The following is a 57,671-nucleotide window of genomic DNA, read 5'->3' as shown; positions in this document are numbered from 1 at the left end:
AGATCCGCGTGCACGCACAGCACATCGGCCATCCGGTCGCCGGCGACGACAAGTACGGCGATCCGGACGTCAACAAGCGTCTGCGCGAGCAGATCGGCCTCAAGCGTCTGTTCCTGCATGCCGCGTCGCTGGAATTCACCCTCGACGACGGCGAGGCCTACGTGCTCAACGCGCCGTTGGCCGACGATCTGCGCGATGTGCTCGACCGGCTGAAGTAGGAGGCGGGCCGGCGCCGCCCGGTCCGGAGCGGCCCGACATGGCCTTTCCGGACACTCAGTCCAACAGCCGGTCGGCCTTGGCTGCGCAGATGAAGTCGTTCTCGCTCAGCCCGCCGACATCGTGGGTGGAGAAGCGTGCCTCGACGCGGTCGTAGTGCACGCCGAGGTCGGGGTGGTGGTCTTCGCGATGGGCGATGAAGGCCAGTGCGTTCACGAACGCCATCGTGCGGTGGTAGTCGTCGAAGCGGAACGTACGGACGAGCGCCTGGCCGTCCTCGGCAAGCGACCAGTCGGGGACCTGCGGCAGCAGTTCGCGCACGCGCGCCTCGGGCAGGCGGTGCGCGTCGCCACGGCGCGGCACGCAGTGCGCGTCGCTGAGCGGAATCAGGTCGGACATCGTGGAATCTCCTGTCGAGGGCCGTTCATGCGGCAGACAACGACCGGCGCGTGCGCCGGCGCGGGGCCGCTAGAATACGCGGCATGATCAACATCTCCGAATCCGCGCAGACGCATTTCCGCAAGCTGATCGAGCGCGAATCGCTGCCGGGGCTGGGTGTGCGGCTGTCGGCCGTGCATGCCGGCACCTCACGCGCCGATGTGCGCCTGGAGTTCGCCGACAGCGGTGACCTGCAGGGCGACGAATGGGCGATCGACTGCGAAGGTTTCACGCTGTGGCTCGATGCGTCGAGCGTGCCCTACCTCGACGGCGCCGAGATCGACTACGAAGTGCGTGCCACCGGCGGGCAGTTGCAGATCCGCGCGCCCAAAATCAAGGGCGAAGCGCCGCCGGAAGCCGCGTCGCTGGTCGAGCGCGTGCGCTGGGTCGTCGAGCACGAGGTCAACCCGCAGCTCGCCCAGCACCGCGGCCACGTGACCGTGCAGGAAGTGACGGCCGACGGCGTCGTGGTGCTGCGCTTCGGTGGTGGTTGCCACGGCTGCGGCCTGGTCGACGTGACCCTCAAGCAGGGCATCGAGAAGACGCTGATGGAGAAGGCACCGGGCGTGACCGCGGTTCGCGACGCGACCGACCACGACACCGGCGACGCGCCGTACATGCCGCGCGACGCGGCCTGACCTCCGGCACACGGGCGGCCGCCACCGGATGTTCACCGCCTCCGAGATGATCGACGTGCTGCGTCGGCGTCGGCGGCGTTCGATCCGGCCGGACCAGCCCTCCGAAGGATTTCCCGAAGGCTGGACCCGCTGGTTCGACTCGATGCGCGTGCGCGTCGGTGCCGTGACCGGGGCGAGCGCTGCCGCCATCGTCGCGTTGCTGGCCGCGCGACCGGTTCCACCGCGGCGCAAGGGCGTCGTGCCGTCCGGCCCGCTGGCGGTCTGGACCGGTCTGCTGCTGCATCCCTCATGGGAGCCGTCGGCCCGTGATCATCGCGGCGCACGCCGGTTCTCGGTCGCGACGGCGCTGCTGGTGCAGATCGTCTGGGTGAGCGCGCTGCTGTTGCTGACCCATCCGTATTTCGCGGTGCCCGCGCCGGCAGCAGCAGGGGAGGCGCAGGTGGTCGAAGCCGTCTTCATCGGTGACGGCACGCCCGAAGACGCCGGCGGCGGCGCAGGCGATGGCGCGCCCGCGCCCGTGGCGCAGGTCGTCCCGGTCACGCCGTCTCCGGCGGTACCGCCCGCGCCGACCGCAGCGCCGGACGATCCGGAAGACGCCTCGGTCGCGCAGGAGGCGGTCGCGGCCGCCGAACCGGTCGAACCGCCGCCGCAGGTGCTGGAGGTCACGCAGACGCCGACGCCGGATATCGCGTTCACGCTGCCGCCGCCGCGGCCGGGCGTCGCCCCGGAAATCGCCGTGCGCGAACGGCAGGTGCCGGATGCGCAGCTGCAGGCTGTCGAAGTGCCCGCACTGCGCACGCCGGCACCGTTGGCCGAGGCGCCGCGTCAGCAGCGCCAGGTCGACGTCGAGGTCCGCGAGCGCAGCGTGGCGCAGCCCACCGAATCCTTGCGCCTGCCGACGCGCGACGCGCCGCAGGTCGTCGTCGACGCGCCCGAAGTGCCGTCGCGCAGCATCGCCGACATCGTGGCGCGCGAACGCGCGGTGCCGCTGCGCGATGCGCCCGCGCCGCCGACACCTGCTGCCGCCCCGGCACCTGCCGCATCCGCTGCGCCCGTGGCGTCGACGCCTTCGCCGCGGCGGCCCGGCGACGCCGCGGCGGCGACCGGCAGCGGTGCGCGTGCGCCGACTCCTGCGCCGGGTGCCGGCCAGCGCACGGGCAACCCGCCGGGCGCTGCGCCTTCCACGCGCGCTGCCGACGACTGGGGCGACAGCGCGACCGCCCGCAGCGGTGGCCGGCCCGGCAGCGGCTCGGGTCTGTTCGGCGCCGATGGTCGCGCGCGTCTCGCCGATGGTGGCCGCGTCGGTGGCGGCCTGCCGCCGGGCACGGTGACCGAGGATTTCGCCCGCATCGATCGCGAGGGCACCTGGCTCAAGCGTCCGCCGACCGATTACGAGCCGACCAGCCTCGACCGATTCTGGGTGCCCAGCGAGACGCTGCTGCAGGAATGGGTGCGCCGGAGCATCAAGGAAGTGCTGATTCCGATTCCCGGCACCAGCAAGACGGTGAAGTGCAGCGTCGCGCTGCTGATGTTCGGCGGCGCCTGCGGCATCACCGATCCGAACATGCAGGACGTGGAGACCGACGGGCGGCCGCCGCCAGATGTGCCGTGGAAGCCGGAGTTGCAGGAGGACCAGAACAGCCTGGGTGGCTGACTGGTTTGCGCCCAGCGGCTGTATGCCCTCGCTTTCCCCTGTCGTTCTGATGTCGTCACTCCCGCGCGGGCGGGAGTCTATGGGCGTTGCTTCGCTCTCGCTTCAGCTGCGGCTTTTGCTTCGGCTTTCAGCTTTTGATTTCAATCGAGCCGTAGAGCGAGCCGAGCATCGCAGGGCGGCGGGGTCGTAGAGCAGCCCATGTTTGAGCGCAGCGAGTTTGGGCTGCGTGCCCCGTCGTCCGAGAAGCGCAGGGGACCGCCGCAGCTCTACCGCGGCGGATCGCGTCCGGCGAAGGCGGTTTTGCTTCCTTTTGACAAGACAAAAGGAAGCCGCGCGCGGAGCGTGCGGAAGCCCTGTCTTGATCTCTGCTCTTTCCGCGAAGTTGTCTGACGACGCGGAATTCAACGACCCAAGAAAGGCAACGCTAGAGGCTTGAGCCGACAGCAAGTGCACGGCTTTCGCCCGCTGCGCGTGTGAGTTCCTTTGGACGGACCCAAAAGGAACCAAAAGGTCCCTTCGCCGGACGCGAGCCGATGCGATGCAGCCGCATCGGTCCCCTGCGCTCCTCGCCTGACGCGGCGCGCAGCCCAAACTCGCTGCGCTCAGACATGGGCTGCTCTACGGCCGCGCCAGGCTCCGGTGCTCGGCTCGCTTTACGGCTCGATTCAAGTCAAAGGCTGAAAGCCAAAGCCAAAGCCAAAGCTGAGCCAGAACACGAAGAAACAAGCACGCGTCGTGACCAGGCCGAAACCTGGTCAGATCAAATCAAGGAACGCTCCGTCAGGGCGCGACTGACGCATGCCCGCCGAACGGGCACGCGACATCAACTGCGGGAAGACACGCCCCCGAAGGAACTCTCAGCGGTCGTGCGCGCCGTGCAGATCGCGCAGCTGGCTCGGCTGCGCGGCGAAGTACGCGGCGAGGTCGGCGATCTGCTGGTCGCTCAGGTCGGCGGCCTGCTGCGACATCAATGCGTGCTCGCGGTCGCCGTCGCGGTAGGCCTGCAGCGAGTGGGCGAGGTAGTCGCGGAACTGGCCGCCGATCTTCGGATAGGTGGGATCGATCGGGACGTTGCCGGCGGCGCCGTGGCAGTCGATGCAGGTCTGGCCGGTGGCCGCGCTCTTGACGTGGGCGGCCTGCTCGCCGGCCTCGACGGTGCCGTTGGGCAGGCCGGCCGACGAGGTGGTGCGGGCGGGTTGTGCCTCGGCGTCGTGTTCCTGGCCACCGCAGGCGGCCAGCAGGCCGGCGAGCGCGAGGGCGGGCAGGGCGCGGAACGATCGGGTCATGGCGCCGCTCACTGGGTCAGCTCCGAAAGGAAGGCGGCGATGTCGGCGATGTCCTGGTCGGTGAAACTCTGAGCCTGGGCCTGCATCGTCGGGTGCCGGCGCGTGCCGCGCTTGTACTCGTGAAGAGCGTTGACGAGGTACTCGCGCGACTGGCCGCCGATCTTCGGCACGTGGTAGTGCGGATAGACATTGCGGTAGCCCTCGACACCGTGGCAGCCCTGGCAGGTGTAGGTGAGCTGGCGACCAGTCTCGGCATTGCCGGTCAGCGGTGCATTGGTCGGCTGGGCGGCCTCGGCAGCGGGTGCCGGCGTGGCCGGTGCGGCGGTGTCCTGCGCGGCGGCGCCCAGGACCGGAGAAGCAAGCAGAAAACAGGCAAGCGTCAGCAGTCGCGTCATGTTCAAGGGTATCCGCAATCCTGAATGGCTAGGGTGCTGTCTGGGAAGCGTGATGCCGTCATACGGCGACCCTGTATGAACCGGCGCACAACCGGGCCAGTATAGCCACGGTCACCGCGGCTGCCCAATGCACTGCAACATGTGCGGAATCGGCATCCGGACGTCACCATGACCAATGGCGGATGAATGCCACATGTGGGTGATATACCTTCCTACTACACCGTAGGGGTCTCATCGAATCCACATGTCCACACTGCATGCTCATCCGTCCGCAGGACGCGTTCTGACCGGCATCATTCTCGTGTCCGCCGTGCTCGGCCTCTCCGCGTGCAAGGGGGGCGGCGACGCCCAGGCCAAGCCGGGCGAGTCGGCGCCGGCGCCCGTCCCCGTGGAGACCGAGGCGGTCGCGCGCCGCAGCGTGGCGGCCAGCTATGTGGGCACAGCCTCGCTGGAGGTGCCGCGCGGCGCGGACGTCGTCGCCAAGACCTCGGGCATCGCGCTGGAGGTCCTGGTCGAGGAGGGCGACACCGTCCGTGCCGGCCAGCCGCTGGTCCGGCTCGATCCCGACCGCGCCCGACTGGCCGTGCAGCAGAGCCGGGCCACGATGGGCAAGCTGGAGAACAGCTACCGCCGTGCGCAGCAGCTCGTCGGCCAGCAGATGATCAGCGCCAACGATCTGGACCAGATCAAGTTCGATCTCGACACCGCGCGTGCGCAGTACCAGATGGCCCAGCTGGAACTGTCCTACACCACGGTGACCGCGCCGATCTCCGGCGTGATTTCGCAGCGCATGATCCGCACCGGCAACTTCGTGCAGATCAACACCCCGATCTTCAGCATCGTCGACAACGCCCGCATCGAGGCCACGCTCAACGTCCCCGAGCGCGAACTGCGCGTGCTCAAGCGCGGCCAGCCGGTGCGCCTGCAGGTGGATGCGCTGCCGGGCGAATCGTTCACGGGCGTCGTCGAGCGGGTCGCGCCTGTCGTCGAATCGCGCAGCGGCACCTTCCGCGTGGTCACCGCGTTCGCGGGTGACGAGGCCCTGCGCGCCGGCATGTTCGGTCGCATCCACATCGACTACGACCAGCGTGCGGACGCCCTGGTCATCCCACGGGCCGCGCTGCTCGACGACGGCGACGAGTCGGCGGTCTATACGGTCAAGGACGGCAAGGCGGTACGGGTGCCGGTCGAACTGGGCTACGTGGACGGCAATCTGATCGAAGTGCGCAAGGGCCTCGACCTCGGCATGCCGGTGGTCACCGCCGGCAAGGTTGCGCTGCGCGAAGGCAGCACGGTGCAGGTCATCGGTGAGGCGCCGGTCGCGGCCGCGAAGCCGGCGGCCGACGCGGACGCCAAGAGCGACGCGCAGTAATGGCCGGCCCTTCGCACCACGGCCCCGCCGGCGACGGCCCGGCCGCGGACCCGCACGCCGCGCCGCCGGGCCGGTTCGATCTGGTCGAGTTCTCCACGCGCCGCCGTGTCACGGTGTGGATGGTCGCGATCAGCCTGATGCTGTTCGGCCTGATCGCGCTGACCAATCTCAAGGTCAACCTGCTGCCCGATCTGAGCTATCCCACGCTGACGGTGCGCACCGAGTACACGGGCGCGGCGCCGTCGGAGATCGAGACGCTGGTCAGCGAACCGGTCGAGGAAGCGCTGGGCGTGGTCAAGGGCGTGCGCAAGCTGCGCTCGATCTCGCGCACCGGCCAGAGCGACGTGGTGCTGGAATTCGCCTGGGGCACCGACATGGACCAGGCGAGCCTGGAGGTGCGCGACAAGCTCGAAACGCTGCAGCTGCCGCTGGAAGTCAAACCGCCGGTGCTGCTGCGCTTCAACCCGTCGACCGAACCGATCCTGCGCCTTGCGCTGACCGCCGGCGACAAGGGCGACGCGGTCGACGAACTCACCCGCATGCGCCGCTATGCGGACGACGATCTGAAGAAAAAGATCGAACCGGTCGTCGGCGTGGCCGCGGTCAAGGTCGGCGGCGGTTTCGAGGACGAGGTGCAGGTCGAGCTGGACCTGCAGCAGATGGCGCGCATCGGCCTGCCGATCGAGAACGTCATCCAGCGTCTGCAGCAGGAGAACATCAATCTGTCGGGCGGCCGGCTCGATCAGGGCACCCAGCGCTATCTGGTGCGCACGGTCAACCAGTTCGCCAGCGTCGAACAGATCGGCGAGATGCTCGTCGCCACGCAGTCGGGTGGCGACAACAGCGCCGCCAGCGCGGCGCAGCAGATGGCGGCGATCGCCGCGGCCAGCGGCTCGCAGGCCGTGCTCGCGGCGGCAGCCTCGGTGCAGAGCGCGTCGGGCGCGGGCAGCTCGACGATCGCAGGCGGCCGCGCGATCCGTCTGCGCGACATCGCCACCGTGCGCCAGGGTTTCAAGGAGCGCGAGAGCATCATCCGGCTCGGCGGCGCCGAGGCGGTGGAGCTCGCGATCTACAAGGAAGGCGATGCGAATACCGTGTCCACCGCCGACGCGGTGCAGGCGCGGTTGGACGTGATCCGCAAGGACCTGCCGCCTGACATGACGCTGACCGTGGTCGACGACCAGTCGAAGTTCGTGCGCGCGGCCATCAACGACGTGCGGACCGATGCGTTGATCGGCGGCACGCTGGCGGTGCTGATCATCTTCCTGTTCCTGCGCAACGGCTGGAGCACGCTGGTGGTGAGCCTGTCGCTGCCGGTCTCGATCATCACCACGTTCTTCTTCATGGACCAGCTGGGGCTGAGCCTCAACGTGATGTCGCTGGGCGGTCTGGCGCTCGCGACGGGTCTCGTCGTCGACGACTCCATCGTCGTCCTCGAGAGCATCGAGAAGGCGCGCGAACGCGGCCTGGGCATCCTCGAGGCTGCGATCTCGGGCACGCGCGAGGTCGGCATGGCCGTCGTCGCCTCGACGCTGACGATCGTCGCGGTGTTCCTGCCGCTGGTGTTCGTCGAGGGCATCGCCGGCCAGCTGTTCCGCGACCAGGCCTTGACGATTGCCATCGCGGTGAGCGTGTCGCTGCTGGTGGCGATGACGCTGATCCCGATGCTGGCCTCGCTGAAGGGCCGTCCGCCGATGGCGTTCCCCGAAGAGGACGCGCATCCGCAGTGGCGCCCGGAGCGCCGCTGGCAGAAGCCGTTCGCGGCGACCGGGCGCGGCGTCGGCGCGGGCATCCGCGGCGCGCTGTTCGGACTGGCGTGGCTGGTGGTGCGGATCTGGCGCGGCCTCTCGCGCGTGGTCGGTGGCATCATGGGCCGGGCCAGCGATGCGGCGATGGCGCCCTACAACCGCGCCGAGCGCGGCTATCTGCGGGTGTTGCCGCGTGCGCTGTCGCATCCCTGGCTGGTGCTGGGCACCGCGACCGCGGTCTTCGTGGTCAGCGTGCTGGCCGTGCCGCTGCTGGGTACCGATCTGATTCCGCAGCTGGCGCAGGACCGCTTCCAGATGACGGCCAAGCTGCCGCCGGGCACGCCCTTGCGCGAGACTGACCGCATCATGCGCGAGGTGCAGCAGGCGCACGCCGGCGATGACGGCGTCGCCCTGCTGTTCGGTGTCAGCGGCAGCGGTACGCGTCTGGATGCGAACCCGACCGAGAGCGGCGAGAACATCGGCAAGCTCGACATCGTCATGAGCGGCGGTGGCAGCCGCGAGTTCGAGGCCCAGGAGACCGAGCGCCTGCGCGAGACGATGCGCCGGTACCCGGGCGTCGCCGTGGACTTCGCGCGGCCGCAGATCTTCAGTTTCTCCACGCCGCTGGAAATCGAACTGCGGGGCCAGGATCTCGACGGCCTAGCGAAGGCCGGACAGCGCATGGCCGAACTGCTGCGCGCCAATCCGCACTACGCTGACGTCAAGACGACGGTGGAGCAGGGCTTCCCCGAGATCCAGATCGTGTTCGACCAGGAACGCGCCGGTGCGTTCGGCCTGACGACGCGGCAGATCGCCGACGCGGTGGTGCGCGCGGTGCGCGGCGAAGTCGCCACGCGCTACAACTTCCGCGACCGCAAGATCGATGTGCTGGTGCGTGCGCAGGAGAACGAGCGCGATTCGGTCGACCGCATCCGCAACCTGATCGTCAATCCCGGCAGCGCGACGCCGGTGCGGCTCGATTCGGTGGCCGACGTCGTCGCGACCGTGGGCCCCAGCGAAATCCACCGCGCCGACCAGGTGCGCGTGGCGGTGGTGTCAGCGAACCTGCGCGGCATCGATCTGGGCGCGGCGATGGCCGAGGTGCGCACGATGGTGGCCGAGAATCCCCTCGGACCCGAGGTCGGCATGCACATCGGCGGCCAGGGCGAGGAGCTCGCCGAATCGATGCGCTCGCTGCTGATGGCGTTCGCGCTGGCGATCTTCCTGGTCTATCTGGTGATGGCCTCGCAGTTCGAATCGCTGCTGCACCCGTTCGTAATCCTGTTCACCATCCCGCTGGCGATGGTCGGTGCGATCGGCGCGCTGCTGCTGACCGGCAACACGATCTCGGTGGTGGCCTTCATCGGTCTGATCCTGATGGTGGGCCTGGTGGTGAAGAACGCGATCATCCTGATCGACAAGGTCAACCAGTTGCGCGAGGCCGGCGTGGCCAAGCGCGATGCGCTGATCGAGGGCGCTCGTTCGCGCCTGCGTCCGATCATCATGACCACGCTGTCGACGCTGTTCGGCTTCCTGCCGCTGGCACTGGCGTTCGGTGACGGTGCCGAAGTGCGTTCGCCGATGGCGATCGTGGTCATGGGCGGTCTGGCGGTGTCGACGGTGCTGACGCTGGTCGTGATTCCGGTCGTCTACGACCTGCTCGACCGCAAGTCGGATGCGCACTACGCCGAGCGCGGGCGCCGCGCGCGTTTCGCGGCGGGCGAGGCAACGGAGGCCGCTGCCCCATGAGCATCGCCGAGCTGAGCCTGCGGCGCCCGGTCACCACCATCATGTGTTTCATCTCGATGGTGGTGATCGGCCTGATCGCATCGGTGCGCCTGCCGCTCGAAGCGTTGCCGGACATCTCGGCGCCGTTCCTCGTTGTGCAGCTGCCCTACAGCGGCTCCACGCCGTCGGAAGCGGAGCAGAACCTGCTGCGCCCGGCGGAAGAAACGCTGGCGACGATGAGCGGCATCAAGCGCATGCGCGGCCAGGCCTCGGCCGACGGCGCATTCGTGTTCCTGGAATTCAGCGACTGGGACCGCGACATCGCGATCAGCGCGTCCGAGGCGCGCGAGCGCATCGACGCGATCCGCAGCGACCTGCCCGACGACTTCCGCCGCTACATGGTCATGAAGTTCTCCACCAGCGACCAGCCGGTGCTGCGTCTGCGCCTGGCGGCGAACGTCGATCTGAGTGGCAGTTACGAGCTGATCGACCGGCAGCTCAAGCGTCGACTGGAGCGCGTGCCCGGCGTGGCGCGTGTGGAGATCAACGGCGCGGCGCCCAACGAGGTCGAGATTGCGGTCGAGCCGGATCGGCTCACCGCGCATGGCATCGAACTCAACGAACTGTCGACGCGGCTGCGCGCGCTCAATTTCTCGGTGTCGGCCGGCCAGATCCTCGACGGCGGCCAGCGACTGCGCGTGCAGCCGGTCGGCGAGATCGACGATCTGCAGCAACTGCGCGATCTGGTGATCAATCCGCAGGGCCTGCGCCTGTCGGACATCGCCGAGGTCCAGTTCAAACCGCAGCGCATGGACTACGGGCGCCGCCTGGACGGCCGCGCGGCGGTGGGGCTGGAAATCTACAAGGAGCGCGACGCCAACCTGGTGGAGGTCTCGCGCACCGTGTTGGCCGAGGTCGAGGCGGCGCGCAGCGAGCCGGGGCTGGAAGGCGTCGACGTCAAGGTCATCCAGAACATGGGCGACGAGGTCACTTCGTCGTTGATGGAACTGGTGGAGGCCGGTGCGATTGGCCTGGTGCTGTCGATCATCGTGCTGTACTTCTTCCTGCGTCACTGGCCGTCGACGCTGATGGTCACGCTGGCGATTCCGATCTGTTTCATCATCACCCTCGGCTTCATGCACTTCTTCGACGTCACGCTCAACGTGCTGTCGTTGATGGGCCTGCTGCTCGCGGTCGGCATGCTGGTCGACAACGCCGTGGTGGTGGTGGAGAGCATCTACCAAGAGCGCGAACGCATTCCCGACCAGCCTTGGCTTGCGTCGGTGCTGGGCACACGCCACGTGGCGATCGCGCTGTCGGCGGGCACGCTGTGCCACTGCATCGTGTTCGTGCCCAACCTGCTGGGCGAGACCAACAACATCAGCATCTTCATGAACCAGCTGGCGATCACCATCTCGGTGTCGCTGCTGGCCTCGTGGCTGGTGGCCGTGAGCCTGATTCCGATGATGTCGGCGCGCATGAAGACGCCGCCGGCGGTGGCGAAGCCCGACGGTCTGATTCCGCGGTTGCAGCGGCGTTACGCGCGTCTGCTGCGCTGGTCGCTCGAACACCGCGGCTGGAGCGTGGCCGGCATCGTGCTGGTGGTCGCCGTGAGTCTGGTGCCGATGACCAAGACCAAGTTCGACATGTTCGGCGACAGCGGCGGCGGCAAGGAAATCCAGATCTACTACCAGTGGAAGGGCAGCTACAACCTCGAGCAGCGCTCCGATGAGGTGCGCCGCTACGAGACCTTCCTCGACGAACACCGCGACGAATACCGCATCCGCCAGATCTATTCCTGGTTCGGCGAAGGCGGCGACTCGGGCACGGTCGTGACCTTCAACGACGATGTCGGCGACACCAAGGTGCTGTCGGAGGCGATCAGCCAGGCACTGCCGAAGTCCGCGCGCGCCGAGGTCGGCGTCAGTGGTGGTGGCGGGCAGGGCGGCGGCGGGGGCGGCGGCGGTCAGGGCGGGCAGGGCGTGCAGGTCCAGCTCGTCGGCGATTCGACCCAGGTCCTGCGCGAGATCGCCGACGGCGTGATCCCGATGCTGGCGGCCAATCCCGCCTTGCGCGATGTCCGCGTCGACGCAGGCGATCTCAACCAGGAGCTCAACATCCGCGTCGATCGCGATCGTGCGGCGGCATTTGGCTTCAGTGCCGAGCAGGTGTCGAGCTTCATCGGTCTGGCGCTGCGTGGCACGCAGCTGCGCGAGTTCCGCCGGGGCGAGGACGAGGTGCCGGTGTGGGTGCGTTTCGCGGGCGCCCAGAGCTACAGCGAGGCCGACATCGCCAGCTTCATGGTCCGCGCGCCGGATGGCCGCAGCGTGCCGCTGACGAGCTTGGTGGAGATGCGCGTGGAGCCGTCGGCCAGCCGCATCAGCCGCAACGACCGTCAGACGTCGCTGACCCTGCAGGCCAATCTTGCCGGCGAGACCACGATGCCGGACGCGCGCAAGGCGCTGGAGCAGACGCTCGAATCGGTGGAGTTCCCGGCCGGCTATGGCTACAGCTTCTCGGGCAGCGGCTTCGAGGACGACGCCGCCGCGAGCAAGCAGATGATGTTCAACCTGCTGATCGCGCTGGTCATGATCTACGTGGTGATGGCGGCGGTGTTCGAATCGCTGCTGTTCCCGGCGGCGATCATGAGCTGCGTGGTGTTCTCGGTGTTCGGTGTGTTCTGGCTGTTCTGGCTGACCGGCACCTCGTTCACCGTCATGGCCTTCATCGGCATCCTGGTGCTGATGGGCGTGGTGGTGAACAACGGCATCATCATGGTCGAGCACATCAACAATCTGCGCCGACGCGGCATGTCGCGGCTGGACGCGCTGGTCGAGGGCAGTCGCGAGCGCCTGCGTCCGATCATGATGACGATGGGCACGGCGATCCTGGCGATGATCCCGATTTCGCTCAGCGACACGGTCGTGCTCGGAGGTCTGGCCTATTCGCCGATGGCCCGCGCGGTGGCCGGTGGTCTGGCGTTCTCGACGGTGGTCAGCCTGCTGTTCCTGCCGACGATCTACGCGATTCTCGATGATCTGCGGAATGGCACTGCGCGGCTGATCCGGCGTGCGCGTGGGGACCATGCGGCTCCACCCGCGGTGGCCGCGGGCTGAGCTCGGGATCTAGCATCTGGCGCCCTGAAGACGCCAGATGCTGCCGTTACCTGGCTCGGCCCTTGCTCTCGTGCTTGCTCGGCTTCGGCTTTCAGATTTTGACGTTCGAGCCGTAGAGCGCGCCGAGCATCGCAGGACGACGGGGTCGAAGAGCAGCCCATGTCTGAGCGCAGCGAGTTTGGGCTGCGTGCCCGTCGTCCGAGAAGCGCAGGGAACCGATGCGGCCTCATCGCATCGGATCGCGTTCGGCGAAGGCGGTTTGACTCACGCCTCCGGCGTTCGCCCTTCGGGCCGGCTTCGCCGTTCGCCAGCGCCTATGCGCTGTCGTGCTTCCTTTTGACAAGACAAAAGGAAGCCGCGCGCGGAGCGTGCGGAAGCCTTGGGTTTGATCTTGATCCGGCTGTTTTCGAGCTTCGAGAGACGCGAAAGGCGGAAGCCCAGTCAAGTGCAGAGCTTTCGCACGCAAGCGTGCGAGTTTCTTTTGGCGAAACCCAAAAGAAACCAAAAGGTCCCTTCGCCGGACGCGATCCGCCGCATGGAGCCGCGGCGGTCCCCTGCGCGCTTCGCCTGACGCGGCACGCAGCCCAAAATCGCTGCGCTCAGACATGGGCTGCTCTTCGGCCGCGCCAGGCTCCAGTGCTCGGCTCGCTTTACGGCTCGCAGGTCAAGGTCAAAGGCTGAAAGCCGAAGCCGAAGCCGAAGCCGAAGCCGAAGCCGAAGCCGAAGCCGAAGCCGAAGCCGAAGCCGAAGCCGAAGCCGAAGCCGACGCAGGGTCGAGGCAGGACTGTCGATGCAACGGCGACGCGAAACGTTGCCATGTGCGAAACAGGTGTGTCAGGTCAGCACCTTGCCTGCAATCCGCAGCCCCGCCACCCACACGCCGATGCTCGAGCCGATGTTGGCGAGCAGGAAGCTCAGCAAGGTTCGCGACACGCGATTGCGGTACCAGCCGCGCACCGTGCCGGCGTCGTCGCGCAGGGATAGGAAGTCGTTGTAGGCCGGTTTGCGGATCCAGGCTTCGACCAGACCACTGAACAGGCCGGGTGAAATGCCCGGCGGGCGGATCGGCTTGAGCGGTGCGGCGATGGCCGCGGCCAGGATGCCGAGCGGATGCGACAGCGCGGCCGCCGCGCCGAGTGCGGCGAAGCCGGCGGTGATGACCACCCACTCCTTGACCAGTTGCCGGCCCAGTTCGGCGCCGCCCTGGTAATAGCCCCAGGCGATCATCGCCAGGATCATCACCGTGATCAGCGACATCACCCACTTGAGGCTGCGGCCGGGGGGCGCGTGTTCGAGTTCGGTGCGCGTCTGCGCGGGCGGCTGCGCGTCGTCGGCGAGATGGCGCGCCAGGCCGGCCAGGTGGCCGGCGCCGACGACCGCCAGCACCTCGCGCGCGTTGCCCGCATCCTCGCGCAGCTTCGCGGCCATGTAGCGGTCGCGCTCGGCGATGATCGTGTCGTAGAGCTCGGGGCTGCTCTTGGCGAACTCGCCGAAGCTCGATTCGAGCATGTCGCCTTCCTTGAGCTTCTCGATCTCGTCCTCGCCGAGTTCGTCCGACGCCATCAGGCCACCAAGCAGGCTGCCGACGAGTTTCATGCGACCGAAGAAACCGAGCTTCTTCGACGCGCGCTTGAACGTCAGGCCCACGTCGCGGTCGATCAGCGCGACTGGCAGGTCGCGTTCGTTCGCCATCATCACCGCACGCTTGAGTTCCGCGCCGGGCTCGATGCCCAGCTGCTCGGCGAGCCGGCGCTGGTAGGCCGCCAACGCGAGATTGGCCGCAAACAGGGCGACGCGCCCCTTGCGGATCACGTCGACCAGATTGAGCCTGGCGAGCGCATCCGGATCGCTGATCGCCTGCAGGCGTTGCGCGTCGAGTTCGACCGCCACCGCATCGAAGGCGCCGCTGCCGATCGCATCCTCGACCGCTTCCACGCTGACCCGCGAGACGTGGGCCGTGCCGAGCAGGGTGTAGCGCACGCCGTCGCGTTCGACGATCGCGTGCGGTTGGCTCTGCCAGGACGTGGCGGCGGTCATCGGTTCGGTCATCGGGTCAATCGTCGTTCGGTGGAGTGGTGTGCCCGTCGCCGAGGGCGCGCTGCATCAGGATGGTGTCGAGCCAGCGGCCGTGCTTGCGGCCCGAACCGGGCAGCACGCCGACGGTCTCGAAGCCGAGCCGCTGGTGGAAGCGCACGGACGGACCGTCGAGCGGCGGGCCGATCACCGCCATCATCTGGCGGAAGCCGCGCTGCGTGCACAGCGCGATCAGCCGTTCCATCAGCGCACGACCGATGCCGTGGCCGTGCTGGTCGTGCGCGACGTAGACCGAGCTTTCGACGGTGTAGCGGTAGCCGATGCGCGTGCGGAAACCGCCCGCGTAGGCGTAGCCAGCGAAGGCGCCGTCGCGGGTCGCCACGATGTACGGGTAGCCGGCATCGCGGATGCCCGACCAGCGCCGGCGCATCTCGTCGACGTCGGGTGCGTCGTATTCGTAGGTTGCCACGCCGCCCGCCACCTCGCGCGCGTACAGCGCGGTGATGGCGTCGAAATCGGCGTCGACGGCGTCGCAAAGTTCGAGCGGCATCGGGTCAGTCGATGTAGCGCTTGAGCAGATCGCCGTAGGCGTCGATGCGGCGGTCGCGCAGGAACGGCCAGATGCGGCGCACGTGCTCGCTGCGGCCCAGATCGACCTCGCAGGTCAGCAGGGTCGGGTCGGTCCCGGCCTGCGCAAGGAACTCGCCCTGCGGGCCGAGCACGTGGCTGTTGCCCCAGAAGTCGATGCCGGCCGCGCCGAGCGGCGACGGCTCGTGGCCGACGCGGTTGCACGAGAGCACCGGCAGACCGTTGGCGACCGCATGGCCGCGGTGACTGAGGATCCAGGCATCGCGCTGGCGGGTCTTCTCGTCCTGCACGTCGGTCGGGTCCCAGCCGATCGCGGTCGGGTACAGCAGCAGATCCGCGCCGGCCAGCGCCATCAGGCGCGCGGCCTCGGGATACCACTGGTCCCAGCACACCAGCAGGCCCAGACGGCCCACCGAGGTGTCGATCGGCTTGAAGCCGATGTCGCCCGGCGTGAAGTAGAACTTCTCGTAGAAGCCCGGGTCGTCGGGGATGTGCATCTTGCGGTACTTGCCCGCGAGGCTGCCGTCTGCATCGAAGACCACGCCGGTGTTGTGGTACAGACCCGCAGCGCGGCGCTCGAACAGCGAGCTCACCACCACGATCTTGTGCTGCTTGGCCAGCGCGGCGAGGCGCTCGGTGCTCGGGCCGGGAATCGGCTCGGCCAGATCGAACGCATCGACGTTCTCTTCCTGGCAGAAATAGGCGCCGTTGTGCAGCTCCTGCAGCAGCACCAGCTTGGCGCCCTGCCTGGCGGCCTCGGCGACGCGCGTCTCGATGATCGACAGGTTGGCGTCGGCGTTGTCGGCGCCGCGGTCGATGATGGCGCGCTCCTGGATCAGCGCGACGGGCAACGTGGTCTTGCGGGTCATGGCGTGGGGGCTGCAGCGTGCGGAGGGACCGCACATGCTAACGCGGATGCCGTCGCGGACCGCGCCGCCGCACGCGGCCATTCAGAGCGCATCAAAGCGCGCTTGCGAGGGCGACGATCTGGGAGGGGAACGCGGCGTGGTCCATCGCCGGCGTGTGCGGCGTGTCGCGCCGGCGGATCTGACGCACGGCCACCAGTCGCTTGTCCGGTACCACGACGATGTACTGGCCCAGGAAACCTTCTGCCGAGTAGGCCACCACCGGGCCGGTGTCCTCGTCGAACACGTCCGAGCGGCCGAGGCCCAACGCGCTCGTCTGCGCCGCGTACAGCGCCGGCCAGTCCGCGCCGAGCGCATCGGCCATCGCCGTGCGCAGCCCGGCAATGCCGTCGAGGCGCTGGCCGCGCAACGACTCGAGCGTCGCGATCCAGCGCGGGTCCGCGTCCTGTGCCCGCGCCGCCGCGATGGCGTCCTCGCGCACGGTCAGGAACTGCCAAGCGGGAATGCGCCACCACAGCAGTCCGACACGCGGCGAGCGCGGGCCGGCGGCATACAGCGCCTGGACGTAGCCTTCCGGCAGCAGGCGTTTGCCGTCCGGCGCGATACCGTCATCGAGCAGCAGCTGCCCCAGTTTCGCCGCGTCGTGCGCGCTCAACGGCAATCCGGCCATGCCGTGCGGTTGTCCGGAAGCATCGCGATACCAGGGACCCGGCACGATCCCCAGCGGCTGGAACAGTCGCGCGTTGAGGTAGACATCCATCGGCTGCCCGGCCGCCTTGCCGATGACGCCGGCAAGCAGGTTGGTGGCCTTGTTGTTGTACGCGAACACTTCGCCGGGCGTGCTCGACAGCTCGGCCGCCAGTGCCAGTTGCACCGCATCGGGCGCAGGGTAGATCTCTTCGCCGGCATTGGGCGAGTTCTGCAGGCCCGAGGTGTGGTCGAGCAGCATGCGCACGGTGATGTCGCGCTTGCGCCCCTGTGCCCACTCGGGGAAGAAGGTGTGCACGGGCGTGTCGAGCGATTCGAGCGCGCCGTCCATGAGCAGCAGCCCGACACCGAGGGCGACCACGGATTTGGTCGCCGACATCAGTTCGATGGGACGCTGTCCGGTGTCGCTCGCCGTGTCCACCAGCACACGGCCGTCGTGGATCACCAGCAGCGCATCGGATTCCGCTGCCGCCGACGCGCTGCGAATGGCGTCGAGCGCTGCATCGGCGCTCGGCTTCACGGGCGAGGCCGTCGCCCCCGCGCCGGAAACGACGAGCACGAGTGCGACAACGAGGGGAGCGAGCATTCGGCGCATCGGCAGGACCTGCAGGCGGCGGGACAGATTGACTACATGTGTAGTCAATCGCCCGTGTCAGAGGTCACGCGTCGCGTGTCCGATGCCGATCGCGGCGACTGGCGTCGCCGCGGTATCAGTCGGCCAGCAGGCCTTCGGGCAACTGCATCGTGATGCAGTGCAGGCTGCCGTTCTGCCAGATCAGCGGGCGGCAGGAGACCTGCACGATCTCCCGTCCCGGATACGCCTGCGCGAGCACGGCGGCGGCCGCGTCGTCGGCAACGTCACCATAGGCCGGCATCAGCACAGCGCCGTCGAGGATCAGATAGTTCGCATAGCTCGCAGCGAGTCGGCGACCGTCGTCGAGGATCGGTTGCGCCCACGGCAATGGGAACAGGCGATACGGTCGTCCATCGCGCGTGCGCAGTGCCGCGATTTCACCGGCCATCGCCTGCAGTTCGGCGTGATGCGGGTCGCTGGTGTCGTCGCAGGCCTGGAACACGATCGCATCGTCCGGCGCGAAGCGGGCGAGGGTGTCGATGTGCGCGTCGGTGTCGTCGCCTTCCAGATAACCGTGGTCGAGCCACAGCACGCGGTCCTGCGCCAGCCAGTCCGACAGCTTCGCGGTCAGTTCCTCGCGCGAGGCATCGGGATGACGCTCGTGCAGGCAGCGCCAGGTCGTCAGCAGCGTGCCGGCACCGTCGGTTTCGATCGCGCCGCCTTCGAGGGCGAAGTCGATTTCGCGACGCTCTGCGCCCTCGGCGAACACGCCGGCGCCATGCAGATGCCCGACCAGCAGATCATCCCGGCTTGCGTCGAACTTGCCGCCCCAGCCAGTGAAGCGGAAATCGTTGAGCCGAAAACCGCCGCCATCACGGCGCAGCGAGATCGGACCCGAGTCGCGCAGCCAGGTGTCGTCATAGGCCGCCTCGACGAAGCGCACGCGCGTCATGTCGACGCGGTTCGACGCGATCCGCACGTAGGCGTAGCTCTGGATGTCCTCGTCCGGCACGCAGATCACGACCGGCTGGAAGCGGGTGATCGCCGCGACCAGCGCGATGTAGGTGTCCTCGACGTCGCCCAGGCGCGCGGCCCAGTCGGTGTCTTCGGTCGGCCAGGCAATCAGGATCGCGGACTGGGGTTCCCACTCCGCGGGGAAGCGCAATGCGTGTTCGGTCATGGACTCAACGGATGGCGGGCTTGGGGCCGATCTCCGACGCCGTGGCCCGGTTGGCGACGGTGTCGATGACCCGGTTCCGCTCGAAATAGACGGTGAAGGTGGGGTAGACCCAGCGGTTGATCGTCGGCCACTGGCGCTTCTGGCCGCCGCGCGGATCCATGCGCTCGGTCGGCACACCGAAGCGGGCTTCGACATCGGCCATCGACATGCCGCGCGTCGGCACGGCCATGCCGGCAGGCTGCTTGGTGCGATCGACCAGCAGGGTGTCGGCCGAGGCCGGCGTGGCGGCGAGCAGGGTGCAGGTCAGCACGCTGCCTGCGAGGATCGAAGCGAAGAAACGCGACATGGCGGAGACTCCCGTGCAGAACAGCGGTGTATGGACGCGCCGCGCCGGCGCAGCGCCCTGTGTATCAGAATTCGCGCGACGGCGATGCCGAGGCGGGATGTGCGCGTCTGAAACGAAGAAAGGCCGCATCGCTGCGGCCTTTCTCGCGTGCCTGTCGCGTATGCGACGGCAACGCGTCTCAGCGCTGGCGCGCCTTGAAACGCGGATTGGACTTGCAGATCACGAAGACCTTGCCGCGGCGACGCACAACCTTGCAATCGCGGTGGCGGGTCTTCGCCGACTTCAGGGACGACAGGACCTTCATGGTGAACCTCTGGGATGGGATACGAACAGCAAGCCCGCTATTCTAGCGGCTCTTTCCCCCACGATTCAAGCGCTTGGCGTCTTCGCGATGCCGGGCCCTGCGCAGGAGACGCAAATGACGGCCACGGTGCCCGTTCTCACGATCGACGGCCCTTCGGGTTCAGGTAAGGGCACCATCAGTCGCGCGGTCGCGCAGCGGCTGGGTTGGCATTATCTCGATTCGGGCGCCCTGTATCGCGCGGTCGGTGTCGCAGCCGGCTGGGCGGACCTCGATCTGGACGATGCCGGCGCGCTGGTGCGCTGCACCTTCGACACCACCATCGGCTTCGACGAAAGCGGCGACGAGCTGCGCGTGCTGGTCAACGGCCACGACGCCACGGACGAATTGCGGACCGAAACCGCCGGCGCCGCGGCCTCCGCGATTGCCGCGATTCCCGAGGTCCGCGCCGCGCTCAAGGACCGGCAGCGCGCGTTCAGGGTCGAGCCCGGCCTGGTCGCCGACGGCCGCGACATGGGCACGGTGATCTTCCCGGACGCCGGCTGGAAGGTGTTCCTGACCGCGAGTGCCGAGGAGCGCGCCGAACGCCGCTATAAGCAGTTGAAGCACAAGGGGGTTTCGGTGACAATGGACGGTCTGCTGCGCGAGATCCTCGCCCGCGACGCCCGTGACGCCAACCGTTCGGTGGCGCCGCTGCGGCCGGCCGAAGACGCCGTCCGCATCGACACCACCGGTCTTGGCATCGACGCCGTCGTCGAGCGGGTGCTGGCGCTGCTGCCCGCACGCGGCTGATCCGCACCGACCATTCCACCGCTGGTGGGTGACCGGTCCGGGTCGCTTCGACGTTGTTCCTGTTGCACGCAAGACCGCTCCACCGCTGTACCCATGCCGGCATCCGGAATCCTCCGGCCACCGGTTCCATCCACCTCAACACTCACGGCCCTGCAATCCCGCGACGGCCGACCAACGGGTGGACTGCCGGCACCAGCGCACACGCGCCGCCCCGCAGTCTGAGTCAACCAGGTATTTACCAATGACCGAATCATTCGCAGAACTGTTCGAAGCCAGCCAGACCAATCTGGCCAAGCTCAAGCCGGGCGCCATCGTCACCGGCGTCGTGGTGCAGGTCCGCACCGACGTCGTCGTGATCAACGCCGGCCTGAAGTCGGAAGGCATCGTGCCGATCGAGCAGTTCCGTAACGACGCCGGCGAGATCGACGTTGCCGAAGGCGACACCGTCAAGGTGGCGCTGGACGCCCTCGAGAACGGCTTCGGCGAGACCGTGCTGTCGCGCGAGAAGGCCAAGCGCGCGATGGTGTGGGACGAGCTGGAAGAAGCGCTCGAGAAGAACGAGACCATCACCGGCCGCATCAGCGGCAAGGTCAAGGGCGGCTTCACCGTCGACATCAAGGACGTCCGCGCATTCCTGCCGGGCTCGCTGGTCGACGTGCGTCCGGTCCGTGACCCGGTCTACCTCGAGGGCAAGGAACTCGAGTTCAAGCTGATCAAGCTGGACCGCAAGCGCAACAACGTCGTCGTTTCGCGTCGCGCGGTCGTCGAGAGCGAGCACTCGGAAGAGCGCGAGCAGCTGATGGAGAAGCTGGTCGAAGGCGCCGTGCTCAAGGGCGTCGTCAAGAACCTCACCGACTACGGCGCGTTCGTCGACCTCGGCGGCATCGACGGTCTGCTGCACATCACCGACATGGCCTGGAAGCGCGTGCGCCATCCGTCCGAAGTGGTGGAAGTGGGCCAGGAGCTCGAAGTCCGCGTGCTCAAGTACGACCGCGAGCGCAACCGCGTGTCGCTCGGCCTCAAGCAGCTGGGCGAGGATCCGTGGGACAACATCGCCCGCCGCTACCCGTCCAACACCCGCGTGTTCGGCAAGGTCTCCAACGTCACCGATTACGGCGCGTTCGTCGAGATCGAGCCGGGCGTCGAAGGCCTGGTGCACGTGTCCGAGATGGATTGGACCAACAAGAACGTCAACCCGTCCAAGGTGGTGCAGGTCGGTGACGAGCTCGAGGTCATGGTGCTCGACGTGGACGAAGAGCGTCGCCGCATCTCGCTGGGCATCAAGCAGGTCACCTCGAACCCGTGGGAAACCTTCGCGGCCATCCACAAGAAGGGCGACAAGGTCGACGGCCAGATCAAGTCGATCACCGACTTCGGCATTTTCATCGGCCTGGACGGCGGCATCGACGGCCTGATCCACCTGTCGGACATCGCGTGGAACTCCACCGGCGAAGACGTTGCCCGCAACTTCAAGAAGGGCGACACGGTCGAAGCCGTGGTGCTGGCGGTCGATCCGGAGCGCGAGCGCATCTCGCTGGGCGTCAAGCAGCTTGAGCAGGACCCGATGGGCCAGTTCATGGGCAACAACCCGCGCGGCTCGAAGGTCTCGGGCACCGTGAAGGAAGTCGATGCCAAGGGTGCGGTGATCGATCTGGGTGACGGCGTGGAAGGCTATGTGCAGGCGCGCGACATCAGCGACCAGCGCATCGACGACGCCAGCCAGCACCTGAAGGTCGGTCAGGAGATCGAAGCCAAGTACTTCGGCGTTGATCGCAAGACCCGCGTGCTGCAGCTGTCGATCAAGGCGAAGGACGAGGCGGAAACCGCCGAGACCCTGGCCGAGTACAACAAGCAGGCATCGGAAGCCTCGAGCGGCACCACCAAGCTGGGCGCGCTGCTGCGCGAGCAGCTGGGCAACAAGGGCGAGTAAGCCCGATCGGCGCCGGCCCGGGTCCGCCCGGGCCGGCGCTTTCGCATCTGCAAGAACGAGACATGACGAAGTCGGAACTCATCGAACTGCTGACCCAGCGCCAGGCGCACCTCAAGGGCGAGGACGTCGACCTGTCGGTCAAGGCCATGCTCGAGATGATGGGCGGGGCGCTCGCGGCCGGCGACCGCATCGAGGTCCGCGGTTTCGGCAGCTTCTCGCTGCATTTCCGTCCGCCGCGCACCGGACGCAACCCGAAGACCGGCGACGCCGTCGCGCTTCCGGGCAAGCATGTGCCGCATTTCAAGCCGGGCAAGGAACTGCGTGATCGCGTCAGCGACGTGCAACCGATGCCGGCCGAAGACTGACCGCTCCGGGCGGTCGCATTTTCTTTCCACGCCCTCGCGGCCTGCCGCGACGTTGGCGTGCATGATCGGTCAGCGGGTAGGATCGTCGACGCACCGTCGGCGCTGCGCGATGCGCGTTCGCGGCCGATCCATCGATGGAGCGTGATCCATGGCGTTTGTCACCGAGTGGTTCTGGTTCTTCCTGCTGCTGCCGATCGCGGCGCTCAGCGGTTGGGTGATCGGCCGGCGTGGTGGTGAGCGCCACAGCGACACCCAGGTCAGCCGGTTGTCGACGACCTATTTCCGTGGTCTGAACTATCTGCTCAACGAGCAGCCCGACAAGGCGATCGAGCTGTTCCTGCACATCGCCGAACTCGACAAGGACACCTTCGAAACGCAGGTCGCGCTGGGCCATCTGTTCCGCCGCCGCGGCGAGGTCGATCGAGCGATCCGTCTGCATCAGGGGCTGGTGCAGCGTCCGGATCTCAACGACCAGCAGAAGGTACAGGCGCTGCTCGCACTCGGCGAGGACTACATGAAGTCCGGCCTGCTCGATCGCGCCGAAACCGTGTTCACCGACCTGGCCAGGATCGACCAGCGTGCGCCCCAGGCGCTGCGTCATCTGATCGGCATCTACCAGGCCGAGCGCGACTGGCAGAAGGCGATCGAGAACGCGACCCGCTACGAGGCCGCGACCGGCGAGCCGATGGGCAAGCTGATCGCGCAGTTCGAGTGCGAGCTCGCCGATCGTTTCCGGTCCGCAGGCGATCACGACGCAGCGCGCGCGGCGGTGCAGCGCGCTTACGCGGCGGATTCGGGGTCGGTGCGTGCCGGCATTCTCGAAGGACGCATCGAGATCGACGCCGGCAACGATACGGCGGCGATCCGCGCTTTCGAGCGTGCCGCGCGCCACGACGCGGATTTCCTGCCCGAGGTGTTGCCGCCGCTGCTGGCCGCCTACGAGCGCGTCGGCGACGTGCCGGGCGCGCGCAACTTCCTCTCGCAGATGACCGAGCATTACAAGGGCGTGGCGCCTGTGCTGGCACTGACGCGTCTGGTCGAGCAGGACGAGGGCGTACACGCGGCGAGAACCTATCTGACGCGCCAGCTCAAGGACCGCCCGTCAGTGCGCGGTGAGGCGGCGCTGATCGAGCTGACCTTGGCCGACGGCGTGGATCATGTCGGCACGCTGCAGGAGTTGCGCCTGATCACCGAGCAGCTGCTGGTGCGCAATCCGAGCTACCGTTGCAAGCAGTGCGGTTTCGGTGCGCGCAGCCATCACTGGCAGTGCCCCAGCTGCAAGGAGTGGGGCACGATCAAGCCGCTACTCAACTACGCCGTGGTCTGAGTGCAGCTTTCGATGTCCATCCTCGCGGCGCTGTGCCTCGGGGCGTTCTTCGTCGCACTCGCCCTGACGGCGCTGGCCAGGCGATACGCGCTCTGGCGGCAACTCGTCGATGCACCCGGCGAGCGGCGCAGCCACGTGGTCGCCACGCCACGCGGCGGGGGCATTGCGATCGTCGCCGTCGTGCTGCCGGCGATGGTCTGGCTGGGGACCGATGGTGTGATGCAGCCGGTGTTCCTGCTGGGCGCGCTCGGGCTCCTGCTGGTGGCCGGCATCGGCTGGGTCGACGACCATCGCCCCCTGTCGCCCTGGAGTCGTCTCCTGGTGCACCTCCTGTCGGCCACGCTGCTGGCCGCGGGTGTCCTCTGGGCGGAACAGCCGGCCTGGTGGGCGGCTGTGGTCTTTTTGCTGGCACTCGGCCTCGTCAATGTCTGGAACTTCATGGACGGCATCGATGGCATCGCCGCAAGCCAGGCCGCGCTCGTGGCAGGCGCCTTGGCGCTGCTGGGCCTGATGGGCGGGGGCGTCGCGCTCGCATGCATGTTCGTCGCCGCTTGTCTCGGATTCCTGCCGCTGAACTTCCCCAAGGCACGGATCTTCATGGGCGACGTCGGAAGTGGCGCCTTGGGATACGCCGTTGCGTGCCTGTTCGCGCTCGTCCCGCAGCCCGATCTGGTCATCTCGCTGCTGTTGCTCCTGCCACTGTCGGCATTTCTGATTGACGCCGCTTTGACATTGCTGTCCCGCATCATTCGCGGCGAACGATGGTGGACGCCGCACGTACAGCACATGTACCAGCGGTGGGTGCAGGCGGGGCACGCCCATGCCGTCGTGACATGTGCTTACGCAGCCTGGACGCTGCTGTCCATTCTTGTCGCCGCATGGCTGGCAGGTGCCTCGCAACCCGTTATCATCGGAGCCTTCGCCACGTGGTATCTCCTCGGTGTCACGATCTGGCTCACTTTTCGCGCGCGGCACAACCGCGCGCGTCTGTCGTAGGGACGCGACTGGATGACTGACTTCAAGGCCAGGATCGGCATCCTGGGACCGCGTGTGGCCGTCGTGCTGCACGATCTGGTGATGGTGTGGCTGTGCTGGATCGGCCTGCACCAGTTCCGTCATTCCGTCATGGAAAGTTCGCCGACCTTGTCGTTGTGGTCGGCAGAGATCGCCCTCATTCTGCTCGCGCAGGGATTGATCTTCTGGCGCGTCGGCCTGTATCGAGGTGTCTGGCGCTTCGCCAGCGTGCCCGATCTGCTCAACATCGTGAAGGCGGCGATCCTCGGTCTGCTGACGATCATGCTGGTGCTGTTCGTCTACAACCGCCTCAATCTCGTGCCGCGCACGGTGCTGGTCACGTATCCGCTGCTGCTTGCCGCGCTGCTCGGCATGCCGCGCCTGCTGTACCGGGCGTGGAAGGATCACGGGTCAGCGCGCACCAGCCAGTCCGCCGTCCGTGTGCTGATTCTGGGTGCAGGGCAGGCGGGCGAGACGCTGGTGCGTGATCTTCGCAGGACCGGTGCCTACGATCCGGTCGGCTTCCTCGACGACGCACCGAAACTGCGCGGCAGCCAGCTGCAGGGCGTGCCGGTGCTCGGCAAGATCGAGGATGTCGAGAAACTTGCATCGGAAACCGCTGCCAAGCTGCTCGTCATCGCGATCCCATCGGCCAGCGCGGTCGAGATGCGGAAAGTCGTTGCAGCCTGCGAAAAGACCGGGCTTCCGTTCCGGACCGTACCCAAGCTCGACGACCTGCTCGAAGGCCGCTCCTTGCCTGGCGAGCTGAAGGAAGTCGCGATCGAGGACCTGCTAGGGCGCAAGCCCGTCATGCCGGACTGGAAGGCGATCCGCGCATGGCTGCGCGGGCGCAGCGTCCTGGTCACGGGCGCCGGCGGTTCGATCGGCTCGGAACTGTGTCGCCAGTGCGCCCGCAACGGCACCGCGCAGATCGCGCTGGTGGAAATGGACGAGCTGGCGCTGACCCGCATCGAGAGCGAGCTGCGCCGTGACTTTCCGCGTATCGAACTGATCCCGGTGCTCGGCGATTGCGGCGATCGCGCGGTGATCGGGCATGCGATGCGCCTGGCGGCGCCCGATGCGGTCTTCCACGCCGCGGCCTACAAGCAGGTGCCGGTGCTCGAGACCCAACTGCGCGAAGGTGTGCGCAACAACGTGCTGGCCACGCGCGCCGTCGCGGAGACGGCGGTGGCCCACGATGTCGGGACATTCGTGTTGATCTCCACCGACAAGGCGGTCGACCCGGTCAATGTCCTCGGTGCGACCAAGCGGTTGGCGGAAATGGTCTGCCAGGATCTGGCCAACTCGGCCGCAACCGATTTCATCACCGTCCGCTTCGGCAACGTGCTCGATTCGGCCGGCAGCGTCGTGCCACTGTTCCGCGAGCAGATCCGGCGCGGCGGCCCGGTGACCGTGACCGATCCCGAGGTCACGCGTTATTTCATGACGATTCCCGAGGCCTGCCAGCTGATCATGCAGTCCGTCGCGATCGGCTCACCGCAGGCCGTCTACACACTCGACATGGGCGAGCCGGTGTCGATCCGGCTGCTCGCCGAACAGATGATCCGCCTGGCAGGCAAGCATCCCGAGCACGACGTGGCGATCGTGTACTCCGGCTTGCGACCCGGCGAGAAACTCCACGAGACACTGTTCCACGCCGACGAGCGGTATCGCCCGACGACGCATCCGAAGATCCTGCTCGCCGAGGCGCGTACGGTGCATGCGGAACGCTTGTCCGCTGCGCTGGCGAAGCTCTCCGATGGCGTCGCGCGTTACGACCTCGAGTTGCTTGCGGTCTCCCTGCGCGAAGCGGTGCCGGAATTCGCCCCGCTGCAATCGCGTGTTGCACACAACAGTGGAGCGACGATCGTCGCGTTCCCCCCACGACACGCGAGACAGCAATGACGCAAAGGATTCGCAAGGCGGTGTTTCCCGTCGCAGGCCTCGGGACACGGTTTCTGCCTGCCACCAAGACGGTACCGAAGGAAATGCTGCCGATCGTCGATCGGCCGCTGATCCAGTATGCGGTGGACGAAGCGATCGAGGCGGGCTGCGACACGCTGGTCTTCGTGACCAACCGCTACAAGCACGCCATCGGCGATTACTTCGACAAGGCCTACGAGCTCGAGGATCGACTCGAGGCCGCCGGCAAGCACGAATTGCTCGAGAAGGTGAGGCGTCCGCTGCCCGATGGCGTGCGCGCGATTTTCGTGACCCAACCCGAGGCCCGTGGTCTGGGTGACGCGGTGTTGTGCGCGAAGTCGGTGATCGGCAACGAGCCCTTTGCGGTGATGCTGCCCGATGACCTGCTTTGGAACCGCAACGGTGCGGGCGCGCTCCGCCAGATGGCGGACGCCCACGCGGCGACCGGTGCGAGCATGATTGCCGTTCAGGATGTCGAGCGCGAGCAGACGGCCAGCTACGGCATCGTCGCGACGGATGATTTCGAAGGTCGCCACGGCCGCATCACCGCGATGGTCGAGAAGCCCAAGCCGGCCGATGCGCCGAGCACGCTGGCCGTCGTCGGTCGCTACGTGCTCGACGGCCGGATCTTCGAGCTGCTCGAAACCACCAGGCCGGGCGCCGGCGGCGAGATCCAGCTGACAGATGCGATCGCGGCCCTGCTGGCCGAGCAGGCGGTGCACGCCTATCGTTTCCAGGGCGTCCGCTTCGACTGCGGCACGCATCTGGGCCTGATCGAGGCGACGATCCGCTACGCGCTCGACAACGAGAAGCTCAGCGAGCCGGCTGCGGAGCTGATGCAGAACGCCTTGCGCGAACTGGGCGTGCGCGAACTGGCCTGAGGCGGGCGGATCCGTTTCTCGACACGAACGCTCCGGCACTCCCGGAGCGTTTCCGTATCCGCGCCAATATCCCCCACGTCGGGTCGTCGTCCTTCATGCGATCGACCAAAAAAAAACGCGCCCGAAGGCGCGTTTTCTCGTGTCCGCCTGTCGACGCCACAGCGCCGACGGGCAGGGCGATCAGGCCAGGCCGGCCTGCTTCATCACTTCGGCGGCGTAATCCTCGACCACCTTCTCGATGCCTTCGCCCACCGCCAGACGCTGGAAGCCGACGACTTCGGCGCCAGCAGCCTTCAGCACGGCCTCGACGGTCTTGTCGGTGTCGAGCACGTAGGGCTGGCCGTACAGCGTGACCTCGCTGACGATCTTGTTGATCTTGCCGCTGATGATCTTCTCGAGGATGTCGGCCGGCTTGGACTTGTCCTTTTCGGACATCTTGGCCAGTTCGATTTCCTTTTCCTTCTCGACGAATTCGGTCGGGACGTCGCTCGCCTTGTTGTAGGGCGGGTTCATCGCCGCGACGTGCATCGCCAGACCACGCGCGAGGTCGGCATCGCCGCCCTTGAGCTCGACCAGCACGCCGATACGGCCGCCGTGGACGTAGGCCGCCACGTTGTTGTCGCTCTCGATGCGGACCAGACGACGGACCTGCAGGTTCTCGCCGACCTTGGCGATGACCGCGGCGCGGGTTTCTTCGACCGTGTCGCCCGACTCGACCTTGACGGCCTTGAGGGCTTCGACGTCGGCAGCGCCCGACGACAGGGCGGCCTTGGCCACGGTGTCGGCGAAACGCAGGAAGTTGTCATCCTTGGCGACGAAGTCGGTCTCGGAATTGATCTCGACGAGCACGGCGGTGTTGCCGTTCTGCGTGGCGGCGATGCGGCCCTCGGCGGTCACGCGGTCGGCCTTCTTGTCGGCCTTGGCCAGGCCCGACTTGCGCAGCGCCTCGGCGGCGGCGTCGATGTTGCCGCCGGTTTCGCTGAGCGCCTTCTTGCACTCCATCATGCCGGCGCCGGTGCGCTCGCGCAGTTCCTTGACCAGGGATGCGGTGATTTCCATTGGAGACCTCTGAAATTCGGGAGATGTCGGCGGGCGCAGCGGCCCGCGCAGATGAATCGACGCCGGCAACGCGGGGCGCCCGCGGCGTGATGCGCGCACCGCCCAGCATGGGCGGTGAGCATGTCGCGGCCGTTACTCGGCCGCCGGTGCTTCTTCGGCCTTCTTGCCGCGCGGGGCGCGGGCCGGCTTGTCGCCACCTTCGGCGAACTCTTCCTCGCGCACGGTTGCGGCGCTCGGCGCAGCGGCCTTGCCCTCGAGCACGGCGTCGGCGGCGGCGTTCGCGTACAGCTGCACGGCGCGGATGGCGTCGTCGTTGCCCGGGATTGCGTAATCGACCAGCGCCGGGTCGTAGTTGGTGTCGACGACCGCGATCACCGGGATGCCGAGCTTCTTGGCTTCCTTGATGGCGATGTCTTCGTGGCCGATGTCGATGACGAACAGCGCGTCGGGCAGGCGGTTCATGTCCTTGATGCCGCCGAGCGAGGCTTCCAGCTTGTCGCGCTCACGGCGCAGGCCCAGCACTTCGTGCTTGACCAGCTTCTCGAACGTGCCGTCGGTCTCGGCCGACTCCAGCTCCTTCAGGCGCGACACCGACTTCTTCACCGTGGCGAAGTTGGTCAGCGTGCCGCCCAGCCAGCGCTGGGTCATGTACGGCATGCCGCAACGCTCGGCTTCTTCCTTGATCGCGTCGCGGGCGCTGCGCTTGGTGCCGATGAACAGGATCATGCCGCGCTTCTGCGCGATACCCGAGATGAAGTTCATCGCGTCGTTGAACAGCGGAACGGTCTTCTCGAGATTGATGATGTGGATCTTGCCGCGGGCACCGAAGATGTACGGACCCATCTTCGGGTTCCAGTAGCGGGTCTGGTGACCGAAGTGGACGCCGGCTTCGAGCATCTGGCGCATGGTGATCTGGGGCATTGCGGAACTCCTGACAGTGGAACCGGCCGCCGCTGGAGGTGTGGGCGGGTGCGCCGCACGCAGGCGGGGCAGTGGTTCCGGGGTTGGGCCTCCCTGTCGCCTCCGTGACCGAACCTCTTGCGAGGCACCCCGGCACGGGCTGTTGCGGCAGGTGTGGATTTGCCGGTGACGCCCGGCATCGGCGGCGGGTGACCCCGCACAGCAGCGGAAGTGTAGCAGGCCGGCGCCCGGCGTGCACCGGGCCGGGTCAGTAGGTCACGGTGACCGTGACTGTGTCGGTGTAGCTGCCCGCGGGCACCGTCTGTCCAGAGGGCACGCGACCATAGACGGTTACCGACTGCGAAGCGCCTGTGCCCGTGCCCGCCGCGGTGTCGCTGCCGGTCGTCGTGCCCCAGCGCAGATTGCGGGGCTCGTCGCGGTACAGTTCGTAGCGCACATAGTCCGAGGTCGAGCCCCGCCGCATACGCCGTATTGCGCCTGCTGCATGCAGGCCGTTGTCCAACCCGACGTTCCAAGCGGTTCGATTGGTACAGGTAAAGGTCACAGCAGACGTTTCGTCGCGATTGCTCAGGATCGTGCCGGGTACGCTGCCGAATTCGAGGTTGGTAGCAGTCGAGAGCGTACAGCGGCTGGGCACCGACGCACTTGCCGTGAAGCCGAAGCCCGTCGTGCCTCCTCCCACGCCGCCCGTCGTGCAACTCGCGGGATAGGGCGACGTGAGCAGCAAAGGCTCGACGTAGCGATAGGACAGCGTGGCATTGCTCGCCGAGAACGTATTGGTGAAGGTCCCCGACGCTGCGCCGGGCTGCGCGGGAACCCGTCCGTACAGGGTTGCAGTGGCTGTCGCGGAACCACCGAGCACGGGCACCGGGTACGTCAGGTCGATCTGCACCGGGCCAGTGTTGCCGGACGCCAGCGGCCCACCCCAGACCTGGCTGCGGGCCGGGTCGCGGAAGATCTGGAAGTCCAGTGGATCTCCGAAGCCGTTCTGCATCCGACGTGGCGTGATCTGCGCCGGCGTGAGGCTCCCGCCATCCAGGCTCAGGCACATCCGAACGCGCGCGTAGGCCACGACAGACAGCGCAAACGTGTTGCAAGTGATCGTGACGGTCGCCGTGCTCTCGGACGGTGCGATGCCTGCAGCCGGAAACACGAGGGGTGTCGTTGTCGCAGTGCATACCGTCGTGGCTTGGGCGCGCGGCGACCAGACGAACGCTGCGGCGGACAACAGGCACATCAGGACTCCGCGCATCATTGCGGGGGCTCCTGCAGGCAGTGCAGCGGTCCGATCCGCGGGATGCCCGCGTTCGGGGCGGCGGGCAAGGTAAAGCGCACGCTGCATCTGCCGGATTCTGTGCGCACGTGCAGCGTATTGCGGTGCGCCAAACCCTCGACGTAGGTCTCGCCGTCATAGCCGACGATCGCCTCGACACCATCTGCGTCGCTGTGTCCGGAGACTGCGGCGCCCATTGGGATCGGCGCTCCCTGGGCATCGTGTAGCACGAGCAGCGCGGCGCGCACGTGGCGCAGCCGGAAATCTACTGTTGTGCCCGCCCTGTCGCTCGGCGTGGTAGTCAGGGCAACCTTGTCGATTCGGATGTCGGCGGGCAGAGCCATCGTGTCGACCCCCAACTGGTTACGCTGCCAGGCCCGCAACGGTGTGACCAGCAGGCGGCCCCGGGCGTCGGTCATGCCGATCGTACGGTTTTCCAGCCGCACGGGGACGCCGGCCAAGCCATCTGTCGTAACCACGGCAAAGGCGTCGTCGATGCGTCGTGCGGAAAAAAGTCCGCCTCCCATCCAGACCACGGCGCCGTCCGCCTGGGCATAGACCTGACGGCGGTCGCCGAAGCGTGCGGCGCCGAGCAGGAGGCGGCCACGATCGTGCAGCCAGCCCACCTCGCCGGCGCCACCGCTCGCATCGCCGGTCCGTCCCTGCGCACGCCAGCCGATTCCGCCGTCGCCCGGAATCGGCTTTGCGACATCGACCAGTACGCTCTGGCCCGCGGACTGGCGTTGTCCGGCCAGGCTCATCTGCCGATTCCGCCCGAGAGGCACCAGCACGCCTGCATACAGGCTCCGATCTTCGGCATCGTCCAGGTTCTGGTTGACACTCATATTGACCGACCATCCGCGCTCGAAGGTCCGGCTCCAGAACATGCCTGCGTAGCGCGCGGGAACATCTTCTGGGTCCGCCTGTTTCAGGCGCAGATAGCTGAAGTTGAGGCTGCCGCCGCCGTCCGTCCGGTAACCCAGAAGCGCGCGCTCGGACCGGGTGGGGGGGAGCGGACCGTACAGCGATGCAATGTCGCGATAGGCGCCGTGTGTACGCCGACTGTCCAGTGAGAGATTGAACTGTCCGGGTTGCCAGCTGTAGGTGATCGACGTTTGTCCGCCGTCCAGAGTGTCGAGCCTGCTGCGCACGTGCGATGCGCTGAGTACACCGGCCATGCCGAGCAGCCAAGCACCGCCGACGCCGGCGTTGCGCAAGCCGCCTCCGCCCTCGAAGTGCGTCTCGACGGTGAAGCGGTCGTTGATGCCGTAGCGGAGATTGGCGCTGGCGACCGTATCGCGGTGGTAGGCAAACGATCGCAGGCCGTAATCCTTGCGCACGCGCCCTGCCGAGACCGACCAGTCCGAAAGACCCGCTGCGAGCAGGCGTTGGGTGGCGTAGAAGGGGAAGTCGAGCGTGCGCGTGCGCCCGAAGACGTCTGTGATCACCACTTGTGCACTGCCGGCGCCCGAGATGCCGGGCAGGGTGGTCATCTCGAACGGACCGGTCGGCAACTGGCCCTGGTACTGGCGCAGGCCGTTGACGTACAGCTCCACGGCCGACGGTACCGCCACCTCGCCCAGGAAAGCCGGAGTCGGCGAGATGACGCGATAGGGCTGCAGCCCGAAGTTGCGGCCGAACTGGAGACCTCCGATGCGCACGGGTCGGCTCCATTCGAGAAAACCTGTCAGCGTGTCGCCCACGCTCAACGAGAGGGCTGATGCGGGCAGCGAAACATCCCAGCGCGTGTCGAGTCGCACCGACTCGCGCTGCCAGCGTCCAGTCCGCATGTCGTCCGCCCCGGCTTCTGCCTGCCAGGAACGCAGGAGCGCCGTGCTGCTCAGTACGCCGGACCCGATCCCGAACACGCGCAGCTCGGTGCCGGCGCTGACCTGCTTGCCATCGGGTGCCTCGCTGGCATAGAGGTCATAATTGAGCAGGAAGCCCGGGCTGCTGTCGGTAGTCACCGGCGCGGCATCATCGATGGCCTGGCCGATGCGGGTTGTCTCCAGCGCCAGCTCGGTAAGGGGTGCGTCGATCGCGACGGTCTGCGATGCACTGTCGTAGCGCACTTGAACCCCCGGGACTGCGTCGAGGGCAAGGAGACCGCTGGACATCGCGTCGGCCGCCTTGGCGAAGCCAAGGGCGCGCAGCGTGGCGGGGCCGGCGTGCAGCCGGCCGTCGCGATGCACGAATGGGAGCAATCCGGCGCGCGGGCTGTGGTTCAACGTGACTGCGAGCAACAACGGCACGCCGGAGGACGGATCGAAGGGTGCGGGACGGTCTAGCGCTGACGCGGGGAGAGCTGCGACCCCATCGACTGCCCAGGCCGGCGTTGACATCACACCCAGCAGGACCGCGTCAACGATCCGGGACCAGCGCACGCGCCTGCGGCTCGCCGTCGAGTTTCGCTTCGATACGCCCCGTCGCGGGACTCCCCGGCGGCAGTGGCCAGCGGCGCGTCTGTCCGGGCATCACATAACCCGACAGGCCCGGAGCGATGACGTGCCGCTGGTCCTGTGCATCCACCAACGCCAGATCGGCGAGCTGCGCACTGCCATGCCCGGGATTACGGATCTCCACAACCGGTCCATCAACGGTGTCGACGAGGCGTGCCAGCAACGCTGACGCCGGCGATGTTCCAGTGGAACCCCGCACGAACACAGGAATCGAGTACCGCAATGCGAAGCGCAGGCCGGGGCCCTGCGGCTTTCCCGTGTCCAGCGGGAGTTCATCCACAATCACCCGATAAGAAGCCTCGCTGCCATCGACCGGCGCGGTGCCGGTATGCACAACGCGGATCAGCTGCTCCGAACCGGCTGAGAGCTGCAGCATCGGCGGGCTGACGGTCAATGCATCGGTCGGCTCGAGCATGTCCTTGCCGTTTTCCTGCCACCAACGGAAGACGCGGACCTGCACATGCACGCTCTCCGCACCGCTGTTGCTCAAGGTCAGGCCTTGGGCCACCTCGCCGGGCTGGATCGTGATGCGGGTGGGTGCAACCTGCAGACTGGCGGCGGACGCGGTATGCACGAAGGCCAGCGCGATCGACAGGACAACAGCCCGCGCAGCCCGGAGCGACCCTTTGGATGATGCGGTGGGCGGCCGCACAAGTGCTGCCACTGTCAGTAGACGACCGTGGCGGTCACGACGTCGAGATAGCTGCCGGCCGGGAAGTTCGCGCTCGGCACGCGACCATAGACCGGGATGGTCTGCACGGCGCCGGTGCCGGTACCGGTGACGGTATCGGTCGGAACCGTGTTCCCCCAGACCTCCGAACGGCCCGGATCCCGGTACAGCTGGTACGGCAGCAGGGCGGTCCCGTTGGTCATGTTGCGATCGGCAACTCCGCCTGCCCCGGAGTTCTGTCCGGCATTGAGCGTGACGTTGTAGGGCGTACCCAGGGTACAGGTGACGCTGAGCGCACCTTCGGCATCGATACCAAGGGCGGTCGACGGCTGATCACCGAAATCGACATCGGTGGCACCCGGAGCAGTGAAGGCGCAAACGCTTTCGACCGACATGCGGACCTGGAATGTCGTGCTGGTCGACTGTGCAACGGCAGACGTTGCGAAAACGCCGGCGACGAGAAGCATGGCGCAGGTGCAAATGCGGGAAACGGACATGGGGTGGCTCCATCCAGGGAACAAGCGGGCGCGACAGAACGCCAGTGAGGAGCTGCTGCGCGCGCGCGCTGCCAAGTTTGGAAAGAAAGTCGCGCTCAAGTCCGTGAAGCTGGCCAATGAACAGGCAAATATCAGAAGATTCTCATCAGTAGCCGGCGGATCGAGGCAGAGCCTGCCGGTCCCACTCTCCGGACGAACGTGCCGGTAAAGGCCCCCCATCCACGATGCGAGCGGCGAATTCAGCGATAATGACGCAATGAGCATCCATACCAAGACGCCCGAAGACATCGAGAAGATGCGCATCGCCGGCCGGCTGGCCGCCGAGGTGCTGCAGATCGTTGCGCCGCACGTGAAGCCCGGCGTGACCACCGACGAGCTGGACCGGATCTGCCACGACCACATCATCCGTGTGCAGGGCGCCATTCCGGCCAACGTCGGCTACAAGGGCTACCCCAAGACGACGTGCATCTCGGCCAACAACGTCATCTGTCACGGCATCCCGAGCGAGTCGAAGGTGCTCAAGGACGGCGACATCATCAACATTGACGTCACCGTCATCAAGGACGGCTGGCACGGCGACACCAGCCGCATGTATTTCGTCGGCACGCCGTCGGTGATGGCGCGGCGCCTGGTCGAGGTCACGCGCGAGGCGATGTGGCGCGGCATCCGCGAGGTCAAGCCCGGCGCGACGCTGGGCGATGTGGGCCACGCGATCCAGAAGTACGCCGAGAGCGAGCGCTTCAGCGTGGTGCGCGAGTACTGCGGCCACGGCATCGGCAAGGTCTATCACGACGAGCCGCAGGTGCTGCACTACGGCACGCCCGGTGCCGGCGTCGTGCTCAAGGAAGGCATGACCTTCACGATCGAGCCCATGATCAACGAGGGCACGCGCTTCACCAAGGTGCTGCCCGACGGCTGGACCGTCGTCACCAAGGACCGCAAGCTCTCCGCGCAGTGGGAGCATACGGTCGCGGTCACCGCCACTGGCGTCGACGTGCTGACCCGCATTCCGGGCGACGACAACGACGCGTTCCTCTGACGTGGGCGAGCGCACCGCCACCCAGGTCCCCGGCGCCGACTGCGGCGACACGGCATGGGTGGCGGAGGCGCGCGCCGCGCTTGCGGCCCATGACGCGCGGCTGGCGCAGGGCTTCGACGCCGGCCAGCACATCGACCGGCTGCTGGCCGCACGTGCGAATGCCGTCGACGGCTGGGTACGCAAGGCCTGGGCGCGCAGCATTCCCGGCGACGCGCCGCTGGCGCTGTTCGCGGTCGGCGGCTACGGCCGCGGCGAACTGTTTCCGCATTCGGACATCGACCTGCTGGTGATCGCCTCGTCCGAGGCGCAGGCCGAACACGCCGAAGCGTTGGGCCGCATGCTCGCACTGCTGTGGGACTTCGGCCTGCCGGTCGGGCATGCCGTGCGCAGTTTCGAGGAATGCACGCGCGCCGCCGAGGACGTCACGGTGCTGACCGCGCTGCTGGAAGCGCGCCCGCTGCTGGCCAACATCGGCGAGGTCCGCGCGTTGATGGACGCGATCGCCGACACGAAGGTCTGGCCGGCCGACGATTTCTTCCATGCCAAACGCCGCGAACTCGAGATGCGCCACGCGCGTTTCGGCGATACGGCCGACAACCTCGAACCCAATATCAAGGACGGGCCCGGTGGCCTGCGCGACGTGCAGAACCTGCGCTGGATGGCGCGGCGCGTGCTGGGCGTCTACGGCACCGAGGAGCTGATCGCGCTCGGGCAGCTGGGCGTCGACGAACACGCGACGCTGGAACGCGAGCGGCGCACGCTGTCGCGCCTGCGCTTCGGGCTGCACCTCGTCGCCGGCAAGGCCGAGGAGCGGCTGCGCTTCGACTACCAGAAGATCCTCGCCGCGCGCCTGCATCACGTCGAGGAGGCGGACAACCCGCTGGTCGAGAAGATGATGCAGGAGTTCTACCGCAGCGCCGCGGTGGTCCAGCGCATCAGCGAGCGCATGCTGCAGCGCTTTGAGGAACAGATTGAAGGCGAGGGCATGCTGCAGCCGCTCGATGCCGAGTTCGGCAGCCAGCGCGGCTATCTCGTAGCACGCGACGATGTCTGGCCGGGTGGCGACATCAGCCGCGTGTTCGATCTGTTCGCGATGTGGGCCGATCACCAGGAACTGCGCGGCCTGCATTCGCAGACCGCGCGCGCACTGGCCGAATCGCTGCACGCGCTGCCGTCGTGGCGCACCGCGTCGCCCGAACTGCGCGAGCAGTTCCTGGGTCTACTGCGCGGGCCGATCCCCGTCCGCACGCTCGAACGCATGGCGCGCCTGGGCGTGCTGGGTGTCTGGATTCCCGAATTCGCGAACGTCACCGGACGCATGCAGTTCGACCTGTTCCACGTCTACACGGTCGACCAGCACACGCTGGCGGTGCTGCGCAATATCGCCAGCTTCGCGTCGGAGGCGCCGGACGAGCGTTTTTCCAGTGCGCACGAAGTCTGGCCGCAACTGCGCAAGCCCGAGCTGCTGCTGATCGCCGGCCTGTTCCACGACATCGCCAAGGGCCGTGGCGGCGACCATTCCGAACTCGGCGCCGTCGATGCGCGCGAATTCTGCGAAGGCCACGGACTCGGCGAGACCGACACCGCGCTCGTCGAATGGCTGGTCAAGCGCCACCTGCTGATGTCGACCAGCGCGCAGAAGCTCGACATCTCCGATCCGGCGGTGATCCACAAGTTCGCGACCGAGGTCGCCGACCGCGAGCGTCTCGACTATCTGTACCTGCTGACCTGCGCCGACATCGCCGGCACCTCGCCCAAGCTGTGGAATGCGTGGAAGGACCGGTTGCTGACCGATCTGCGCAGCGCGACGCGGCTGGCGTTGCGGCGCGGCCTCGAGAATCCGGTCGCCGCGATCGAGCGCATCGCCGAGGCGCGCGACCGCGCGCGCGGGCTGCTGTCGGCGCATGGCGTGGGCGACACCGAAGCCGATGCACTGTTCACGCGCATTCCGCAGGAGAGCTTCCTGCGCGGCCGCGCCGACCAGGTCGTCTGGCAGGCGCTGGGCCTGCGCGACACCGTCGACGGCGACGTCGTGGTGCGTGTGCGGCGGCTGCAGGCGGGCGCGCAGGCGCTGGAAGTCTTCGTGCATTCGCCCGACCGCGACGGCCTGTTCTCGGCCATCGTCATCACGCTCGACCGGCTGGGGCTGGTGATCCAGCAGGCGCGCGCGCTGGACGGCCCCGGCGGCACGATTTTCGACGTCTTCCAGGTGCTGCCGGCCGACACGCGCCAGTCGCTGGAACTCGGCGCGATCGAACGCAAGCTCACCCCCGTGCTGTCGGGTTCGCTCGATTTGCGCCCCGCACGGCGCGCGCAGCCGCGGCACCTGCGGCACTTCCGCGTGCCGCCGCGTATCGAGTTCAACGCCAGCGCCGATGGCCGGCACACGGTCTTCAGCCTGGTCTGCACCGACCGCCCGGGCCTGTTGGCCGATGTCGCCCATGTGCTGCGCCAGCATGGCGTGCGCGTGCACGACGCGCGCGTGGCCACGTTCGGCGAACGCGTCGAGGACGTGTTCCGGCTCAGCGACAGCGCCGGCCGTCTGCTGGACGAGGACACGCAGGACACGCTGCGCGCCGCGCTGCTCGCGTCGATCGACGGCGACATGGCACGATAACGCCCCGTTTTTCCCCACGAAGTTCCCCACATGACCCAGAGCCTGCAGACCACCATCGAGGACGCCTTCGCGCGTCGTGCCGAACTGACCGCCGCCGAGATCGGCGATGTCGTCAAACCGGCGGTCGAGCAGGCGATGACGGGCCTGGAATCGGGAGAGCTGCGTGTCGCCCAGCCGGACGGCAACGGCGGCTGGCAGGTCAACGAATGGCTGAAGAAAGCCGTGCTGCTGTATTTCCGCAGCAACGACATGGCGGTGATCGACGCACATCCGGCGCCGTTCTGGGACAAGGTCGAGGCGCGCTTTGCCGGTTACGACGAAGCGAAGTTCAAGGCCGCCGGCGTGCGCGTGGTGCCGGGCGCGGCCGTGCGCCGTGGCACCTACTTCGGCCGTGATGTCGTGCTGATGCCGAGCTTCGTCAACATCGGCGCCTACGTCGGCGAAGGCACGATGGTCGACACCTGGGCGACGGTCGGGTCCTGCGCGCAGATCGGCAGGCACGTGCATCTGTCGGGCGGTGCCGGCATCGGCGGCGTGCTCGAACCGCTGCAGGCCAGCCCGACGATCATCGAGGACCACTGCTTCATCGGCGCGCGTTCGGAAGTGGTCGAAGGCGTCGTCGTCGGCCATCACAGCGTGATCGGCATGGGCGTTTTCATCGGGCAGTCCACGCGCATCTACAACCGCGCCACCGGCAAGATCAGCTACGGCTACGTGCCGCCGGGCAGCGTGGTCGTGTCGGGCCAGTTGCCGGCGAAGGACGGCTCGCATTCCCTGTACTGCGCGGTGATCGTCAAGCAGGTCGACGAGAAGACCCGCAGCAAGACCAGCGTCAACGACCTGCTGCGCGGTCTGGCGGACTGAACGCCATGAGCGCGACCGTCTACGGCCTGAAGAACTGCGACACCTGCAAAAAGGCGACGAAGTGGCTCGACCGCTTCGGCGTTGCCTACAGCTTCGTCGACTATCGCGACCACAAGCCGACGCCGGAGACGCTGGTGGAATGGGCCGGCAAGCTTGGTGGCTTCGAGGCGATGATCAACAAATCCTCGACCACGTGGCGCCAGTTGCCGGAGAACCGCAAGGCCGCGGCCAGTGATGCGGAGTGGAAGCTGTTGCTGCGCGAGTATCCGCAACTGATCCGCCGTCCGCTGGTCGTCACCGCCGATGGCGGGATCAGCCAGGGCTTCAGCGACAACGGCTTCAAGAAGCGTTTCGGGATCGACTGAGGTCTGCATGTCCAACGTCCTGGATCTCACCTGCGATCTGATCGCCCGCAATTCGGTCACGCCCGATGACGCGGGCTGCCAGGCGCTGATCGCCGCGCGTCTCGAAGCCGCAGGCTTCGCGATCGAGTCGCTGCGCTTCGGCGCGGTCGACAATCTCTGGGCGACGCACGGGCAGGGCGCGCCGGTGCTGGTGCTGCTGGGACATACCGACGTGGTGCCGAGCGGGCCGGTCGAGGCTTGGACATCGGATCCGTTCGCGCCGGAGATTCGCGACGGCGTGCTCTACGGACGCGGCGCGGCCGACATGAAGAGCGGCGTCGCGGCCTTCGTCGTCGCGGCCGAACGCTTCGTCGCCGCGCATCCCGATCATGTCGGCACGTTGGCGCTCTTGCTGACCTCCGACGAGGAAGGCGATGCGATCGACGGCGTGCGCCGCGTCGCGAAGACCTTCTCCGCACGCGGCACGCGCATCGACTGGTGCATCACCGGGGAACCGTCTTCGACGGAGACGCTCGGCGATCTGCTGCGCGTCGGCCGGCGTGGCAGTCTGTCGGGCAAACTCACGGTGCGTGGCGTGCAGGGGCATGTCGCCTATCCGGACAAGGCGCGCAACCCGATCCACGACGCGGCGCCTGCGCTAGCCGAACTCGTCGCACGACGCTGGGACGACGGTTACGAATCCTTCCCGCCGACCAGCCTGCAGATCAGCAACATCGCCGCCGGCACCGGCGCGACCAACGTCATTCCCGGCACCGCGACCGTGCACTTCAATCTGCGCTACACGCCGCTGTGGGATGCGCCGAAGCTCGAAGCGGAGAGCGCCGCGCTGCTGGACCGCCATGGACTCGATTACGCGATCGACTGGCACCGCAGCGGCGAACCGTTCTACACGCCCGAAGGCCCGCTGCGGGCCGCGGCGCGCGAGGTGCTGGCCGCGCATCTGGGGCGCGCGCCGGAGGAAAGCACCGGCGGCGGCACATCGGATGCGCGTTTCATCGCGCCGCTGGGTGCGCAGTGCATCGAGATCGGGCCGGTCAACGCGAGCATCCACCAGATCGACGAACAGATCCGCGTCGCCGATCTCGAAGCGCTGCCGGGTCTCTATCAGGCGCTGATCGAGCGCCTGCTGCCACCGGCCTGAGTGTGCATTCCAGGTCTCTCGTCATTCCGGCGGACGCCGGAATGCAGTGGCCTAGGGGCACTTTCCTTCCCGGTGGAACCTTGACCGACCCGGTGGAAGTTGCTGGATTCCGGCGTTCGCCGGAATGACGAGAAGGGCGCGTCCTCGGTGACCTTAAGCCCCGACATGACGATGTCCTGCCCCGATCGTGACACCGCCGCGTGCATGCTCGGCAGACGTTCTCCACGTGACCGCTCACCATGACCGACTCCGCCGTCGTCGCCTGTCCGCACTGCCACACCCGCAACCGCGTGCCCCGTGCACGTCTCGGCGATGCGCCGACCTGCGGCCGATGCCGCGAGGGCTTGCTGCCGGCGCATCCGTTCGCGCTGACGCAGGGCACGTTCGAAACGCATGCGCTGCAGTCGGACCTGCCGCTGCTGGTGGATTTCTGGGCGCCTTGGTGCGGCCCGTGCCGCCAGATGGCACCGGCGTTCGAGCAGGCGGCTGCGCAGCTGGTGCCGCATGTGGTGCTGGCCAAGGTCGACACCGAAGCGGAACCGGTGCTCGCCGGCCGCTTCCACATCCGCAGCATTCCGACACTGGTGCTGTTCGCCGGCGGCCGCGAGATCGCGCGCCAGTCTGGTGCATTGCCGCTGCAGGCGATCGTGCAGTTCGCGCGTCAAGTGCTTTGAGGACCCGTTCAAGATTCGTCGCGAGCGCAGCCGGATGACGCGTGGTGGAGCGCAGGAAGCGCAGCGTACGTGTCGTACGTGCGCATTCCGGGCACCGCACACGCGCCAGCCGGCAAGCGCAGCAGGAGATTGAACGGGTCCCGCGTCAGACCCAGCCGGTCGCGTAGTACAGCCCGATGATCGCGAACACCGCCGCGGTCTTGATCAGGGTGATCGCGAAGATGTCCTTGTAGGCCTGCCGGTGGGTCAGGCCGGTCACGGCCAGCAGGGTGATCACCGCGCCGTTGTGCGGCAGCGTGTCCATGCCCCCCGACGCCATCGACGCGACGCGGTGCAGGACTTCCATCGGGATGCCCACCGCATTCGCATTGGCGATGAAGGTCTCCGACATGGCCGCCAGCGCGATGCCCATGCCACCGGACGCGGAACCGGTGATGCCGGCCAGCGCGGTCACCGTGACCGCTTCGTTGACCAACGGGTCGGAGATCGAGCCCAGGCCTTTTGTCACCAGCAGGAAACCGGGGAGGGCGGCGATGACCGCGCCGAAGCCGTACTCGGACGCGGTGTTCATCGATGCCAGCAGGGCGCCGCCGATCGCGGCCTTCGTGCCTTCGGCGAAGCGCGTGAACACCGGCTTCCATGCGAACAGCAGCACCGCGACGATGCCGACCAGCAACGCGCCCTGCACGGCCCAGATCGCGGCGATCTTGCCCACTTCCTGGGTCACCGGCGGCGGGTTGCCGATCACCGCGGGAATGAAGCTGTGCGTGTCGCCGTACAGCGTCGGAATCCAGCGGGTGAAGACGATGTTGCTCACGCCCACCAGCACCAGTGGCAGCAGTGCGATCAGCGGATTCGCCAGCGCGCCGCCTGCGAACGGCGCGGGTTCGTTGAGCAGCGTGGCCGGGTCGCCGTAGCCTTCGCCGGCGCGCTGCGCCACGCGCCGGCGCCATTCCAGATAGGTCATGCCGACGACGAGGATGAAGACGCCGCCCAGCGTGCCGAGTACGGGCGCGGCCCAGGCGTCGGTGCCGAAGAAGGCGGTCGGGATGATGTTCTGGATCTGCGGCGTGCCCGGCAGCGCGTCCATGGTGAAGGTGAAGGCACCGAGCGCGATGGTGCCGGGAATCAGGCGCTTGGGAATGTCGCTCTGGCGGAACAGTTCCGAGGCGAACGGGTACACCGCGAACACCACCACGAACAGCGACACGCCGCCGTAGGTCAGCAGCGCGCAGACCACGACGATCGACAGCATCGCCTGCTTCGGGCCGAACAGCCGGATGGTCGCGGCGACGATCGATTTGGAGAAGCCCGACAGTTCGATCAGCTTGCCGAACACCGCGCCCAGCACGAACACCGGGAAATAGAGCTTGAGGAAGCCCACCATCTTGTCCATGAACAGTCCGGTGAACATCGGCGCGACCAGCGTCGGATCGACCAACAGCACCGCGCCCATCGCGGCGATCGGTGCGAACAGGATCACGCTGTAGCCGCGGTAGGCGACCACCATCAGGAAGACCAGCGCGCCCAGTACGATCAGAAAGTCCATCGGGTTCCACGAGTGCGGCGGCCGCATGGCCGGACGGTCCGCAGTGTCGGCAGCGCGTCCGGGCGCGGCCATTGTCCGAAGGTACGATGCCGCCGCGCCGCGGCACTCCCTAGTCTTGCGATCGGGCGGCACCGTGCCGCACGACCTTGCGACCCGTGGGAGGGGACACATGAAGCGCAACACGATCCGGCACACGGCACTGAGCCTGGCCGTCGGCCTGGGGCTGGCAGTGCCGGCGGTCCACGCACAGCAGACGCCGTCGACCGGCGCCGCGACACCGGCGAGCGAGGCGACCACGCTCGACTCGATCACCGTCACCGCGCGCCGCCGCAGCGAGTCGATCCAGGACGTGCCGGTCGCGGTCAGCGCCTTCGGCGAGGAACAGCTCAAGGACCTGCAGGCCAACAACATCGACGGCCTGCAGGGCGCGGTGCCCAACCTCAACATCGTGCAGGGCCGCGGCTCGGCCAACAGCGTCAACGCCTTCATCCGCGGCATCGGCCAGCCCGACGCGCTGCAGACCTTCGACCCGGGCGTGGGTCTGTACGTCGACGACGTCTACTACTCGCGCATCAACGGTGCGCTGTTCTCGCTGTTCGACGTGCAGCAGGTCGAAGTGCTGCGCGGCCCGCAGGGCACGCTGTACGGCAAGAATTCCACCGGCGGCGCGATCAAGGTCACCACCAAGAATCCCTTCGACGACACCGGCGGCGCGGTCGAACTGACCGGCGGCGATCACGGCCGCGCGGAAGGGCGCTTCTATGTCTCCGGCCAGCTCAGCGACACCGTCGCCGCCAGCTTCGCCGGCGCCTGGCTGACCAACGACGGCTTCATCCGCGACCGCGTCAGCGGCAAGCACTACAACGACGACGACACCCGCGCGGTCCGCGGCAAGATCGCGTTCCAGCCGACCGACGACTTCCGCGCCACGCTGTCGATCGACCACACGAAGCAGGACGCCGCGCTGTCGCTCGGCCGCCCGACCGCGCCGCTGCGCCGCACCGATCTGGCGCTCGGCACGGTGACGCTGCTGCCGGCGCCGACGGGCGAGTTCGACTTCACCGCGCGGACCTCGTTCGCACCCGACCAGGGACAGGAACTGAAGCATTCGGGCATCTCGCTGTCGGCCGAATGGGATCTCGACGACGCGTTGCGGTTCAAGAGCATCACGTCCTACCGCGAGCTGGAAACACACTCCTACATCGACATCGACGCGTCGGAGTTCGAACTCGGCGATGTGCTGGTGGCGCTGGACCAGAACCAGTTCAGCCAGGAATTCCAGCTGCAGTACGACAACGGCAGCAACCTGCAGACCACGTTCGGCGCCTACTACATGAAGGAGAAGGTGCCGTCCTACCAGGAGGCCTACACCGACGACCTGTTCGCATTTGCCGGCACGCGCGTGCCGTTCCTGCGCACGATCGCCGACGATCTCGAGACCGAAAGCGTCGCCGCCTTCGCACACGCCAACTGGGAGTTCGTGCCGACCTGGACGCTCGCCGCCGGCCTGCGCTGGACGCGCGATACCAAGGACTACGACCGCAGCACCAGCACGTTCTGGGGGGCGCCGCTGAGCGCGCTCAACGAGACCGTCGCTTTCAGCGCGAAGAAGAGCTGGACCGCGTGGACGCCGTCGGTGAGCCTGCAGAAGGCGTTTTCCGACAATCTGATGGGCTACGTCTCGGCGAATCGCGGCTTCAAGTCGGGTGGCTTCAACGGTCGCGCCAATTCGCGGGCCGATGCCGCCGCACCGGACTTCGATCCCGAATTCGTGTGGACCTACGAGGTCGGCATGAAGGGCAGCTCGTCGGACAACCGCCTGCGCGGCAGCGTCGCGGCGTTCTGGAGCGAGTACAAGGATTTCCAGGCGCGCGTGTCGCAGGACGTGGGCACGTTCCCGGTGCTCAACGCCGCGGAGCTGGAGATCAAGGGCATCGAGTTCGAAGGCAGCGCACGCCTGGCCGACCACACGACGCTGAGCGCGCAGATCGGCTATCTGGATGCGCAGTACAAGTCGTTCGAGGATTTCCGTCTCGACCCGTCGTATCCGGGCTTCGACCCCAACGTCAACCACGACCACGTGCCGTTCTCGCCCGAGTGGACCGCGCGCGTGGCGCTGCAGCAGGGCTTCCCGCTCGCCAACGGCGGCATGGTGAGCGTGGGCGGCGACGTGTCCTACCGCAGCGAGACCTGGCTGTCGGTCGACAACCGCGCCAACCTCAGCCAGGACGCCTACACCCTGGTCGGCGCCTATGGCGTGTGGGATTCGCCGCAGTACACCTGGCAAGTGCGCGCCGGCGTGCGCAACCTGACCGACAGGACCTACAAGGTCGAAGGCCAGGAGTTCGCCAGCGTCGGCAACATCCAGACCGCGTACTACGGCTGGCCGCGCAACTGGTACGTGTCGGTGCGCTACAACTTCTGACCGGGCCCGACACGATGACGATGCGAAGGCCGCCTGCGGGCGGCCTTCGTGCGTCGGGCGATGCGTGCGTGCCGCGCTATGCTCGCCGGCGGATCGAAGGGGGCGCTGTGTCTTGAGAACGGCATCGACAACACGCGGGTGGCGAACGGCATGTTGAGCGTCGGCGTCGTCGTTGCCGCGGTCGGTCTGTGGCTGGCCGCGATGTTCGCCGCCGCGGTGTACGGCGAACGGCATCCCGATGCGCTGGGCACGCGCTGGCGCCACATCTACGTGCTGTCGCTGGCGGTGCACTGCACCTCGTGGACGTTCTACGGCACGGTCACGCAGGCCGCGCGGTACGGCTGGCCGCTGCCGCCGACGTTCCTCGGCGCGATCCTGTTTCATCTGCTCGCCTGGCCGGTGCTGCTGCGGCTGGTGCGGCTGGCGCGCGACAGCAATGCGACCTCGCTTGCGGACCTGATCGCCTCGCGTCTCGGGCGCGACGCGTGGCTGGCGGCGACGGTCACCTTGGTCGTGACGCTGGGGCTGGTGCCCTACATCGCACTGCAGCTCAAGGCCGTGGCGATGAGTTACGCCACGCTGCTCGGCCGGCAGCAGGCGCAGACGGGCACCGTGGCGCCGTGGCAGGACAGCGCGCTGTACGTCGCGCTCGCGATGGCCTTGTTCACGATGCTGTTCGGCACCCGGCGGGCGAGTGCGGCCGGGCACAACCGCGGGCTGGTGCTGGCGATGGCGTTCGAGTCGCTGTTCAAGCTGGCCGCGATGCTCGCGCTGGGCCTGTTCGTCTGGTTCGGGCTGCGCGGCCTGCCTGCGGCCGCGTCGCTGGCGCCGGTCTCGCCGGTCGGCGGCGCGGGTGGTTTCGTACCGCTGGTGCTGCTGGGCGCGGCGGCGATGTTCATCATGCCGCACCAGTTCCACGTGGGCGTGGTCGAGTGCCGCGACGAAGCGCACGTGCGCGCGGCGCGCTGGCGCTTCCCGCTGTACCTGCTGCTGATCGCGCTGCCGATGCTGCCGCTGGCGCGTGCCGGCACAGCGCTGCTTGGCGACACGGTGTCGTCGGACATGTACGCGCTCGCGCTGCCGCTCGCGATGGGGCAGGAGGACCTGGCGCTGGTGGTGTTCCTCGGCGGCCTGAGCGCGGCGACCGGCATGGTGATCGTCAGCACGCTGACGTTGAGCCTGATGATCGGCAACCACTGGTTCGCGCCGGGTCTGCTGCGCAGCGCGTGGTCGCGCGGCGACGTCGACGACCACCGCGGCGCGCTGTTGCTGCTGCGGCGCGCGGTGATCGTCGCGATCATGCTGCTGGGCTGGAGCTACAGCCGGCTGGTCAGCGGCAACGATGCGCTAGCCGATGTCGGTGCGGTCTCGTTCTCGGCGCTGGCGACGCTGGTGCCGGCGCTCGGGTTCGCGGTGCTGCGTCCACAGACGCCACCATTCGCCGCGCTGGTCGGCGTGCTCGCCGCGTTCCTCGCCTGGGCGTGGGTGATGCTGGTGCCGATGCTCGGGCCGGGCGACTGGCACGGCTGGCCGTCGGCGCTGGCGTGGCTATCGCCCGAAGGCCTGTTCGGGCTGACCGGCTGGAGCCGCCTGGGTCGCGCGGTCGGCACCAGCCTGTTCGTCGGCACCCTGGTGACGCTGCTGCTGTCCTGGCGCACGCCGGTCGATGATGCCGCTGCGCGGCGTCGCCGGCCGGGGGCGAACCGGCAGACGCTGGCGAATGCGGGGCGAAGGTTCCTGTCCGCCACGCGCGTCGACGAGTTGCTGCAGGGCGCGCCGGCGCAGGGGCCGGTGCCGCGGCGCATGCAGGCGCGGCTGGAACGCGAACTGTCGGCGGTGCTCGGCGCGGCGTCGGCGCGGCTGCTGCTCGATGCGGCCCGGCGCGATGCCGGCCCGGATTTCGACACCGTCGCCGCGATCGTCGGCGAGGCCTCGCAGGACCTGCGCTTCAACCAGCGTGTGCTCGAAGCGGCGCTGGAGAACATGACCCAGGGCATCAGTGTGGTCGACGAGCAGTTGCGGCTGGTCGCCTGGAACACGCGCTATGCCGAGCTGTTCGGGTATCCGCCGTCGCTGCTGCGCGTCGGCGTCGAGGTCGCGACGCTGGTGCGCCACAACGTCGCCAGCGGCCTGATCGGACGCGTCGATGTGGAACGCGAGGTCGACAAGCGCCTGCGCCACATGCGCGCCGGCACGCCCTACGTCGCCGAGCGCGTCGTGCCCGGCGGGCATGTGATCGAGATCCGCGGCAACCCGATGCCCGGTGGCGGCTTCGTCGCGACCTTCACCGACGTCACCGCGTTCCGGCAGACCGAACACGCATTGCGTCTGTCGAACGAGACGCTCGAGCAGCGCGTCGCCGAACGCACCGACAGTCTGGACCAGGCGCGACGCGAGGCCGAGCGCGCTAATCTCGCCAAGACCCGCTTCCTGACCGCGGTGGGACACGATCTGATGCAGCCGCTGCATGCGGCGCAGCTGTTCACCGACGCGCTGTCGCAGCAGGTGCCGGATGATGTCGAACCGCGCCTGCGTCAGCTGCGCGGCGCGTTGGATTCGACCAGCGATCTGTTGACCGGGCTGTTCGACATGTCGCGGCTGGAGGCCGGTGGTCTGGTCCCGCAGCGGCGCGCGTTTCCCCTGTCCGAGGTGCTCGAACCCTTGGCCTCCGAATTCGCCGCGCTGGCCGCCGAACGGGGTCTGGCATTCCGCTGCGTCCGCACGCGCGTGTGGGTCGACAGCGACCCGCAGTTGCTGCGTCGCGTGCTGCAGAACTTCCTCGGCAACGCGGTGCGTTATGCGCGCACCGGCACAGTGCTGATCGGCGTGCGTCGACACGGCACGCAGGTGCGCATCGAGGTCCACGACACCGGTCCCGGCATTCCCGAGGCGCAGCAGTCGCTGATCTTCGAGGAGTTCCGCCGCGGTGACGGCGCGGCGGGGCAGGGGCTGGGCCTCGGTCTGGCGATCGCCGATCGCATCGCGCGCCTGTTGCAGGCGCCCATCGCGGTGCGCAGCCGCATGGCGCGCGGCACCGCGTTCTCGATCGCGGTGCCGCGCACGATGGCGGGCCGCGCCGATGTGCCCGCGACACGCGCAGGCCTGGGCGGTGCGCGTGTGTTGGTCGTCGACAACGATCCGGCCGCGCTCGCCGCGATGGCGACACTGCTGCGCGGCTGGGGTTGTGCGGTCGATGCGGTCACCGACGGCGCAGCCGCCGAAGCGGCGATGTCGGCCATGCAGGCGGACCTGTGGGTGTTCGACTACCACCTCGACGACGGCGATACCGGCATCGCGCTGCATGCGCGACTCGGCGCGCGCTTCGGCGCGCGGCCCACGCTGATCGTCAGCGCCGACGATACCGGCGTCGTCCGGGGCGACGCGCTGGAGACCGGTCTGTCGCTGCTGCCCAAGCCGGTGCGGCCGCTGGCGCTGAAATCGGTGCTCGACCGCATGCGCGCGATGCGCGGGTAGCGGCCCCGGGCCGCACACGGCGGCTCGCTACAATGGCCGGCTTCCACGTCGCCGGACCTGCGCATGCCCTATACCCCGATCGTCGCCACGTTGGGCTACGTGCTCTCGCCCGATCGTCGCCAGGTGCTGATGATCCATCGCAACGCGCGGCCCGGCGACCATCACCTGGGCAAGTACAACGGCCTCGGCGGCAAGGTCGAGCCGGACGAGGATGTCGTCGCCGGCATGCGCCGCGAGATCATGGAAGAGGCCGGCATCACCTGCGAGGCGATGACCCTGCGTGGCACGATCAGCTGGCCGGGCTTCGGCAAGCACGGCGAGGACTGGCTGGGCTTCCTGTTCGTGATCGACGGCTGGAGCGGCACGCCGATGACCTCCAATCCGGAAGGCACGCTGGAGTGGGTCGACGTCGACCGCATCCTCGAACTGCCGCTGTGGGAAGGCGACCGCCAGTTCCTGCCACTGGTGTTCGATGACGATGCGCGCGCATTCCACGGCGTGATGCCGTATCGCGACGGGCGCATGCAGTCCTGGTCGTTCTCGCGGCTTTGAGCGGGCAGCAGGGCACTCAGCCGGCGTCGAAGGCCGCGTCGTAACGCACCTCGGCCGTCGGTATCGCAGCGCCGAAGGACAGGCACTGGAAGTATCCGGGCGGCACGCCGGGCAGCTGCAGTCGCGGGTCGGTGATGAAACCGAAGCGCGCGTAGTACGCCGGATCGCCGAGCAGCACGCAGCCGGCCGCGCCGATCGCCCGCAGGCGCGCCAAAGCCGCCTCCATCAGCGCGATGCCGATGCCCTGTTGCTGCAGGGCCGGCTCGACCGCGATCGGTCCGAGTCCGTGCCAGCCGGGCGTGCCATCGGACAGGGTCACCGGTGAGGTCAGCACACAGCCGACCACCACTCCGGCATGCAAGGCCAGCAGCGAGACCGACGCCTTGCCGCGTGCCTCCAGCGCTGCGGCAATCGCCGCCTCCGTCCCATCTGCGTGCGGCGCATCGCGAAACGCGCGGGTGATCAGGGCATCGCGCGCTGCGGTCTCGGTAGCACCGCATTCGCGAATCGTCAGGTCCCTGGAGCTCGTGTGCATCGCAGAAGTCTAGTGGGCCGCGAGCCGGGCTGACAGCGACACCGCCCGGGCGCCGCAGGTGTATGCTCCGCCGCCATCGCGTCCGCAATCGGGCGGACGCAGGCGAGGGGTTCGCATGGCGGTGTCGTTCCGGCGTTCGCTGCAGGCTCTGACCGCGCGCGTGCTCGCGCATGCAGACACGCTGCGCCCGATCGTGATCGGCCTCGGTGTCCTCGCCATCGGCACTCTGCTGGTCGTCGCGCTGCGTGGCTTCTGGCACGAGCTGCGCTACCAGGACATCGTCGCCGCGATCGAGGCCACGCCTGCGTCGCGCATCGCGCTGGCGGCGCTGGCGACGGCCGTCAGCTTCGCCGCGCTGGTCGGATACGACGCCAGTTCGCTGCGCTACGTCGGCGCGCGCGTGCCCGCGCGCACCATCGCCAAGACCGCCTGCGTGGCCTACGCACTGAGCAATACGATCGGGCTGGGCGTGTTCACCGGTGGCGCGGTGCGGATGCGGCTCTACGGCGCGGCCGGCGTGGAGCCTGCGGTCGTTTCGCGCGCGATCGTCTTCAACGCGCTGGTCTTCGGCCTGGGCGCCTGCGCGGTCGGCGGTGCGGGCCTGTGGTGGGACGCGACCGCGCTCGCGCCGTTGTTGCGCCTGCCGGCCTGGGCGGTCGCCGCGTGCGGCGCGGTCGCGATGGGTGCGGTGCTGCTGGTGCTGGTGCTGTGCCAGGTGCGTGGCCGCATGGGCCGCCTGCGCCTGCCGTCGCCGCGACTGGCATGGACGCAACTGGCGCTGTCGGTGCTCGACATCACCGCCGCTGCCGCGGTCCTGTGGCTGCTGTTGCCCGAAGGCGCCGTGGGCTTCGCGACCTTCCTCGGCTTCTATGCGGCAGCGGTCGTCATCGGTGTGATCAGTCACGTGCCCGGCGGCCTGGGCGTGTTCGAAGCGGTGATGCTGGTCGCGCTCGGCAGCAGCGTGCCGGCGGGCGAGCTGGCCGGCGCCCTGGTGCTGTACCGGCTGGTCTATTACGTGCTGCCGTTGCTGATCGCGCTGGGGGTGTTGATCGCCCACGAGAGCGGGCAGCTGGCCACGCCGGCGCGACGCTTCCTGTCGGGCATGGCGCCGCGCGTGCTGGCCGGGGCGACGCTGGTCGCCGCGGTGATGCTGCTGGTCTCCGGTGCGATCCCGGCCACCGGGCGCGCCCTGCAGACGCTGCAGGTGCTGCCACTGCCGCTGGTGGAGGCGGCGCACTTCCTCAGTTCGATCATCGGCGTGCTGCTGCTGTTCGTCGCGCGGGCGTTGCTGCGGCGGCTCGACGCGGCCTGGTGGGCGGCGGTGGTGCTGGTGGCACTGGCGCTGCTGTTCGCCCTGCCCAAGGGCCTGGCGCTGACCGAAGCGGTGGTGCTGTCGGCGCTGCTGGTCGCCCTGCTGGCCTCGCGCCGGTCGTTCAAGCGCCGCGCGTCGCTGCTGGCGGTGCCGTTCACCGGCGGCTGGCTGCTGGCGATGGCGGTGATCTGCATCGCGGTGACCGGGCTGCTGTTCTTCGCGTATCGCGACGTCGCCTACGCGCACCAGCTGTGGTGGCAGTTCGCGGTGTCGGGCGAGGCGCCGCGCTCGCTGCGCGCGATGGTCGCCGTGGCGGTCGTCGCGCTGGTGCTGGCATTGCGCCAGCTCGTGCGTCCGGGCATGCCCGCGCCGCCCTTGCCCGACGCCGCACAGCTCGCGCAGGCGCAGGCGATCCTGCGCACGCAGTCGCAGGCCGATGCGGGCCTGGTGCTCACAGGCGACAAGCATCTGCTGTTCTCCGAGACGGGCGATGCGTTCCTGATGTACGGCCGCCAGGGCCGCTCGTGGATCGCGCTGTTCGACCCCGTCGGCCCGCGCGACTCCTGGCCGGAGCTGGTCTGGCGCTTCCTTGAACTCGCCCGCGACGCCGGCGCGCGCGGCTGTTTCTACCAGGTCGGCCAGGATGCGCTGCCGCTGTATCTCGACGCGGGTCTGCGGCTGTTCAAGCTCGGCGAGTACGCGAGCGTGCCGCTGGCCGGGTTCTCGCTGCAGGGCAAGCGGCGCGGCAATCTGCGTACCGCGGTGAACCGGGCCGAGCGCGAAGGCCTGACCTTCGCGATCGTCGATATCGCCGACGTGCCCGCCCTGGTACCGGCCTTGCGCGCCGTGTCCGATGCCTGGCTCGGCGAGCATCGCGCAGCGGAGAAGCGTTTCTCGATCGGTGCGTTCGATGCCGACTACATCGCGCGCAACCCCGTTGCGGTGGTGCGAGATGGCGATCGCATCGTTGCGTTCGCGAGCCTGCTGGTGGCCGGCGATCCCGCGCGTGGCGATGCCGAGGCCAGCATCGATCTGATGCGGCACGTGCCCGACGCGCCCTCCGGCGCGATGGATTTCCTGTTCGCACGGCTGTTGCAGCATCTTGCCGCGGCCGGCTACGTGCAGTTCGGCCTCGGCATGGCGCCGCTGTCGGGCATGGCCGCGCATGCGCTGGCACCGAACTGGCATCGCATGGGACGGCTGCTGTTCGCGCGCGGTGAGCAGTTCTACAACTTCCGCGGCCTGCGCGCGTTCAAGGACAAGTTCGATCCGCACTGGCAGGCGCGTTATCTGGCATCGCCGGGCGGCGTCGCGCCACTGCTGGTGCTGGCCGATGCGGCGGCGCTGGTCGCGGGTGGCTATCGGGGAGTACTGACGAAATGAGACGACTCTGGACCTGCGTGTGCGCGCTGCTGATCGCGATGCCGGTGGCCGCGCAGGAGCGCGTCAGCCACGGGTTTTTCCAGGACATCGCGGTGACGCGCCCGGCGAAGGCGGCGACGCATACCGTGCTGCTGCTCGGCGCAGGCGACAAGCCTGCGGTTGCTCAGGCGCAGGCGCTGGCGCGGGACGGCGCACTGGTCGCGGCGATCGACGTGGCGCGTCTGCAGGCCGCGTTCGCGAAGGACACCGGCCCTTGCGCATTCCCCGACGGCGACCTCGAGAACCTCTCGCACTGGCTGCAGGGCTATGCGCGACTGCCCGATTACCGTCCGCCGGTGCTGGTGGGGCAGGGGGGCGGCGCGGCGATCGTCTACGCGATGGCGGCCCAGGCCGATCGCGGCGTCTTCGCCGGCGTGATCACGCTTGGGCCGCTGTCGACGCTGGCGCTCGGAAAACCACCGTGCAAGGGCGCGGGCACGCTGTTCGCCGCGCAGACGCCGTTGCCGAAGGTCGTGACGCTGCAGGCGGTGCCGGCGCTCCAGACGCCGTGGCTGGCATTGGGCGATGCGCGGGCGCTGCCCGCGTTGCAGGCCTTCGCGGGTGGGACATCGGGCGCGGCGGTGCGCGGGCATGGCGATGCGATCGCCCCGCTGGTCGCCGCGGTGCGTGCACTCGCCACCGCCTCGGCGCGCACGCAGCCCGCGCCGCCGCCGGCCGACGTTCGCGATCTGCCGCTGGTCGAAGTCCCGGCGACCGGCGCCGCGCAACCCGTGTTCGCCGTGCTGCTCAGTGGCGACGGCGGCTGGGCGGGACTGGATGCCGAGGTCGCCGGTGCGCTGGCCGCGCGCGGCATCCCGGTCGTCGGCTTCGACTCGCTGCGCTACTTCTGGTCGGCGCGGACGCCCGACGGCCTCGCCGGCGATCTGGACCGCGTGGTGCGCACCTACGCCGCGCGTTGGCAGCGTCCGCGCGTGCTGCTGATCGGGTACTCGCAGGGCGCCGATGTGCTGCCGTTCGCGGTCAACCGGCTGCCGGCGGCGACCCGCGCGACCGTCGCGCACACGGTGCTGATGGGGCTGGGCAAGCGCGCATCCTTCGAGTTCCACGTCGGCAACTGGATCTCGGCCGGGGACGACGACGCGCTGGAGATCGCGCCGGAAGTCCTGCGCCTGTCGGCCGACCACACCTTGTGCATCGAAGGCGAGGGCGACAGTGACGCGACCTGCGCCAGGCTGCCGCCGGGCCACGTTACCGTGCGCACGCTGCCCGGTGGCCACCACTTCGGCGGCGACTACGCCGCGCTGGCCGATCTGATCCTGCGCAGCACCGGCGAGGTGGCCGGGGCTGCGCGCTGACGCGTCGGCCGTACGCGGGCCGCGCGGTCACGCGGCGCGTGCGGGCGCCAGCGCGATCAGCAGGCCGCGCGCCGCCTGCATGCGGGTCTCCGCATCGGGCAGGTCCAGGGTGATGCGCAACTTGTCCGGCCCGTCCATGCGGTAGCGCTGCGGCTGTCCCTGCACGAGGCGGATGACCGCCATCGGGTCGACCTTCGGCTTCTCGACGAACTGCACGCGGCCGCCGGCTTCGCCGAGGTCGAGCTTGCGCAGGCCCAGCGCGGTGGCCTGCAGCTTGAGATCGGCGATCTGGAACAGGTGCTTCGCCGGGTCGGGCAGCAGCCCGAAGCGGTCGATCATCTCCACCTGCAGTTCGCGCAGCTTGTCGGCATCCCGGGCACCGCTGACGCGCTTGTAGAGCATCAGGCGCGTGTGCACGTCGGGCAGGTAGTCCTCGGGAATCAGCGCAGGCACGTGCAATTCGACATCGGCGCCACGCGCCTCCACTTCGTCGACGTCCGGCAGCTTGCCCTGGCGGATGCTGCGCACCGCGCGTTCCAGCAGTTCGGTGTAGAGGCTGAAGCCGACCTCGGCCATCTGGCCGCTCTGGCCTTCGCCGAGCAGTTCGCCGGCGCCGCGGATCTCCAGGTCGTGGGTCGACAGGGTGAAGCCGGCGCCCAGCTCGTCCATCGATGCGATGGCTTCCAGCCGCTTCTTCGCATCGCTGGTGATGCTGCGCTGGTCGGGCGTGACCAGATAGGCGTAGGCGCGGTGATGCGAGCGACCGACGCGGCCGCGCAGCTGGTGCAACTGCGCGAGGCCGAACTTGTCGGCGCGGTTGATGATGATGGTGTTGGCGTTCGGAATATCGATGCCCGACTCGATGATCGTCGAGCACAGCAGCACGTTGAAGCGCTGCTTGTGGAAGTCGAGCATCACGCGCTCCAGCTCGCGCTCGGGCATCTGCCCGTGGGCGATGCCGATGCGCGCATCGGGCACCAGTTCCTGCAACTGCCGCTGCATGCGGCCGATGCTCTCGACGTCGTTGTGCAGGAAGTAGACCTGGCCGCCGCGGCTGAGTTCGCGCTGGAAGGCCTCGCGCAGCTGCGCGTCGTCCCAGGGCACGACGAAGGTCTGCACCGCGAGGCGATGCGCCGGCGGCGTCGCGATGATCGACAGGTCGCGCAGGCCGGCCATGGCCATGTTGAGCGTGCGCGGGATCGGCGTCGCGGTCAGGGTCAGCAGATGCACGTTCGCGCGCAGCGCCTTCAGCGCCTCCTTCTGGCGCACGCCGAAACGCTGCTCCTCGTCGACGATGACCAGGCCCAGTTCCTTGAAGCGCACGTCCTTCTGCAGCAGGCGGTGGGTGCCGACGATGACGTCGATCTGCCCCTCGGCGACCTTGTCGAGTGCCGCCGAAATCTCCTTCGTGCTCTTGAAGCGCGAGAGCACTTCCACGCGCAGCGGCCAGTCGGCGAAGCGGTCGCTGAAGTTGCGGAAGTGCTGCTCGGCCAGCAGCGTCGTCGGCACCAGCACGGCGACCTGCTTGCCGGCAGCCGCGGCGACGAAGGCCGCGCGCACCGCGACCTCGGTCTTGCCGAAGCCGACGTCGCCGCAGACCACCCGGTCCATCGGCTGGCTGCTGGCCAGGTCGCGGATCACCGCCTCGATCGCGGCGTGCTGGTCGGGCGTTTCCTCGAACGGGAACGCCGCCGCGAACGGCTCGTACATCGCGCGGTCGACTTCCAGCGCCAGGCCGGCGCGCGCCTGGCGCTTGGCCTGGATCTCCAGCAGTTCGGCGGCGACATCGCGGACCTTGTCGGCAGCCTTCTTCTTGGCCTTGGTCCAGGCCTCGCCGCCGAGCGAATGCAACGGCGCGGTTTCCGGCGACGCGCCCGAGTAGCGGTTGACGAGATGCAGTTGCGCGACCGGCACGTACAGGCGATCGCCCTTGGCATATTCGATGTCGAGGTATTCGCCGGGCTGGCCGCCTGCCTCGAGCACGATCAGCCCGCGATAGCGGCCGACACCGTGGTCTTCGTGGACGATCGGAGACCCCTCGCTGAGCTCGCCGAGGTCGCGGATGATCGTGTCCGGATCGCGGCCCGCGCGCTTGCTGCGGCGCCGCGGCTGCGCGGCGCGGTCGGGGAACAGCTGGCGCTCGGTGAGCACCGTGACCTGCGGCACGTCCAGCGCGAAACCGTCCTCCAGCGGCGCCACCGCGATCGCGAAGCGCGTGTCGCCGGTGACGAAGCCGGTGAAATCCTGCAGCACGGTCGGCCGCAGGTCAGCGGCGTGCAGCACCTCCAGCAAGGCTTCACGGCGGCCGGCGGTGTCGGCGGCGACGAGCACGCGGCCCGGATAGCTGCCGAGGAACGACGACAGAGCCGCGCCGGCGGACTGCTCGCGCGCGGCGACGGGGAGGTCGGGCGCGGGTTGTTCGCCGAGCTTGCCGGCCTGCTCGAAGCGCGGATGCGTCGCATCGCAGACCTCGATGCGCACGCCCTGGTTCAAGCGTTCGCGCAGCGTGTCCGGCGGCAGCCAGAGCTCGGCCGGCGACAACAGCGGGCGTTCGATGTCGTGGCGCAGCTGGTCGTAACGGTGGGCGATCTGGTCCCAGAACTGGTCGCTGCAGGCCGTCGTGCCGGCATCGATCACCGGCAGGGCATTGGCCGGCAGGTAGTCGAACAGCGTCGCGGTGGCGGTCGCCGCGGCATCGCGCTCGGCCAGCGCACGGCGCGGCGTTTCGAAGAACAGTGGCAGGTAGTACTCGATGCCGGCCGGCGTCGCGCCGGCCTTGAGGTCCTGGTACAGACCGCTGCGGCGGGTGTCGATGTCGAAACGCTCGCGCAGCGCATCCATCGCGCGCGTGGTCGACGCGTCGTCGAGCGGCACCTCGCGCCCGGGCAGCAGGCGCAAGGCCTCGATCTTGTCGAGCGAGCGCTGGGACTCGGGATCGAAGGCGCGGATGGTTTCGATCGCGTCGTCGAACAGTTCGATCCGGTAGGGCTGGTCGGCGCCCATCGGGTAGACGTCGAGCAGGCCGCCGCGCACGGCGAAATCGCCGGGGTCGTGGACCTGCGGCACGTGCGCGTAGCCCGCCGCTTCCAGGCGCCGCTTCTCGGCATCGAGATCGAGCGTCTGCCCGACCTTGAGGTCGAAACTGCTGCCGGCGATGTGCTTCACCGGCGCGAGGCGCTGCATCAGGGTCTGCACCGGCACCACGACGATGCCGCGCTTCAGAGACGGCAGGCGATGCAGCGCGGCCAGTCGCTGCGAGACGATGTCCGGATGGGGACTGAAGCGGTCGTAGGGCAGGGTTTCCCAGTCGGGGAACGGCACGACGGGCAGATCGGAATCATCGCCGCCGAGCGTGCGCAGGTCGTGTTCGAGCTGGTGAGCGCCGTGGTTGTCGCGCGCGACCAGCAGCAGCGGACCCGCGTGCGCTCGCGCCGCCTGCAGCACCGCCCACGCCAGGGCGCTGCGACTGGCCGGCGCGCGCCACCAGGCGCGTGCATGACCGGTGGAGGGCAGGGGCGGAGCGGGGACGGCGTGGGGCATGCGGATTTCCGTGGAAAGCGGAGCACAAAACGACGAAAGCGCCGAAAGCCAAGCGGCCGGCGCGGATCAGGCTGTGAAGTTTAGACGACCGCGTCGCAGGGCCTGCGACGGCGGCTGCAGGTGGCGCGCAGACGCGCGACACCCGGTGTCGATGCGGGATCAGCCGAGGCGGACGTTCGGCGTGGTGTCGACGATCTGCTTTTTGAGTTCCAGCGAGACCCGCACCATGCCCGGCGCTTCCACGGCCTGCTGCTGGAAACTCAATGACTTGGCGAGCGCGAGCATGGGCTCGTTCTCTTCCAGCACGTCACCGAAGATCCGCTCCAGGCGCTTGCCCTTGGCCCAGCGCACCAGCCTGCGCAGCATGTGCCGCCCCAGGCCCATGCCGGCCACATAGTGGCTGACGAGGATGTGGAACTCGGCCTGGCGCGTGCCGGGCAGCACCGCCGCGCGGGCCACGGCGCCAACCAGCGCGTCACCGGGTGTATAGGGCTCGGCAGCGACCAGCACGAACTCGGACTTCGGGTTGGGCTGGGTCAGGCGGTTG

The 57,671-nt window shown here is 68.3% G+C and carries 45 protein-coding genes (2 of these 45 only partly in view); 24 read left to right on the top strand and 21 right to left on the bottom strand.

The window, feature by feature from the left end:
- Positions 1–218: the 3' end of an RluA family pseudouridine synthase gene (locus E2F49_RS05595; RefSeq protein ID WP_133392930.1), read on the top strand. 745 nt of this gene lie to the left of the window's left edge; 218 of the gene's 963 nt are visible here — the last part of the coding sequence; the start codon falls outside the window, past its left edge; the stop codon is at positions 216–218.
- A gap of 55 nt (positions 219–273) precedes the next feature.
- On the opposite strand, the gene E2F49_RS05590 is transcribed toward E2F49_RS05595, so the two are convergent.
- Positions 274–615, bottom strand: coding sequence for a 4a-hydroxytetrahydrobiopterin dehydratase (locus E2F49_RS05590; RefSeq protein WP_055248770.1), 342 nt, complete (start codon positions 613–615; stop codon positions 274–276).
- A gap of 83 nt (positions 616–698) precedes the next feature.
- Here E2F49_RS05590 and E2F49_RS05585 point away from each other — a divergent pair, with 83 nt between their 5' ends.
- Both E2F49_RS05585 and E2F49_RS05580 read left to right on the top strand, forming a co-directional pair.
- Positions 699–1,292: an NfuA family Fe-S biogenesis protein gene (locus E2F49_RS05585; RefSeq protein ID WP_133392929.1), complete on the top strand. Its 594-nt coding sequence runs from the start codon at positions 699–701 to the stop codon at positions 1,290–1,292.
- Positions 1,293–1,320: 28 nt separating this feature from the next.
- On the top strand, positions 1,321–2,946 hold the full coding sequence (locus E2F49_RS05580) for a hypothetical protein (RefSeq protein WP_133392928.1): 1,626 nt from the start codon (positions 1,321–1,323) through the stop codon (positions 2,944–2,946).
- A gap of 857 nt (positions 2,947–3,803) precedes the next feature.
- Here the strand turns inward: E2F49_RS05580 and E2F49_RS05575 are convergent.
- A complete protein-coding gene (locus tag E2F49_RS05575) occupies positions 3,804–4,187 on the bottom strand; it encodes a c-type cytochrome (RefSeq protein ID WP_425481357.1) in 384 nt (127 codons plus the stop codon).
- A gap of 53 nt (positions 4,188–4,240) precedes the next feature.
- Complete coding sequence (locus E2F49_RS05570) at positions 4,241–4,627, bottom strand: c-type cytochrome (RefSeq protein ID WP_133392926.1); 387 nt, start codon at positions 4,625–4,627, stop codon at positions 4,241–4,243.
- 244 nt (positions 4,628–4,871) lie between these two features.
- Between E2F49_RS05570 and E2F49_RS05565 the strand changes: the two genes are divergently transcribed.
- The 3 genes from E2F49_RS05565 to E2F49_RS05555 are packed head-to-tail and all read left to right on the top strand — an operon-like array spanning position 4,872 to position 12,591.
- Positions 4,872–5,999 carry an efflux RND transporter periplasmic adaptor subunit gene (locus E2F49_RS05565; protein ID WP_133392925.1) on the top strand — a complete coding sequence of 376 codons (1,128 nt, stop codon included), beginning with the start codon at positions 4,872–4,874 and terminating at the stop codon, positions 5,997–5,999.
- The gene (locus tag E2F49_RS05560) at positions 5,999–9,496 is read left to right on the top strand and encodes an efflux RND transporter permease subunit (RefSeq protein WP_133392924.1); all 3,498 of its coding nucleotides are present in this window, start codon (positions 5,999–6,001) and stop codon (positions 9,494–9,496) included. Before E2F49_RS05565 ends, E2F49_RS05560 begins: the two co-directional genes overlap by 1 nt.
- Complete coding sequence (locus tag E2F49_RS05555; protein WP_133392923.1) at positions 9,493–12,591, top strand: efflux RND transporter permease subunit; 3,099 nt, start codon at positions 9,493–9,495, stop codon at positions 12,589–12,591. Before E2F49_RS05560 ends, E2F49_RS05555 begins: the two co-directional genes overlap by 4 nt.
- Before the next feature lie 650 nt (positions 12,592–13,241).
- On the opposite strand, the gene E2F49_RS16310 is transcribed toward E2F49_RS05555, so the two are convergent.
- The 8 genes from E2F49_RS16310 to ykgO form a co-directional block, all read right to left on the bottom strand.
- Positions 13,242–13,409: a hypothetical protein gene (locus E2F49_RS16310; protein ID WP_165971118.1), complete on the bottom strand. Its 168-nt coding sequence runs from the start codon at positions 13,407–13,409 to the stop codon at positions 13,242–13,244.
- A gap of 16 nt (positions 13,410–13,425) precedes the next feature.
- Entirely contained in the window at positions 13,426–14,640 is a 1,215-nt protein-coding gene (locus E2F49_RS05545; RefSeq protein ID WP_133392922.1) for a TraB/GumN family protein, read from the bottom strand.
- A 4-nt stretch (positions 14,641–14,644) separates the two neighbouring features.
- Positions 14,645–15,175 carry a GNAT family N-acetyltransferase gene (locus tag E2F49_RS05540; protein WP_133392921.1) on the bottom strand — a complete coding sequence of 177 codons (531 nt, stop codon included), beginning with the start codon at positions 15,173–15,175 and terminating at the stop codon, positions 14,645–14,647.
- Between the two features lie 4 nt (positions 15,176–15,179).
- Entirely contained in the window at positions 15,180–16,118 is a 939-nt protein-coding gene (locus E2F49_RS05535; RefSeq protein WP_425481334.1) for a carbon-nitrogen hydrolase, read from the bottom strand.
- Between the two features lie 55 nt (positions 16,119–16,173).
- Positions 16,174–17,373 (bottom strand): serine hydrolase domain-containing protein, encoded by a 1,200-nt coding sequence (locus E2F49_RS05530; RefSeq protein ID WP_133392919.1) that lies wholly within the window; start codon positions 17,371–17,373, stop codon positions 16,174–16,176.
- 124 nt (positions 17,374–17,497) lie between these two features.
- Positions 17,498–18,541, bottom strand: coding sequence for an agmatine deiminase family protein (locus tag E2F49_RS05525; RefSeq protein ID WP_133392918.1), 1,044 nt, complete (start codon positions 18,539–18,541; stop codon positions 17,498–17,500).
- Between the two features lie 4 nt (positions 18,542–18,545).
- Entirely contained in the window at positions 18,546–18,887 is a 342-nt protein-coding gene (locus E2F49_RS05520) for a hypothetical protein (protein ID WP_055248744.1), read from the bottom strand.
- Positions 18,888–19,065: 178 nt separating this feature from the next.
- Complete coding sequence (ykgO, locus tag E2F49_RS05515; protein WP_005913193.1) at positions 19,066–19,191, bottom strand: type B 50S ribosomal protein L36; 126 nt, start codon at positions 19,189–19,191, stop codon at positions 19,066–19,068.
- A gap of 114 nt (positions 19,192–19,305) precedes the next feature.
- Here ykgO and cmk point away from each other — a divergent pair, with 114 nt between their 5' ends.
- The 7 genes from cmk to galU all read left to right on the top strand — a co-directional run bounded on the left by cmk (position 19,306) and on the right by galU (position 27,420).
- Positions 19,306–19,980, top strand: coding sequence for a (d)CMP kinase (cmk, locus tag E2F49_RS05510; protein ID WP_133392917.1), 675 nt, complete (start codon positions 19,306–19,308; stop codon positions 19,978–19,980).
- Positions 19,981–20,221: 241 nt separating this feature from the next.
- Positions 20,222–21,910 carry a 30S ribosomal protein S1 gene (gene rpsA, locus E2F49_RS05505; protein WP_055248740.1) on the top strand — a complete coding sequence of 563 codons (1,689 nt, stop codon included), beginning with the start codon at positions 20,222–20,224 and terminating at the stop codon, positions 21,908–21,910.
- Between the two features lie 62 nt (positions 21,911–21,972).
- Entirely contained in the window at positions 21,973–22,275 is a 303-nt protein-coding gene (locus tag E2F49_RS05500; RefSeq protein WP_055248739.1) for an integration host factor subunit beta, read from the top strand.
- 148 nt (positions 22,276–22,423) lie between these two features.
- A complete protein-coding gene (gene lapB, locus E2F49_RS05495) occupies positions 22,424–23,602 on the top strand; it encodes a lipopolysaccharide assembly protein LapB (protein ID WP_133392916.1) in 1,179 nt (392 codons plus the stop codon).
- 12 nt (positions 23,603–23,614) lie between these two features.
- A complete protein-coding gene (locus tag E2F49_RS05490) occupies positions 23,615–24,598 on the top strand; it encodes an MraY family glycosyltransferase (RefSeq protein ID WP_133392915.1) in 984 nt (327 codons plus the stop codon).
- A gap of 12 nt (positions 24,599–24,610) precedes the next feature.
- Positions 24,611–26,521: a polysaccharide biosynthesis protein gene (locus E2F49_RS05485; RefSeq protein ID WP_133392914.1), complete on the top strand. Its 1,911-nt coding sequence runs from the start codon at positions 24,611–24,613 to the stop codon at positions 26,519–26,521.
- Positions 26,518–27,420: a UTP--glucose-1-phosphate uridylyltransferase GalU gene (galU, locus tag E2F49_RS05480; RefSeq protein ID WP_133392913.1), complete on the top strand. Its 903-nt coding sequence runs from the start codon at positions 26,518–26,520 to the stop codon at positions 27,418–27,420. Before E2F49_RS05485 ends, galU begins: the two co-directional genes overlap by 4 nt.
- 180 nt (positions 27,421–27,600) lie before the next feature.
- Here the strand turns inward: galU and tsf are convergent, their stop codons facing one another.
- The 6 genes from tsf to E2F49_RS05450 form a co-directional block, all read right to left on the bottom strand.
- Entirely contained in the window at positions 27,601–28,479 is an 879-nt protein-coding gene (gene tsf, locus E2F49_RS05475) for a translation elongation factor Ts (RefSeq protein WP_133392912.1), read from the bottom strand.
- 132 nt (positions 28,480–28,611) lie between these two features.
- Positions 28,612–29,400 (bottom strand): 30S ribosomal protein S2, encoded by a 789-nt coding sequence (gene rpsB / locus E2F49_RS05470; protein WP_133392911.1) that lies wholly within the window; start codon positions 29,398–29,400, stop codon positions 28,612–28,614.
- A 247-nt stretch (positions 29,401–29,647) separates the two neighbouring features.
- Positions 29,648–30,637: a Csu type fimbrial protein gene (locus E2F49_RS05465; RefSeq protein ID WP_133392910.1), complete on the bottom strand. Its 990-nt coding sequence runs from the start codon at positions 30,635–30,637 to the stop codon at positions 29,648–29,650.
- A 14-nt stretch (positions 30,638–30,651) separates the two neighbouring features.
- The gene (locus E2F49_RS05460) at positions 30,652–33,015 is read right to left on the bottom strand and encodes a fimbria/pilus outer membrane usher protein (RefSeq protein ID WP_133393471.1); all 2,364 of its coding nucleotides are present in this window, start codon (positions 33,013–33,015) and stop codon (positions 30,652–30,654) included.
- 19 nt (positions 33,016–33,034) lie between these two features.
- A complete protein-coding gene (locus E2F49_RS05455) occupies positions 33,035–33,784 on the bottom strand; it encodes a fimbrial biogenesis chaperone (RefSeq protein ID WP_243713458.1) in 750 nt (249 codons plus the stop codon).
- A gap of 14 nt (positions 33,785–33,798) precedes the next feature.
- Complete coding sequence (locus tag E2F49_RS05450; protein WP_165971117.1) at positions 33,799–34,299, bottom strand: Csu type fimbrial protein; 501 nt, start codon at positions 34,297–34,299, stop codon at positions 33,799–33,801.
- Positions 34,300–34,555: 256 nt separating this feature from the next.
- On the opposite strand from E2F49_RS05450, the gene map reads away from it, so the two are divergent.
- The 6 genes from map to trxC all read left to right on the top strand — a co-directional run bounded on the left by map (position 34,556) and on the right by trxC (position 40,999).
- A complete protein-coding gene (map, locus tag E2F49_RS05445) occupies positions 34,556–35,338 on the top strand; it encodes a type I methionyl aminopeptidase (RefSeq protein ID WP_055248722.1) in 783 nt (260 codons plus the stop codon).
- Position 35,339: 1 nt separating this feature from the next.
- Positions 35,340–37,955: a [protein-PII] uridylyltransferase gene (gene glnD, locus E2F49_RS05440; RefSeq protein WP_133392909.1), complete on the top strand. Its 2,616-nt coding sequence runs from the start codon at positions 35,340–35,342 to the stop codon at positions 37,953–37,955.
- Between the two features lie 30 nt (positions 37,956–37,985).
- The gene (gene dapD, locus E2F49_RS05435; protein WP_133392908.1) at positions 37,986–38,819 is read left to right on the top strand and encodes a 2,3,4,5-tetrahydropyridine-2,6-dicarboxylate N-succinyltransferase; all 834 of its coding nucleotides are present in this window, start codon (positions 37,986–37,988) and stop codon (positions 38,817–38,819) included.
- Positions 38,820–38,824: 5 nt separating this feature from the next.
- A complete protein-coding gene (locus tag E2F49_RS05430) occupies positions 38,825–39,184 on the top strand; it encodes an arsenate reductase (RefSeq protein WP_133392907.1) in 360 nt (119 codons plus the stop codon).
- 7 nt (positions 39,185–39,191) lie between these two features.
- On the top strand, positions 39,192–40,325 hold the full coding sequence (gene dapE, locus E2F49_RS05425) for a succinyl-diaminopimelate desuccinylase (RefSeq protein ID WP_133392906.1): 1,134 nt from the start codon (positions 39,192–39,194) through the stop codon (positions 40,323–40,325).
- Positions 40,326–40,564: 239 nt separating this feature from the next.
- Complete coding sequence (trxC, locus tag E2F49_RS05420; RefSeq protein ID WP_133392905.1) at positions 40,565–40,999, top strand: thioredoxin TrxC; 435 nt, start codon at positions 40,565–40,567, stop codon at positions 40,997–40,999.
- A 145-nt stretch (positions 41,000–41,144) separates the two neighbouring features.
- On the opposite strand, the gene E2F49_RS05415 is transcribed toward trxC, so the two are convergent.
- A complete protein-coding gene (locus tag E2F49_RS05415; protein WP_133393468.1) occupies positions 41,145–42,548 on the bottom strand; it encodes a GntP family permease in 1,404 nt (467 codons plus the stop codon).
- 169 nt (positions 42,549–42,717) lie between these two features.
- Here E2F49_RS05415 and E2F49_RS05410 point away from each other — a divergent pair, with 169 nt between their 5' ends.
- The 3 genes from E2F49_RS05410 to E2F49_RS05400 all read left to right on the top strand — a co-directional run bounded on the left by E2F49_RS05410 (position 42,718) and on the right by E2F49_RS05400 (position 48,999).
- Positions 42,718–44,973 carry a TonB-dependent receptor gene (locus tag E2F49_RS05410; protein WP_133392904.1) on the top strand — a complete coding sequence of 752 codons (2,256 nt, stop codon included), beginning with the start codon at positions 42,718–42,720 and terminating at the stop codon, positions 44,971–44,973.
- A 150-nt stretch (positions 44,974–45,123) separates the two neighbouring features.
- Positions 45,124–48,447, top strand: a complete 3,324-nt coding sequence (locus E2F49_RS05405; protein WP_133392903.1) for a PAS-domain containing protein — start codon at positions 45,124–45,126, stop codon at positions 48,445–48,447.
- Positions 48,448–48,510: 63 nt separating this feature from the next.
- Positions 48,511–48,999, top strand: a complete 489-nt coding sequence (locus E2F49_RS05400; protein WP_133392902.1) for an NUDIX hydrolase — start codon at positions 48,511–48,513, stop codon at positions 48,997–48,999.
- A gap of 16 nt (positions 49,000–49,015) precedes the next feature.
- Here the strand turns inward: E2F49_RS05400 and E2F49_RS05395 are convergent, their stop codons facing one another.
- Positions 49,016–49,534, bottom strand: coding sequence for a GNAT family N-acetyltransferase (locus tag E2F49_RS05395; protein ID WP_133392901.1), 519 nt, complete (start codon positions 49,532–49,534; stop codon positions 49,016–49,018).
- 115 nt (positions 49,535–49,649) lie between these two features.
- Here E2F49_RS05395 and mprF point away from each other — a divergent pair, with 115 nt between their 5' ends.
- Positions 49,650–52,229, top strand: coding sequence for a bifunctional lysylphosphatidylglycerol flippase/synthetase MprF (gene mprF / locus E2F49_RS05390; RefSeq protein ID WP_133392900.1), 2,580 nt, complete (start codon positions 49,650–49,652; stop codon positions 52,227–52,229).
- Positions 52,226–53,584, top strand: a complete 1,359-nt coding sequence (locus E2F49_RS05385) for a virulence factor family protein (protein WP_133392899.1) — start codon at positions 52,226–52,228, stop codon at positions 53,582–53,584. Before mprF ends, E2F49_RS05385 begins: the two co-directional genes overlap by 4 nt.
- Positions 53,585–53,611: 27 nt before the next feature.
- Here the strand turns inward: E2F49_RS05385 and mfd are convergent, their stop codons facing one another.
- Together mfd and E2F49_RS05375 are read right to left on the bottom strand one after the other, a co-directional pair.
- Positions 53,612–57,124 carry a transcription-repair coupling factor gene (gene mfd / locus E2F49_RS05380; RefSeq protein ID WP_133392898.1) on the bottom strand — a complete coding sequence of 1,171 codons (3,513 nt, stop codon included), beginning with the start codon at positions 57,122–57,124 and terminating at the stop codon, positions 53,612–53,614.
- A 159-nt stretch (positions 57,125–57,283) separates the two neighbouring features.
- Positions 57,284–57,671 carry the 3' portion of a GNAT family N-acetyltransferase gene (locus tag E2F49_RS05375; RefSeq protein WP_055248698.1) on the bottom strand. Its footprint extends 188 nt past the window's final position, so only the last 388 of its 576 coding nucleotides appear in the window; the start codon falls outside the window, past its right edge; the stop codon is at positions 57,284–57,286.

Source organism: Luteimonas terrae (assembly GCF_004358165.1).
GTDB classification, from domain to species: Bacteria; Pseudomonadota; Gammaproteobacteria; order Xanthomonadales; family Xanthomonadaceae; genus Luteimonas; species Luteimonas terrae.
This window is presented reverse-complemented; position numbering and strand designations above follow the sequence as displayed.

Coding starts and splice junctions, on each gene's coding strand:
- E2F49_RS05525 (WP_133392918.1), bottom strand. CDS start 18,541: ATGACCGAACACGCATTGCGCTTCCCCGCGGAGTGGGAACCCCAGTCC.
- map (WP_055248722.1), top strand. CDS start 34,556: ATGAGCATCCATACCAAGACGCCCGAAGACATCGAGAAGATGCGCATC.
- dapE (WP_133392906.1), top strand. CDS start 39,192: ATGTCCAACGTCCTGGATCTCACCTGCGATCTGATCGCCCGCAATTCG.
- ykgO (WP_005913193.1), bottom strand. CDS start 19,191: ATGAAGGTCCTGTCGTCCCTGAAGTCGGCGAAGACCCGCCACCGCGAT.
- rpsA (WP_055248740.1), top strand. CDS start 20,222: ATGACCGAATCATTCGCAGAACTGTTCGAAGCCAGCCAGACCAATCTG.
- E2F49_RS05570 (WP_133392926.1), bottom strand. CDS start 4,627: ATGACGCGACTGCTGACGCTTGCCTGTTTTCTGCTTGCTTCTCCGGTC.
- E2F49_RS05555 (WP_133392923.1), top strand. CDS start 9,493: ATGAGCATCGCCGAGCTGAGCCTGCGGCGCCCGGTCACCACCATCATG.
- E2F49_RS05410 (WP_133392904.1), top strand. CDS start 42,718: ATGAAGCGCAACACGATCCGGCACACGGCACTGAGCCTGGCCGTCGGC.
- E2F49_RS05395 (WP_133392901.1), bottom strand. CDS start 49,534: ATGCACACGAGCTCCAGGGACCTGACGATTCGCGAATGCGGTGCTACC.
- trxC (WP_133392905.1), top strand. CDS start 40,565: ATGACCGACTCCGCCGTCGTCGCCTGTCCGCACTGCCACACCCGCAAC.
- E2F49_RS05520 (WP_055248744.1), bottom strand. CDS start 18,887: ATGTCGCGTTTCTTCGCTTCGATCCTCGCAGGCAGCGTGCTGACCTGC.
- galU (WP_133392913.1), top strand. CDS start 26,518: ATGACGCAAAGGATTCGCAAGGCGGTGTTTCCCGTCGCAGGCCTCGGG.
- E2F49_RS05580 (WP_133392928.1), top strand. CDS start 1,321: ATGTTCACCGCCTCCGAGATGATCGACGTGCTGCGTCGGCGTCGGCGG.
- E2F49_RS05545 (WP_133392922.1), bottom strand. CDS start 14,640: ATGACCGAACCGATGACCGCCGCCACGTCCTGGCAGAGCCAACCGCAC.
- E2F49_RS05535 (WP_425481334.1), bottom strand. CDS start 16,118: ATGTGCGGTCCCTCCGCACGCTGCAGCCCCCACGCCATGACCCGCAAG.
- E2F49_RS05430 (WP_133392907.1), top strand. CDS start 38,825: ATGAGCGCGACCGTCTACGGCCTGAAGAACTGCGACACCTGCAAAAAG.
- dapD (WP_133392908.1), top strand. CDS start 37,986: ATGACCCAGAGCCTGCAGACCACCATCGAGGACGCCTTCGCGCGTCGT.
- E2F49_RS05385 (WP_133392899.1), top strand. CDS start 52,226: ATGAGACGACTCTGGACCTGCGTGTGCGCGCTGCTGATCGCGATGCCG.
- E2F49_RS05400 (WP_133392902.1), top strand. CDS start 48,511: ATGCCCTATACCCCGATCGTCGCCACGTTGGGCTACGTGCTCTCGCCC.
- E2F49_RS05560 (WP_133392924.1), top strand. CDS start 5,999: ATGGCCGGCCCTTCGCACCACGGCCCCGCCGGCGACGGCCCGGCCGCG.
- E2F49_RS05500 (WP_055248739.1), top strand. CDS start 21,973: ATGACGAAGTCGGAACTCATCGAACTGCTGACCCAGCGCCAGGCGCAC.
- E2F49_RS05405 (WP_133392903.1), top strand. CDS start 45,124: ATGTTGAGCGTCGGCGTCGTCGTTGCCGCGGTCGGTCTGTGGCTGGCC.
- lapB (WP_133392916.1), top strand. CDS start 22,424: ATGGCGTTTGTCACCGAGTGGTTCTGGTTCTTCCTGCTGCTGCCGATC.
- E2F49_RS05465 (WP_133392910.1), bottom strand. CDS start 30,637: ATGTGCCTGTTGTCCGCCGCAGCGTTCGTCTGGTCGCCGCGCGCCCAA.
- E2F49_RS05585 (WP_133392929.1), top strand. CDS start 699: ATGATCAACATCTCCGAATCCGCGCAGACGCATTTCCGCAAGCTGATC.
- E2F49_RS05590 (WP_055248770.1), bottom strand. CDS start 615: ATGTCCGACCTGATTCCGCTCAGCGACGCGCACTGCGTGCCGCGCCGT.
- E2F49_RS05415 (WP_133393468.1), bottom strand. CDS start 42,548: ATGGACTTTCTGATCGTACTGGGCGCGCTGGTCTTCCTGATGGTGGTC.
- E2F49_RS05530 (WP_133392919.1), bottom strand. CDS start 17,373: ATGCTCGCTCCCCTCGTTGTCGCACTCGTGCTCGTCGTTTCCGGCGCG.
- E2F49_RS05450 (WP_165971117.1), bottom strand. CDS start 34,299: ATGTCCGTTTCCCGCATTTGCACCTGCGCCATGCTTCTCGTCGCCGGC.
- E2F49_RS05460 (WP_133393471.1), bottom strand. CDS start 33,015: ATGTCAACGCCGGCCTGGGCAGTCGATGGGGTCGCAGCTCTCCCCGCG.
- E2F49_RS05565 (WP_133392925.1), top strand. CDS start 4,872: ATGTCCACACTGCATGCTCATCCGTCCGCAGGACGCGTTCTGACCGGC.
- E2F49_RS16310 (WP_165971118.1), bottom strand. CDS start 13,409: ATGGCAACGTTTCGCGTCGCCGTTGCATCGACAGTCCTGCCTCGACCC.
- mprF (WP_133392900.1), top strand. CDS start 49,650: ATGGCGGTGTCGTTCCGGCGTTCGCTGCAGGCTCTGACCGCGCGCGTG.
- mfd (WP_133392898.1), bottom strand. CDS start 57,124: ATGCCCCACGCCGTCCCCGCTCCGCCCCTGCCCTCCACCGGTCATGCA.
- E2F49_RS05485 (WP_133392914.1), top strand. CDS start 24,611: ATGACTGACTTCAAGGCCAGGATCGGCATCCTGGGACCGCGTGTGGCC.
- tsf (WP_133392912.1), bottom strand. CDS start 28,479: ATGGAAATCACCGCATCCCTGGTCAAGGAACTGCGCGAGCGCACCGGC.
- E2F49_RS05540 (WP_133392921.1), bottom strand. CDS start 15,175: ATGCCGCTCGAACTTTGCGACGCCGTCGACGCCGATTTCGACGCCATC.
- cmk (WP_133392917.1), top strand. CDS start 19,306: ATGACGGCCACGGTGCCCGTTCTCACGATCGACGGCCCTTCGGGTTCA.
- rpsB (WP_133392911.1), bottom strand. CDS start 29,400: ATGCCCCAGATCACCATGCGCCAGATGCTCGAAGCCGGCGTCCACTTC.
- E2F49_RS05490 (WP_133392915.1), top strand. CDS start 23,615: ATGTCCATCCTCGCGGCGCTGTGCCTCGGGGCGTTCTTCGTCGCACTC.